Source organism: Paenibacillus athensensis (genome assembly GCF_004514475.2).
Taxonomy (GTDB): domain Bacteria; phylum Bacillota; class Bacilli; order Paenibacillales; family NBRC-103111; genus Paenibacillus_AL; species Paenibacillus_AL athensensis.
Genome location: NZ_MYFO02000001.1, coordinates 57,672 through 115,342 on the forward strand (window position 1 = coordinate 57,672; position 57,671 = coordinate 115,342).

43 protein-coding genes (2 of these 43 cut by a window edge) are annotated in these 57,671 nt (G+C 58.0%); 39 read left to right on the plus strand and 4 right to left on the minus strand.

The window, feature by feature from the left end; all coding sequences use genetic code 11:
• The 5 genes from B5M42_RS00270 to B5M42_RS00290 all read left to right on the plus strand — a co-directional run.
• Positions 1 to 1,074, plus strand: partial view of an extracellular solute-binding protein gene (locus B5M42_RS00270; RefSeq protein ID WP_134757377.1) — the 3' portion only. 489 nt of this gene lie to the left of the window's left edge; only the last 1,074 of its 1,563 coding nucleotides appear in the window; the start codon falls outside the window, past its left edge; the stop codon is at positions 1,072 to 1,074.
• Between the two features lie 107 nt (positions 1,075 to 1,181).
• Entirely contained in the window at positions 1,182 to 7,460 is a 6,279-nt protein-coding gene (locus B5M42_RS00275) for a fibronectin type III domain-containing protein (RefSeq protein ID WP_230632533.1), read from the plus strand.
• A 160-nt stretch (positions 7,461 to 7,620) separates the two neighbouring features.
• Positions 7,621 to 9,417, plus strand: coding sequence for a cache domain-containing sensor histidine kinase (locus B5M42_RS00280; RefSeq protein WP_167689696.1), 1,797 nt, complete (start codon positions 7,621 to 7,623; stop codon positions 9,415 to 9,417).
• A complete protein-coding gene (locus B5M42_RS00285; RefSeq protein ID WP_134750826.1) occupies positions 9,414 to 10,508 on the plus strand; it encodes a response regulator in 1,095 nt (364 codons plus the stop codon). The genes B5M42_RS00280 and B5M42_RS00285 overlap by 4 nt, the downstream gene beginning before the upstream one ends.
• A gap of 326 nt (positions 10,509 to 10,834) precedes the next feature.
• The gene (locus tag B5M42_RS00290) at positions 10,835 to 12,178 is read left to right on the plus strand and encodes a glycoside hydrolase (RefSeq protein WP_134750824.1); all 1,344 of its coding nucleotides are present in this window, start codon (positions 10,835 to 10,837) and stop codon (positions 12,176 to 12,178) included.
• 166 nt (positions 12,179 to 12,344) lie between these two features.
• On the opposite strand, the gene B5M42_RS25210 is transcribed toward B5M42_RS00290, so the two are convergent.
• Positions 12,345 to 12,479, minus strand: a complete 135-nt coding sequence (locus B5M42_RS25210; protein ID WP_268999022.1) for a hypothetical protein — start codon at positions 12,477 to 12,479, stop codon at positions 12,345 to 12,347.
• A gap of 195 nt (positions 12,480 to 12,674) precedes the next feature.
• Between B5M42_RS25210 and B5M42_RS00295 the strand changes: the two genes are divergently transcribed.
• The 3 genes from B5M42_RS00295 to B5M42_RS00305 all read left to right on the plus strand — a co-directional run bounded on the left by B5M42_RS00295 (position 12,675) and on the right by B5M42_RS00305 (position 18,987).
• The gene (locus B5M42_RS00295; RefSeq protein WP_134750822.1) at positions 12,675 to 14,966 is read left to right on the plus strand and encodes an HD domain-containing protein; all 2,292 of its coding nucleotides are present in this window, start codon (positions 12,675 to 12,677) and stop codon (positions 14,964 to 14,966) included.
• A 592-nt stretch (positions 14,967 to 15,558) separates the two neighbouring features.
• Positions 15,559 to 17,838, plus strand: a complete 2,280-nt coding sequence (locus B5M42_RS00300) for a carbohydrate-binding protein (protein WP_134750820.1) — start codon at positions 15,559 to 15,561, stop codon at positions 17,836 to 17,838.
• Positions 17,839 to 18,090: 252 nt separating this feature from the next.
• Positions 18,091 to 18,987: a pentapeptide repeat-containing protein gene (locus B5M42_RS00305; protein ID WP_230632535.1), complete on the plus strand. Its 897-nt coding sequence runs from the start codon at positions 18,091 to 18,093 to the stop codon at positions 18,985 to 18,987.
• Between the two features lie 337 nt (positions 18,988 to 19,324).
• On the opposite strand, the gene B5M42_RS00310 is transcribed toward B5M42_RS00305, so the two are convergent.
• Both B5M42_RS00310 and B5M42_RS00315 read right to left on the minus strand, forming a co-directional pair.
• Positions 19,325 to 19,753: a VOC family protein gene (locus tag B5M42_RS00310; RefSeq protein ID WP_134750818.1), complete on the minus strand. Its 429-nt coding sequence runs from the start codon at positions 19,751 to 19,753 to the stop codon at positions 19,325 to 19,327.
• Between the two features lie 107 nt (positions 19,754 to 19,860).
• Positions 19,861 to 20,637: a LuxR C-terminal-related transcriptional regulator gene (locus B5M42_RS00315; RefSeq protein WP_134750816.1), complete on the minus strand. Its 777-nt coding sequence runs from the start codon at positions 20,635 to 20,637 to the stop codon at positions 19,861 to 19,863.
• Positions 20,638 to 21,009: 372 nt separating this feature from the next.
• Between B5M42_RS00315 and B5M42_RS00320 the strand changes: the two genes are divergently transcribed.
• The 20 genes from B5M42_RS00320 (at position 21,010) to B5M42_RS00415 (ending at position 42,033) form a co-directional block, all read left to right on the plus strand.
• Positions 21,010 to 22,014: a BtrH N-terminal domain-containing protein gene (locus B5M42_RS00320; RefSeq protein WP_134750814.1), complete on the plus strand. Its 1,005-nt coding sequence runs from the start codon at positions 21,010 to 21,012 to the stop codon at positions 22,012 to 22,014.
• A 1-nt stretch (position 22,015) separates the two neighbouring features.
• Complete coding sequence (locus B5M42_RS00325) at positions 22,016 to 23,629, plus strand: amino acid adenylation domain-containing protein (protein WP_167689694.1); 1,614 nt, start codon at positions 22,016 to 22,018, stop codon at positions 23,627 to 23,629.
• Positions 23,630 to 23,647: 18 nt separating this feature from the next.
• Positions 23,648 to 23,914: an acyl carrier protein gene (locus tag B5M42_RS00330; RefSeq protein ID WP_134750809.1), complete on the plus strand. Its 267-nt coding sequence runs from the start codon at positions 23,648 to 23,650 to the stop codon at positions 23,912 to 23,914.
• Positions 23,911 to 25,407, plus strand: a complete 1,497-nt coding sequence (locus B5M42_RS00335; RefSeq protein ID WP_134750807.1) for a class I adenylate-forming enzyme family protein — start codon at positions 23,911 to 23,913, stop codon at positions 25,405 to 25,407. Before B5M42_RS00330 ends, B5M42_RS00335 begins: the two co-directional genes overlap by 4 nt.
• The gene (locus B5M42_RS00340) at positions 25,404 to 26,843 is read left to right on the plus strand and encodes a type III PLP-dependent enzyme domain-containing protein (protein WP_134750805.1); all 1,440 of its coding nucleotides are present in this window, start codon (positions 25,404 to 25,406) and stop codon (positions 26,841 to 26,843) included. The genes B5M42_RS00335 and B5M42_RS00340 overlap by 4 nt, the downstream gene beginning before the upstream one ends.
• Entirely contained in the window at positions 26,833 to 27,081 is a 249-nt protein-coding gene (locus tag B5M42_RS00345) for a phosphopantetheine-binding protein (RefSeq protein WP_134750802.1), read from the plus strand. Before B5M42_RS00340 ends, B5M42_RS00345 begins: the two co-directional genes overlap by 11 nt.
• A 14-nt stretch (positions 27,082 to 27,095) precedes the next feature.
• Positions 27,096 to 28,292, plus strand: coding sequence for an acyl-CoA dehydrogenase family protein (locus tag B5M42_RS00350; RefSeq protein ID WP_209280662.1), 1,197 nt, complete (start codon positions 27,096 to 27,098; stop codon positions 28,290 to 28,292).
• Positions 28,293 to 28,400: 108 nt separating this feature from the next.
• Positions 28,401 to 29,447 carry an LLM class flavin-dependent oxidoreductase gene (locus tag B5M42_RS00355; RefSeq protein ID WP_167689692.1) on the plus strand — a complete coding sequence of 349 codons (1,047 nt, stop codon included), beginning with the start codon at positions 28,401 to 28,403 and terminating at the stop codon, positions 29,445 to 29,447.
• A 22-nt stretch (positions 29,448 to 29,469) separates the two neighbouring features.
• Positions 29,470 to 30,675, plus strand: a complete 1,206-nt coding sequence (locus B5M42_RS00360; protein WP_134750798.1) for a DegT/DnrJ/EryC1/StrS family aminotransferase — start codon at positions 29,470 to 29,472, stop codon at positions 30,673 to 30,675.
• On the plus strand, positions 30,672 to 32,195 hold the full coding sequence (locus B5M42_RS00365) for a hypothetical protein (protein WP_134750796.1): 1,524 nt from the start codon (positions 30,672 to 30,674) through the stop codon (positions 32,193 to 32,195). The genes B5M42_RS00360 and B5M42_RS00365 overlap by 4 nt, the downstream gene beginning before the upstream one ends.
• A 95-nt stretch (positions 32,196 to 32,290) precedes the next feature.
• Positions 32,291 to 32,578, plus strand: a complete 288-nt coding sequence (locus tag B5M42_RS00370; RefSeq protein WP_134750794.1) for an acyl carrier protein — start codon at positions 32,291 to 32,293, stop codon at positions 32,576 to 32,578.
• Position 32,579: 1 nt separating this feature from the next.
• Positions 32,580 to 33,971: a TrpB-like pyridoxal phosphate-dependent enzyme gene (locus tag B5M42_RS00375; protein ID WP_134750792.1), complete on the plus strand. Its 1,392-nt coding sequence runs from the start codon at positions 32,580 to 32,582 to the stop codon at positions 33,969 to 33,971.
• Entirely contained in the window at positions 33,968 to 35,584 is a 1,617-nt protein-coding gene (locus tag B5M42_RS00380; protein ID WP_134750790.1) for a hypothetical protein, read from the plus strand. The genes B5M42_RS00375 and B5M42_RS00380 overlap by 4 nt, the downstream gene beginning before the upstream one ends.
• 54 nt (positions 35,585 to 35,638) lie before the next feature.
• Positions 35,639 to 36,121 (plus strand): methylaspartate mutase subunit S, encoded by a 483-nt coding sequence (gene glmS / locus B5M42_RS00385; RefSeq protein WP_134750788.1) that lies wholly within the window; start codon positions 35,639 to 35,641, stop codon positions 36,119 to 36,121.
• Positions 36,122 to 36,132: 11 nt separating this feature from the next.
• Positions 36,133 to 37,521: a methylaspartate mutase accessory protein GlmL gene (gene glmL, locus B5M42_RS00390; RefSeq protein ID WP_134750786.1), complete on the plus strand. Its 1,389-nt coding sequence runs from the start codon at positions 36,133 to 36,135 to the stop codon at positions 37,519 to 37,521.
• Positions 37,522 to 37,556: 35 nt separating this feature from the next.
• Positions 37,557 to 39,026, plus strand: coding sequence for a methylaspartate mutase subunit E (locus tag B5M42_RS00395; RefSeq protein WP_134750784.1), 1,470 nt, complete (start codon positions 37,557 to 37,559; stop codon positions 39,024 to 39,026).
• Positions 39,027 to 39,040: 14 nt separating this feature from the next.
• Positions 39,041 to 40,000, plus strand: coding sequence for a hypothetical protein (locus B5M42_RS00400; RefSeq protein ID WP_134750782.1), 960 nt, complete (start codon positions 39,041 to 39,043; stop codon positions 39,998 to 40,000).
• A 61-nt stretch (positions 40,001 to 40,061) separates the two neighbouring features.
• Positions 40,062 to 40,595: a DinB family protein gene (locus tag B5M42_RS00405; RefSeq protein WP_134750780.1), complete on the plus strand. Its 534-nt coding sequence runs from the start codon at positions 40,062 to 40,064 to the stop codon at positions 40,593 to 40,595.
• Between the two features lie 189 nt (positions 40,596 to 40,784).
• The gene (locus B5M42_RS00410; protein ID WP_134750779.1) at positions 40,785 to 41,576 is read left to right on the plus strand and encodes a DUF5984 family protein; all 792 of its coding nucleotides are present in this window, start codon (positions 40,785 to 40,787) and stop codon (positions 41,574 to 41,576) included.
• Positions 41,577 to 41,616: 40 nt separating this feature from the next.
• Positions 41,617 to 42,033 (plus strand): hypothetical protein, encoded by a 417-nt coding sequence (locus B5M42_RS00415; protein ID WP_134750777.1) that lies wholly within the window; start codon positions 41,617 to 41,619, stop codon positions 42,031 to 42,033.
• A 221-nt stretch (positions 42,034 to 42,254) separates the two neighbouring features.
• Here the strand turns inward: B5M42_RS00415 and B5M42_RS00420 are convergent, their stop codons facing one another.
• Entirely contained in the window at positions 42,255 to 43,082 is an 828-nt protein-coding gene (locus tag B5M42_RS00420) for a hypothetical protein (protein ID WP_134750775.1), read from the minus strand.
• A 273-nt stretch (positions 43,083 to 43,355) separates the two neighbouring features.
• Between B5M42_RS00420 and B5M42_RS00425 the strand changes: the two genes are divergently transcribed.
• The 11 genes from B5M42_RS00425 to B5M42_RS00475 all read left to right on the plus strand — a co-directional run.
• Entirely contained in the window at positions 43,356 to 44,339 is a 984-nt protein-coding gene (locus B5M42_RS00425; RefSeq protein WP_134750773.1) for a sugar ABC transporter substrate-binding protein, read from the plus strand.
• A complete protein-coding gene (locus B5M42_RS00430) occupies positions 44,336 to 45,778 on the plus strand; it encodes a sensor histidine kinase (protein ID WP_134750771.1) in 1,443 nt (480 codons plus the stop codon). Before B5M42_RS00425 ends, B5M42_RS00430 begins: the two co-directional genes overlap by 4 nt.
• Entirely contained in the window at positions 45,775 to 47,382 is a 1,608-nt protein-coding gene (locus B5M42_RS00435) for a response regulator (RefSeq protein WP_134750769.1), read from the plus strand. The genes B5M42_RS00430 and B5M42_RS00435 overlap by 4 nt, the downstream gene beginning before the upstream one ends.
• A complete protein-coding gene (xylF, locus tag B5M42_RS00440; protein ID WP_230632537.1) occupies positions 47,379 to 48,473 on the plus strand; it encodes a D-xylose ABC transporter substrate-binding protein in 1,095 nt (364 codons plus the stop codon). The genes B5M42_RS00435 and xylF overlap by 4 nt, the downstream gene beginning before the upstream one ends.
• A gap of 129 nt (positions 48,474 to 48,602) precedes the next feature.
• Positions 48,603 to 49,703: a sugar ABC transporter substrate-binding protein gene (locus B5M42_RS00445; RefSeq protein ID WP_134750766.1), complete on the plus strand. Its 1,101-nt coding sequence runs from the start codon at positions 48,603 to 48,605 to the stop codon at positions 49,701 to 49,703.
• 100 nt (positions 49,704 to 49,803) lie between these two features.
• Positions 49,804 to 51,324 carry an ATP-binding cassette domain-containing protein gene (locus tag B5M42_RS00450; RefSeq protein WP_134750764.1) on the plus strand — a complete coding sequence of 507 codons (1,521 nt, stop codon included), beginning with the start codon at positions 49,804 to 49,806 and terminating at the stop codon, positions 51,322 to 51,324.
• 12 nt (positions 51,325 to 51,336) lie between these two features.
• A complete protein-coding gene (locus tag B5M42_RS00455) occupies positions 51,337 to 52,512 on the plus strand; it encodes a sugar ABC transporter permease (protein ID WP_134750762.1) in 1,176 nt (391 codons plus the stop codon).
• Between the two features lie 305 nt (positions 52,513 to 52,817).
• Positions 52,818 to 54,308, plus strand: a complete 1,491-nt coding sequence (gene wsfD, locus B5M42_RS00460) for a glycan biosynthesis hexose transferase WsfD (protein WP_134750760.1) — start codon at positions 52,818 to 52,820, stop codon at positions 54,306 to 54,308.
• Between the two features lie 23 nt (positions 54,309 to 54,331).
• Positions 54,332 to 55,900, plus strand: coding sequence for a hypothetical protein (locus B5M42_RS00465; protein ID WP_134750758.1), 1,569 nt, complete (start codon positions 54,332 to 54,334; stop codon positions 55,898 to 55,900).
• Entirely contained in the window at positions 55,897 to 57,147 is a 1,251-nt protein-coding gene (locus B5M42_RS00470; protein ID WP_134750756.1) for a glycosyltransferase family 2 protein, read from the plus strand. The genes B5M42_RS00465 and B5M42_RS00470 overlap by 4 nt, the downstream gene beginning before the upstream one ends.
• Before the next feature lie 17 nt (positions 57,148 to 57,164).
• A protein-coding gene (locus B5M42_RS00475; protein ID WP_134750754.1) for a cellulose biosynthesis cyclic di-GMP-binding regulatory protein BcsB crosses the window boundary here: on the plus strand, positions 57,165 to 57,671 show its 5' end (the start). Its footprint extends 1,584 nt past the window's final position; the window shows 507 of its 2,091 coding nt (coding positions 1-507); its start codon is at positions 57,165 to 57,167; its stop codon lies off the right edge, out of view.

Below are 57,671 nucleotides of genomic sequence, written 5' to 3' on the forward strand. Positions count from 1 at the left end.
ATTCCGCAGCCCGCACAAGGCAACGCGCCGGCCGAGCGCGTGATCTATGTGCGCAAGGACTGGATGGATAAGCTGGGCATCCAGACGCCGAAAACGTCGGCGGAATTCCTCGACATGCTGCGTGCATTCCGTGACAAGGACCCGAACGGCAACGGCGCGAAGGATGAAATTCCGTTCTCGTCCCGCGAGAAATTCGAGTGGGCCGACAATATTTTCGGCATGTACGGGGTCAATCTCGATTCCAACACGCTGTATAACGGTGAAGTGATGCCGGGTTACGTCAGCCCGAATATGAAAAAGGCGCTTGGCACGCTGCACACGATGTATGAGGAAAAGCTGATCGATACCGAATTCCTGACGAATACCCGGGCGATCTGGGATCAGAAAATCAAGTCCGATCTCGTCGGCTCGTGGGACCACGTCGTATTCGGGGTATGGGATCCGTGGCAAAAGGAGCTGAGCAAGCTGCTGCCTGACAAGCATCCGAATGTCGTCGCCATTCCGACGCCGCGCGGCGAAGGCTATGATGGCCAGCTCGGCCGCGTCGAGAAGCCGGTGCTCAAAACGTTCGTCGTCCACAAGGATGCACCGAACCCCGAAGCGATCGTCCGCATGTTCGATTGGCTGGTTTCGGACGAAGGCCAAATGTTCACCGAGTTGGGCATCGAAGGCCAGTCCTACACCAAAGAAGGCGACAAAATCACCTACAATCCGGAAAAAGACGCCGACGTGAAATGGCGTTCCTCCGTCTTTCAGATGCACGGCTTCAACGAAGCGGCGCAGAAGGTGCTCATCAACAACGACGAAGCGTTCAACAAGCTGCTGTCGACCATCGAAACGTCGCGTCAGGAAGGCATCGTCAATCCGACTGCCGGCATGCCGCCGTCGGAAACGCTGACGAAAAACGCCGAGCTGGGCTATAGAGGTTCGTTCCAGGAAGCCGCGGCAAAAATCATTCTCGGCGAAAAGCCGCTCGACTATTTTGACGAATACGTAGCGAGCTGGAAGAAACAGGGCGGTGAGCAAGCGATCAAGGAATTGACCGACTGGTACAACGCCAACCGCAAGAAGTAACATCCGCTCCTCATAGCTGCCGAGCCCGCCTGCGCCGCGCCTTCCGCCGGCCAGGCGGGTCACAGCTATATGCGCGCCATAACTTCAGGGAAAGAAGGATGAAGATCGTGAACATTCGCTTGCATAGATCGCTCACACTGCTGTTAATCGGTCTGCTGTTGATCGTCCCCCTGCTGCCGACGACGGCGAAAGCACAAGCGTTGACCGAGGACGAGTTGGCCCAACTGCCGGGCAGCGAGGTGCTGCTGGCTGGCATCAACCAGCCGGGGGCAGCGCTCAATCCTGAAGCGCCTGCTTATGGAACCGCTACCAAAGTGGCGGTCGAAGGCCAAAGCTTTACAGAAGCGCTGCAATTTGCTACGAACGTGCAACCAGCCAGCACGTATTTGCTGCAATACGTGTTTCCGATTGCTCCGCGAATCGAGAAGGACGATGTGATTCTGGCGACATTTTACGCCCGGACGATCAGTTCGACCGTTGAGACGGCTGAAGGCACGGCTTCGCTTGTGATGGAGAAAACCGTCACCTTCGACAAATCGATCAACGAGACGATCACCATTCCGAATACGTGGAAAAAATTTCTCGTGCCGATCAAGGCGGCACTGGTTATGGAGGAGAATACGCCGCAGATTACGTTCCGGCTTGGCTACAAGCCGCAGGTGATCGAAATTGCCGACCTGCGCGTCGTCAATTACAAGAAGGCGATAACCTTCGACAGCCTGCCGAGCACACCCGTCGTCTATGACGGGATGGAAGAAGACGCCCCGTGGCGGGCCGAAGCGAACGCGCGCATCGAGCAAATCCGCAAGGGCGATTTGCAGGTGGCGGTGCAGGACGCCGAAGGCCGTCCGATGGAAGGCGCAGACGTGCATGTGCAGATGACGCAGCACGATTTCAAATTCGGCACGGCGGTCAATTCGACGATGCTGTTCGGGACTGACGCCGACGCCCAGACCTACCGAACGAAGCTCAAGGAAAATTTCAATTCGGTCGTGATGGAGAACGAAATGAAATGGCCGTGGTGGGAGCAGGACAAGTCGCGAGCGGTCAAGCTGTACAACTGGCTTGGCGAGAACGGCTTTGACATTCGCGGCCACGCGCTGGTGTGGGACGGCGCTTCGCGTCTGCCGGCCGACGTGCCGGGGCTGGCGAGCGACCACGCCGCGCTGGACAAGCGGATTGCCGATCATATTCACGAGCTGGCCGGCTATTTCCGCGGACGGCTGTACAACTGGGACGTGCTCAACGAGCCGGTGCTTAACAGCTTGCTGCGCAGCACGTACGCAGACCCCGGCGCGGAGCTGGCCAATTGGTTCAAGCGGGCCAAAGAAGCCGACCCGGCGGCCAAGCTGTATGTGAACGAAACGCAAATTCTCGGCGTTGACGCGCCGGTGATTCAGAATTTTTCGAACATCTTGCAGTCGATGAAGGATAACGGCGCGCCGATTGACGGCATCGGCATTCAGGCGCATTTTGGCTCCACGCCGGTCAGTCCGATGGGATTTTATAATCAGCTGACGCATTTCAGCCAATATGCGCCGGAAATTGCGATAACCGAGTTTGACGTCAACTCGCCCAAGGAGGATGTACAGGGCAAATTCACGCGCGACATTTTGCTGGCGGCTTTCAGCCATCCGAACGTGCAGTCGTTTACGATGTGGGGCTTCTGGGACGGCGCGCACTGGCAGAACAATGCGCCGCTGTTCCGCCGCGACTGGACGCTCAAGCCGTCCGGCGAGCAATGGCGCAAGCTGATTTATGAGACGTGGTGGACCGATGTGAGCGGCGCGACGAACGCCGACGGCGTCTATCAGACGCGCGGCTTCTACGGCGACTACGACATTACGGTGACGTATGGCGGCGTCAGCCAGACGGTCAAGGCGTCTTTGCTCAAAGGGCAAGACAACAAGGTGACTGTCGTCTGGGGCTCGCCATCAAACGGCGGCACGGCCGAGCCATTCGCGCCGCTGGCACTGCCGGGCCAAAGCGATGAGATCACGGCGCCGGTATGGCCATACGGCAGCGTATTCAAAGCCACGAATGTATCGCCGACCTCGGCCAGCCTGACATGGCCGGCCGCTCATGACAATCAGGCCGTAACCGGCTATCGCGTCTATCGGGACGGCACGCTCGTCAAGGAGCTGCCGGCGAATGTGACGAGCTTCGACGCGACGGGATTGACGCCGGGGGCCAGCTACACGTTTACCGTGGAGGCGTTGGATGCCCAGGGCCATGTGTCGCTGCCGGGTGAACCGATAGCCGTAACGGCGGTCGCTGGCGCAGATACGGTGCTGCCTGGCTGGAAAGTGGGATCGCTGCTGTCCGTATCCGGGCTCGGGTTGACCGGAGCGACGTTGAGCTGGCCCGCGGGCGTCGACAACGACGGCGCTGACGGCTACCGGCTCTATGTAAACGGGCAGATTGAGGCCGATACGCCGGAGACGAGCTATACGCTAGGCGGCCTTGAGCCCGGCAAGCTGTATACGGCGCGCGTTGAGGCGAAGGACAGCGACGGCAACCTGTCGGCTGGCGGCCCAATCGTCACCTTCCGCACGCTTGGCGCGCCTGACACGGCCGCTCCGGTGTGGGACGGCAGCGCGGCGCTGACGGCGTCGGAAATCGGCGAGACGAGCCTGCTGCTCGGCTGGCCGGCCGCCACAGACAGCACCGGCGTGACGGCGTACCGCGTGCTGCAGGGCGGGCAGGAGCTGACGACGCTGCCGGCTTCGGCGCAAAGCTTCCGCGTGCCGGGTCTGACGCCGCATACGGCGTATGCGTTCCGCGTCGAAGCAGGCGACGCCGCCGGCAATTGGTCGGCGACCGGACCGGCGCTGACGGCGAGCACGCTGGCGGGGCCCGATACGACCGCGCCGGCATGGCCGGAGGGTCGCGGGCTGGTCTACAGCGCGCTGACTGACCATACGGTGCATCTGGCGTGGACGCCGGCCAGCGATGCGGTGGGCGTGACCGGCTACAAGCTGTATGCGAACGATAGCGAGCTGGCCGTAGTAGACGGCAGCACGCTGGCGTATGACGCGACCGGTCTGACCCCGGCCAAGACGTATACGTTCCGCGTCGAAGCGGGCGATGCCGCCGGCAACTGGTCCGCGTCCGGTCCGGCAGTCACGGTCGCGACGTTCTCCGGCGTCGTCCGCAAGACGACCGTTGTGTATCCGAGCGCCGACGCATTCATTCAAGCGCCGGCAACGCTCGGCGGCGCGGGCACGACGAACAATCTCGATTATTTGCGCTTCAAGAACGCGGCCGGCGTCTCCGGCAGCGATACGAACAAAAATACCGGCAATAACCGCCGCGCATATTTGAAATTCCCGCTGACCTCGGTCACGGGCAGCGTTTACGACGCGTCGCTGAATGTTTATGTCTTCGCGGTGCAGACGCCGAATATGGATATCGGCATGAACCTGTACAGCACAGGCGACGACTGGACGGAAACGACGATCAACTGGCAGAACAAGCCGGTAGACGGCGCGATGATCACGAGCACGACCATTCGCAATGCCGGGTATTGGAAGAAATTGGACGTTACGGCGCAGACGGCGCTCGAAGCCGGCGGCGACAAGACGATCAGCTTCAAGCTGCAGGACGATCTGTGGCTTGATCAGAACGTCGATATGTATGCGCGGGAAGCATCGGGAGCCAATGCTGTCTACCGGCCGTATTTGTCGGTCGGCACAGAGGAACTGCCGGCCGATGCCGCGCCGCCGGTATGGAGCGGTGCGAACCTGACGGTCAGCGCATTGACGCCGCAGACGGCCGGATTGAGCTGGAGCGGCGCAGCCGACGCCGTTGGCATTAATGGCTACAAGGTGTACCGCAATGGCGCAGAGCTTGCGACTGTGGCTGCCGATGTCTACAGCTACCAGGTCGAGGGCTTGACGCCGGGAACCGCGTATACGTTCAAGGTTGAAGCCGTTGATACGGCGCAAGCTTCGACCGACGGGCCTTCTGCGTCGGTGACGACGCCGGCCGCCGATACGCTCAGCCCGGTGTGGCCGGGCGGAGCGGCGGTTACAGCCGGCAGCGTCGGACGGTACGGGCTGACGCTGCATTGGCCGGCGGCAACTGACAACTACGGCGTCGCGGCCTACGACGTGTATCAGGGCAGCGCGCTGATCGGCACGACGCCGGGAACGGCGGGCCAGCTCGCGGTCGCGGGGCTGACGCCGGGAACGAGCTATACGTTCCGCGTGGAAGCCCGCGATGCCGCCGGCAACGCCGCCGGCTTGCCGGCGCTGACGCAAGCGACGCTTGCGGCCGATACGGCGGCGCCGGTCTGGAGCGGCGGCAGCGCGCTGAGCGCGTCGAAGACCGCGGCCTACGGCCTGCAGGTGAGCTGGCCGCAAGCCGGCGACGATACCGGCGTGACCGGCTACCGCCTCGCCGTGGACGGCACACCGCTGGTCACGGTGGGCAAGGATATCGCCGGCTACTGGCTCAATGGCCTGCAGGCGGACCGCAGCTACGCGCTGAGCGTCGTCGCGCTGGACGAAGCGGGCAACGTTTCGTTGCCGCTGGAGCTTGCGGCCCGCACGCTGCAAATCGATACGATCACGCCGCAATGGCCGACCGGCTCGCGGGTGACGGCGGTACAAGGCAGCGGTCAGGTGACGCTGACCTGGGACGCCGCCGTCGACAACATCGCGGTCGATCATTACGTGATCTATCGCAATGGCGTGCAGGCCGCCGAGGTTGACGGCAGCGCGACGAGCCATACGCTGCAGGACGCATCGGCGGACGCCGTCTACAAGGTGGAGGCGGTCGATCCGACCGGCAACGCCACCGTGTTTGGTCCGGCAACCGACGATCCGGTGATTGCGGTGCCGACCGATACGACCGCACCGGGATGGCCGGCCGGCAGCAGCCTGACGGCGCCGACGGTGACGCGAACGTCGCTGGGCGTCCGCTGGAGCGAAGCCGTCGACCGCATGGGCGTGACGTTATACAAGCTGCTGCTCGGCGGCCAGACGATTGCGACAACAGCGAATACGTCGTGGCAGGTAACGGGCCTGACGCCAAATACGCTGTATACGCTCAAGGTCGAAGCCGGCGACGAAGCCGGCAACTGGTCGGATAACGGGCCGACCTTGACGGTGCGCACCGCATCCGCGTCGTCCGGCTCCGGCTCGGGGTCTTCGCCGGGAACAACGCCAGGCTCGGGCAGCCCGACTGATCCCGCCACGCCGGGCACGGGTACGACGCCGGTCAACGGCGGTACGGTGACCGTGCCGGCAGGCAGCTTGACCGTGAAAAGCGGCAAAGCGGCGGTGTCGCTGGACAAAGCCGCGCTGGAGCAGGCGTTCCGCCAGCAGTCGGGTCAAGCGCCGGCCGTTGTGCGGGTGGAGCCGACAGCCGGTGCAACGACTTACGAGCTGCAGCTGCCGGCAGCCTTCCTGAACGGCCAGACTGGCGGACGCGCCTTGCAGCTCGCAACCGCGCTGGGCACGCTGACGCTGCCGGGCGATCTGCTTGCCGGCAACGGGCAAGCAGCGGGCGACCAGCCGCTGACAGTAGCGATTGGCGCAGCCGACCGCAGTCAGGCCGCGCATGCCCCAGGCCGTCCCGGTACGGCAGTGGAGCTGCAAATCACAGCCGCCGGGCAGCCGCTGGCGTTCAAGGAAGGCGCGGCGGTGCAGGTGCGCATCCCTTACGCGCCGCCAGCGAGCGAGCGCAGCCGTCCCGAGCTGCTGAACGTCTGGTACGTCGACGGTCAGGGTGGGGCGCAGCTGATGCCGACCGGCCGCTACGACGCTGGCGCTGGAGAAATGACATTTACAACGACGCATTTCTCGACCTATGTCGTTGCATTCGGCGAGTCGGCGTTCACCGATCTTGGCCGGATGGCCTGGGCACAGCAGGCGATTGAAGCGCTCGCGGCCAAAGGGATTATCCAGGGCGTAAGCGAGACAGCTTTTGATCCGGCCAGCCCGGTCACCCGTGCCGATTTCACCAAGCTGCTGGTCGAAACCTTCGGCTTTACAGCGAAATTCCATGCTTCCTTTACCGATGTCCAAGCCGGCGACTATTATTATGAAGCCGTTGGCATCGCCCATCAGCTCGGCATCGTCAATGGACGTACCGACTCGTTGTTTGCGCCGCGCGAGCGGATCTCCCGTCAGGAGATGTTTACGATGCTGGCGCGTGCACTGGAGCAAAGCGGTTTGCCGCTCGCAACGCCGGCCGGCAAGGAGCTGTCGTTCGGCGACGCCGCCGACGTGGCGCCGTACGCCGTAGAGGCGATTGCTGCGATGAGCGAGCAAGGCTTCATTCAAGGCGACGGCGGCCTGCTTCATCCGCTTGGTTCAACCACGCGGGCGGAAGCAGCGGTCATGCTGTACCGGATGTTCATCTACAAATATCAGCAATAAGCAAGCAGCTGCCCGCCGATGACGGCGGGTGGCTTTTTTTGTGCGCAAAATGTCGAAAAAGTACGATCGCTATAGGATTTCAAACTTTTCCCTCATTGCGCGCGCACCCGGAGGGGACTATGATGAAAGGTACGATACCTCGCAACGGGAGGCAAGTTGCATGCTGACATCCATGTATAAAACGATGCGCCGTTCCTTGAAATGGAAGCTGATTTCTATTATTGTCACCATTCTCGTATTTACCGTTTCCTTGATCGGCCTGCTCGGGTACAATCAGACGTCCTCGTATTTGCGCCGCGATATCGATCATCTGAGCGTGCAGGTGCTCAAGCAAGCCAACATGAACCTGGACCGTTACTATGCGGAATACGAATTTGCGTTTCTGATGTTTTCCAGCAGTCTGGAGGTGCGCGACTGGATGCGTATGACCTCACCCAAGCTGACGTCGGAGTCGATCCGTACCTACGAGTGGATGAAGGAAAATTACTTGAATCGGATGTTTTTGCAATATCCCGAGGTGCTGTCGGTGTCCCTATACAATCCGCGCGGCTTCGAGCAGCATTTTTGCAATTTATATACGCTTCCGTTGAACTACAGCATCCAAAGCGAGCCCTATTTCCAATCTTCCGGCAATTTTGAAAAAATCAAGTTTATTACCGGCATGTCCGACCATTATCTCGACTCGGCCAGCAAGCCGATGCATATTCCTGTATTGACGCTGTTCAAGCAGGTCGAGGGCGGGGGTTATTTAAAAATCGACATTTCGCTCGGCCCGTCGCAGCGGGTGATGGATCAAATCAGCATTACCAGCTCAGGGGCAGCCGCTGTCGTCGACGATGCCGGAACGATCATTCACCATTCCAACGCCGATCAGGTGATGGGTCATTTGGACGACCGGATTGTCGAAGCGGTGAAGGGCAAAAAGGAGGGAGCGATTTTTGAGCAGTCCGGCAATGAGCTGGTCGTGTTTCAGACGATTCCGATTACCGGCTGGAAAATTATCGCGATTTTGCCTTATGAAGAAATTGGAAAAAGCATTTCCTCTACCCGCAACATGATGCTTGTCGTCGCGATCGGCGCGCTGATCATTTCGGCGATTTTGACTTATTTTGCCGCTTCTTCGATCACAAGGCGGATTCTTGCGCTGCGCCGGCTGATGAAGACGATGCAGCTGACGAACGATTTGAACGTGCGGGCCCGGGTCGAAGGCTCGGACGAGGTGGCCGACCTGAGTATTTCGTTTAATAACCTGCTGGGCCATCTGGAGCAATCGGTGCATGATTTGGCCGAGACGCGGGTGCTCCAGCACCGGGCTGTCGTTTCGGCGCTGCAGGCGCAAATCAATTCCCATTTTCTTTACAATACGCTGGAAACGATCAATTCAATGGCTGTCATCGCCAAGCAGCCGCATATCGGGCTCGTTTCGGTCAATCTCTCCAATATGCTGCGCTACACGTCGGATTACAAGCATATTCAGGTGACCGTTCGCGAGGAGCTGCAGCATCTGGAGCATTATTTGCGGATTATGAAGGTCCGCTACAAGGACGAAGTGACGTATGAAATCAACGTGCCGCCTGAGCTGCAGGAAGCGATTTGTACGAAGGCGCTGCTGCAGCCGCTGGTGGAAAATTGCATCAAGCACGGCCGTGAAACGACCGGCGAATCCGTCCATATCGAGGTCGCGGGACAGCTGTTGGAGGATGGCCGTCTGCGGCTGACGGTGCGCGATAACGGCTGCGGGTTTGACGAAGCTACCCTGACGAGGCTGCAGGAGGAGCAAGGCGCGGCCGACAACGGGTTTGATCGGTCCAGACAGGTCGGTTTGTCGAATCTCATTTACCGACTGCGACTGTTTGCTCAGGCGCAGGGCGCAATGGCGTTTTACAATTTGCCCGACGGCGGAGGCGCGGTGGTCGAGATCACGCTGCCGCTGACCCTGGAAGGAGGGGCCGCATGAACAGACTGATGATTGTCGATGACGAGGAATTGATCCGCGAAAGCCTGGCGATTCAATTGTCCGAAATGGCCGGCATTGCGGTGTCGGCGACGCTGGCTAACGGCAGCAAAGCGCTGGAATGGCTCAAGGAGCATTATGCCGATCTGTGTGTAACCGATGTGCGGATGCCGCTTGTGGACGGTCTGCAATTGATCGAGGAGATCAACCGCTTGTACCCGTGGATGACGTGCGTAGTGATTTCCAGCTATGACGATTTTCAATATGCGAAAAAAAGCATGCTGCTTGGCGCTGTCGATTATGTGCTCAAGCCGATCGATCCACAGCTGCTGGGCGAAGCCGTCGACAAGGCGCTGCGCAAGCTGCACAGCCAGCGGCGCAGCGAGGCCAGTCAATTGCTGCTGCGCAAGCTGCCGCTGCATAAGCTTTTGCTGGAGCAGTGGCTGGAGCTGGTGCTTACCGTCTACTTGCACGGTCAGCCCTTGTTGATTGTCGATACGCTGGATCTGCTGGAGCAATGGGTCGAGGGACGATATGAACAGTTGGACGAGCTGGCGCTGGCTTGGACGGAGCTGCTCGTAGCCGAGCTGAAGAAAATGGGCATTGAAGTGGCGCTGGACGAGACGCTGGACCTTGGCTTCGCCGAAGCCGCGCCTATGCTCCAGCGCTCGCAAGTGCGGCAGTATTTCCGGCTGCGTGCCGTGAAACGGCTGGAGGAAGCGGCCAATCTGCTGATGGATCGCGCCCGCAAGGCCAAAAACTTGCAAAAGGAAAGCGCCGTCGATCAGGTCAAGCGCTACATTGAGCAGCATTACGCCGGCAATTGGGGGCTGCAGGATCTGGCCGATCATGTGGCGATGAGCCGCTCCTATTTGGCCAAAATGTTCAAGGAGCAAGCCGGCATGACCATTTGGACCTATTGTGTCAACGTGCGGATGCGCAAGGCGCGCGAGCTGCTGCTGACGACCTCCTTCAAAAGCTACGAAATCGCGCTCAAGGTCGGCTATGAGAACAGCATCCATTTTTCGCGGATTTTCAAGCAATACCACGGGATTAATCCGATGGAATACAAGGAGCGTTTCGGCGGGGAATAGGGGCGGGGAGCCGGCGTGCTTGCTAGCCTCGCGCTTGGAGGCTCCGTGTGGAGACGGGTTGCTTGCCGGCCCCTGCGATGCAAGGGCTGAAGGACGTTGCGTCAGTCTGCGTCCGCGGCGCCGGTGAAGCATGTCGGGAGGCGCGAACGGCAAATAGACGGGATTTGGCGGCATGACTCGTTCAATCGCGCTGAATTGAAGCAAATTCGGGCAAAAACGCTTGCGCGTGCAGTAAAAAAGCGTTTTGCCTCAGTGTTTTGTAAGCGCTTTTATATTACCGTAAAAGGAGGTCGATCAGGCCGAAACTGATGAAAAGAGGTGCTTGAATGATGGGTTCAACGAGAAAAAAGCTGTATGGGGGTATGGTGTTATCGGCAGCGCTGCTGCTTAGCTTCGCGTCTTCGGCGCAAGCGGCCGGCACGGTGACGGTGTACAAGGACACGACGTATCAGACGATCTGGGGATTTGGCGCAGCAGCCAACCATCCGGTCAATGAGCTGAAAACGGGCTATTCGGCCGCGGTGCAGGGGCAAATTCTCGATACGCTGTTCCGCACGGACAATTCGAATGCCGGCTTGTCCATCGTCCGTCTGGAGATCAACGGATATACGTCCTCGCAGGATGCGGTGCAGACGACTTTTATGCCGTCCGACGGCGTGCTGGACTGGAACACCGACCTGCATCAGCGCTGGTTTGCCCAAGAGGCAAAAAATCGCGGTATGAACCAGTTTTACGCCGTGCCGTGGAGCCCGCCGGGCTGGATGAAGACCAACGGCTCGCCGAATAACGGCGGCCATCTGAAGGCAGACAATTACGACAAATTTGCCAACTATATGAAGACGTATGTCAACTATTACCGCAATACACTGGGCTTCAACATTAAATGGCTGAGCGTGCAAAATGAACCGGACCTGTCGACACCGTACGCCTCGGCGCAATATACGCTGAGCGAAATGAACACCGTGGCGGCCAAGGTAGCCGACGCCGTTCACGGCTTGAATCAGGGCGTGCTGGTCGGAGGCCCGGAAGGGTCGAACCGCTCGGCGTCGAACAACTACATCATCAATCTGAGCGCAGCGACACGGGATAAGCTCGATTTCCTCAGCGTACACGACTATAGCACATATACGGATGTCAGCACGTACGGCAAGCCGCTGATGAGCACCGAGGTCAGCGATTTCCAGAATCCGAACGATCCGTCGATCACCGACGGGCTGAAATGGGGCAATATGATCGCTTCGGACCTCAAGCGCGGCGAGAAGGGCTGGCTGTTCTGGTGGGCGGTCAATCCGGCCTCGTCGACGACCGGCGAAGGGCTGATCAACCTGCTCGGCAGCAATACGTTTTCGGTGAACAAACGTCTGTACGTCATGGGCCAATTCAGCCGCTACCTGCGGCCGGACGATACGCGCATTCTGGCCAGCTCCAGCGACAGCAACATCGTCGCCATTGCCGGAAAAAACGCCACGGGCCGCGCCTCGGTCATCCTGATCAATAATAGCGCCTCGTCCATCACGACCACGGTGTCCGGCATGACGTTTGGCCACGTGTCCGGCAGACGGACCAGCGCGACGGAAAATCTGGCCAAGCTGACCGACCTTGCCGTCTCCGGCGGCTCATTTAGCGTCACCCTGCCGGGCAAATCGGTGACGAGCTACGTCGAGTATTAAGCAGCGGACCGCGAAATACGGTTAGCAAAAACGACCTCAACCTCCACATCGATGTGGAGGTTGAGGTCGTTGCGTTGTGTCCGTTTCTTCCGCGGCATGCCAGCCGCTGCTGCCAAGCCTGACAGAACCGACTGGTGCGGCCAAGCGGCAGCAAGGGAGGCGCGGATTAGCGAATGTTGCTGATCGAATTTTTCGCCGTTTCGTGGCGGGTTTTCAGCACCGTGCTTTCTGCGGAAGCCGTGGCGGCGAAAAACGCCAGCGCCAGCGTCAGCATAAGGCCGGAGAACAGTACTTTTTTCATCAACGTCACCTCCTTTGCTTTCGGTGAAAGCATTTACACAATCGCATTGTATCATTGCGTCGGCAGATTGGGAATAGAGCGGGAGATGCAGGCGCGGGTACGAACGGTTAGCTATTTTTTCCTGAAATGGTGTAGGCTGCGAGCAGATATTCGTGTAAACTGGATACAAATATACAGTTGTCTGGGGGGACCCTGATGAGCGATCACAGCAAATTGGAGCTGAAGCAGCCCAAGTTGTTTACTGCGTTGGAGCGATTGGACGCCGATCTGTACGCTCAGGTCAAGAGCGTCGCACGGATAGCCGAGGACTATCTGGAGCGCATTACGATTGTGTTTCCGACCTACACCCAGCATAATATCGAGCATTCGATCCGGATTCTGGATCGAATGTGCGAGCTGCTGGACCCGGGAATGATTCCGGGTCAGCCGCAGGAATCGTACGCGCAAAGCCTGTCCCCGCTGGAAATCGCCGTGCTGATCTATGGCGCGCTGCTGCACGATATCGGCATGGCGCCGGACGAAAAGACGATTGAGGCAATTAAAAACAATAAGCTGGAGGGCTGCGCGCACGACTACACCAAATTTGTGGAGCGGTTCAAAGGCGATGAGACGTTTGCTTTGCAGGATTATGTGCGCCGGATCCATGCCGAGCTGTCGGGCCGGTATGTGCGGCAGTGGTTCGGGGAATGGCTGCATGTGCCGGGCCACAGGGCAATTTCTTATGCAAACGAGGTTGCGTTATTATGCGAAAGCCACAATTACGGCTTGGATTGGTGCAAAAGCAGGCTGCTGGAAGAATCGGTCAAAGGGCCGTACAGGTGCAATTTTCAATTTTGCGCTTTGCTGCTGCGATTGGGCGACATTCTCGATTTTGATGCCCGCCGCACGCCGTACCATCTGTTCAAGTCGATCGATCTAACCGATTACAGCCAGAGCGAATGGGAGCAGCATCTAAGCGTACAATCGACGGGTTTCCGACTGGAACCAAGCTCCATGATCGAAGGCTGGGAATCGCCGGTTTTTCACGGCGGCTGTAAGGATCCGGCGATCTACCGCAAGGTACTGAGCTATTTTGACTGGATCGAAGACGAAATTCGCCAATGCGTACCGCTCTCGCTAAGCTTTCGCAACGCCAAATACCGGCTCAAGCTGGCGCTCCCGCTGGTGAACCGTATTCAAACCGAAGGCTTCCAAGTGGCCAATCAGCAACTGCGGATCGATTACGATGCGATCAGTCAACTGCTAATGGGAGAGCATATTTATGGCGACCGGATGCTCGGCGTCCGGGAGCTGTTACAAAATGCGATCGACGCTTGTCGACTGCGGCTGGAAGCCGAAGCCAAACGAACCTCTTACGAGGAGCGGTACGCGCCGCGAATTCGCATCATTCTCGATCAGCCGCACGGCAAGCTGGTGTTCAAGGACAATGGCGTGGGGATGAACGATTTTATTATTAATGAGTTTTTCCTTAACATTGGCAAGTCGTATTACCGCTCTGACGAATTTTTGCTCGGTCAACACGATTTTCAGCCGATCGGTCGCTTTGGCATCGGGTTTCTGTCCTGCTTTATGCTGGCGGATCGCGTGATCGTGAAGACCAAGCATTACACGGAATCGGTTATGCATGAGCTGGAGCTGGACAAGTCGAGCAAATATATTGTTCGTCGGACGGAAGAAGATGCGAGGTTTATGCACGGTACGGAGATTGTGCTGGATTATGATTTTGTCACTAACCCGTTAGGTGTTTCGGTAGAGAAGCTGAAGAAATTTGTGGAAACGCATTTTCTGCTGGATGAGCGTTGGATTTATGTCGAAGATACAGCGGCGGGAAGCCAGGTCGCGGTGAGCTGCGACGGTTTGAGCAAGTGGCAGGACAGGTTGCGGCTTGATGCGGGGATGTTTGGAAAAGAGTCGACGGTGTATGCGTTAGTCGATAGTCATTTTAAAGGGATATCCGGTTATATCGGGTTGAAAGAGCCCGAGTATCAGGAGTGGAACATGACTGCGGACCCTAGCATTTTCCGGGTATTCGGCATAGATTTGCTGGGCGAGGCGACCGGGCCGCGCAGCATTCAGTTTTTTATGAACGACATCCTCATCTCCACTCAAATACGTGTTCCCCGGCTCTTCTCGCATCCGCTGTCACTGACGGGATCCTGCTTGCTTAACTCGACCAATAAGCTGCTGCACCCCAATCTGGCAAGGACAGACCTATCGCAAGATTCCCATGCGTTGTTGGGGTATGCCGTCTGCAAATTTACACATTATCTGACGCTGAACTTCTATCGGCAGCGTGAACCTTTGCTCGCCGAGCAAATTCGTTTGGTGATCGAACGGTTCTATGCGAGAACATCGCCGCTGCTCCAGGAGGAGACCTTGCACGACATCCAGATTACAGGAGAAATCCAAAGTACCCGATACGATATTCGCAAATCGGCTTTATATCGGAATTGGTCCCGCCCGTCTTCGGGGGAGGAGTTGGACTAAACAACCGAATGAACGCGGCCATGACCTGCAACGGGTCACGGTCTTTTTTTATGAAAATTCTGCTTAATGTTTTTCTTTATTTGAATCGAAATGATCATAAAAACAATATATTATGCAAATATTTGCGTGATATATTTAAAAATATTTCGTGAAATCGTATACAAAAAGCCATTTTATCTGCTATATTGGAAAAGTAATCAAATTAATTATAAAATAATGGATAAAAAAGAAAATATTTTCGTGAAATTCATGCAATTTATTTCTTAATCCCACGTGTTGCTTGCAAGCTTCTGATTTTGCTCATTGTCAAGCTTTGTGTACTTGAATATACAGCTGACGATTCGGTCCTCTCCTGTTAGGGCTCACTTCCTCCAACTCCGATAAGTCGGCTCTGAAAGCGGTTGATACCGCGGTTATCCCATTCGGTTTTTCGTATGAAAGGAGGTGGTGCGCTCACTTGAATGTAACGTGACGCAACAAGAAGAAAGGAGGAGAAGGTCGGCTGTGCGACAAGCAGCCAACTGCCAGAAAGGGATCGCAGGCTTTTTTGCAGATGTGAAAAGATCAATCGAACTTTAAAGGAGGATTTGTCGTGTTAAAAAAGAAAGCGCTAACATCATTGCTGCTCGCTTCGATGGTGAGCAGTCTCGTCGGGGTCGTCTCGCCGGTTCTGGCCGCCGATCCGGGCAAAATTGAAGCGGAAAGCTATGCCGCTATGAGCGGAATCCAGACGGAAACCTGCTCCGAAGGCGGGCAAGACATTGCCTACATCGACGCGGGTGACTGGATGGACTACACGGTGAACGTGCAGACAGCCGGTACGTATAATGTCGATTTCCGGGTATCGAGCCCCTACACGGGTACGCAGCTGCAATTGAAAAGCGGAGCGACGACGCTCGCTACGGTCAACGTGCCCAGCACGGGTGGCTGGCAAACGTGGCAGACGGTGACGGCTTCGGTGAATCTGTCGGCCGGCAGCCAGACGCTGCGCATCTACGCGCCGACGAACGGCTGGAACCTGAACTGGTTCAGCATTACGTCGAGCTCGACGCAGCCTTCCTCTTCGAACCTTGCGCTGAACAAGACGGCGACGGAATCGTCGCATGAAGGAGCTTATGCGGCTGCCGGCGCTGTAGACGGCAACAGCGGTACGCGCTGGTCGTCGCAATTTTCCGATCCGCAATGGATTTATGTCGACCTCGGCTCGGCGCAAACGGTCAGCCGCGTCAAGCTGAACTGGGAAGCGGCGTACGCCAAGGCGTATCAAATTCAGGTGTCAAGCAATGCTACGTCGTGGACGGATGTATATTCCACAACGACGGGCGATGGCGGCATCGACGACGTATCGTTCACATCGACGACGGCGCGATATGTCCGCGTTTATGGCACGCAAAGAGCAACGGCATACGGCTATTCGCTGTGGGATTTTGAAGTGTACGGCACAGGCACGCCTCCGGCTGGTCAAGTGGCAGCGCCAACGTTCAGCCCTGGCGGCGGCACTTACACGTCTGCGCAAAGCGTGACCTTGAGCAGCTCGACCTCCGGCGCAACGATCAAGTATACGACTGACGGCTCGACACCAACTTCCGCTTCGGCCACGTATAGCGGCGCCATCAATGTCGCCTCTTCGCAAACGATCAAGGCGATTGCCGTCAAATCCGGCATGACCGATTCTGCGGTTGCCAGCGCATCGTATACGATCAATACCGGCGGTTCGGGCGGCAGCTGGAATCTCGTCTGGAGCGATGAGTTCAATGGAACGGCCGGTACGGGCGTTGATACGTCGAAATGGGTTTATGAAACAGGCGGTGGCGGCTTCGGCAACAACGAGCTGGAATACTACACGAACCGTACGGATAACGTGTATCTGGAGCAGGACCCTGGCAATGCCAGCAACCGTTATCTTGTGATTAAAGCGCAAAAAGAAAACTACGGCGGTCAAAGCTACACGTCCGGCCGGATCAAAACACAAGGCAAATACAGCTTCACGTACGGCAAGGTCGAGATGCGGGCGAAGCTGCCGCAAGGTCAGGGCATTTGGCCGGCCTTCTGGATGCTGGGCGACGATATTACGACGGTCGGCTGGCCGAACAGCGGCGAAGTCGATATTATGGAATTTGTCGGCTCCACGCCAAACAACGTGTACGGCACGATCCACGGACCGGGCTACAACGGCGCAGGTGGCATCGGCACGTCTTATACGTACGGCTCGGGCTTCAGCAATGATTTCCACACGTACGGCATCGAATGGGAGCCGAACGTCATCCGCTGGTATTTTGACGGTCAATTGTATCAAACGCGCACACTGGACGATCTGTCCGGCAGAACGTGGGTATTCGATCATAACTTCTTCATTCTGCTGAACCTGGCAGTAGGCGGCGACTGGCCGGGTGGACCGAATGCTTCGACGGTATTCCCGCAAAAATACACCGTTGATTACGTGCGCGTGTACCAAAGAGCCGGTGGTGTATACCCGACGCTGCCAGCGCGCAGCATCACGACGCTGCAAGGGCCGAACGGCCAATATGTCAGCGCCGATAACTATAATAACCTGCTGCTGACGGCGAATCGCGGCACGGCCAGTACGTGGGAGAAATTCGAAATCAAGGATGCCGGCAGCGGCAAAATCGCCTTGCTGGCGCTGACCAACGACAAATACGTAACGACGGGCTCCGGCGGCAACGCGCAAATGGTGGCCAGCTCGTTTACGATTGGCGCATCCGAGCGATTCACGCGCATCAACAACAGCGACGGCACCGTATCGCTGCAAAGCGAAGCGAACGGCAAATATGTGACCGCCAACGGCACGAATCCGCTCGTGGCCAGCGCAACGTCGATTGGCGCGAACGAGAAGTTCCGTTTTTCGAATTAACATCAACCGGAAGCAGCGGCAGTTTTGACATTCAAAGAGGGGCGCTTTGCGATGCGGCAAAGCGTCTTTCTTTTTTGCGCGTTGCCGGGAGGGTAATTTCCTGAGGAGTCGATCGGATTGCGCTTGCTTTTTTCTGCGAAACGGCTGCTGCCTGTGCTATGATCGTAGTGAAGGAATGCAATTTGCGGCTGCCAAAGGTGTTGCCGGAGCGCGCAGCGGAGGCGCCGCAGGGGAGAAAGAGGGGCGTTTGTAGTGAACGGGCAGCAAATGAACGACAGGCTGGATAATAGGCAGCCGCCTGTGCGTGCAAGTGAACGCGGGGCGCGGGCGGTGCATCTGACCGCCGATTGCGAGCGCTGCTTCGGGCTGTGCTGCACGGCGCTGGCGTTTGGTATTTCCAGTGATTTTGCCATCGACAAGGCTGCCGGGCAGCCGTGCCCGAACCTGCAGGCGGATTACCGCTGCGGCGTTCACAAGCAGCTGCGGCCGCTTGGCTTCCGCGGCTGCACGGTCTACGACTGCTTGGGTGCGGGGCAGCAGGTGGCGCAGCGAACGTTTGGCGGCCGCGACTGGCGCGCAGCGCCAGAGACGGCGCAGACGATGTTCGAGGTATTTGCCGTGATGTGCGCGTTGTACGAGCTGCTGTGGTACGTGCAGGAAGCGTTGGAGCGGCCGGAAGCCGCACCGCTTGGCGCTGAGCTGGCGCAAGCGCAGGCGCGGATCGAGTTGCTGACGGAGCAAGCGCCCGAAGCGCTGCTTGCGCTCGACGTCGCGGCTTTGCGCGCGGAGACAAACGTGCTGCTGCTCGCGGTCAGCGAGCGCGTGCGCGCCGCTGCGCGTCAGGGGCGCCAGGCGCCGGGACGCCGCAAGCAGCCGGGACGCGGCGCGGATCTGGTCGGCGCGAATTTGCGCGGCGCCGATCTGGCCGGCGCGTTCCTGCGCGGCGGCTTGCTGATCGCGGCCGATTTGCGCGGCGCGGATCTTTGCGGCGCCGATCTGATCGGCGCCGACCTGCGCGACGCCCAGCTTGGCGGCGCGGATTTGTCCGGCTGCTTGTTCGTCACGCAGCCGCAGTTGAACGCGGCGCTTGGTGACGGAGCCACCAAGCTGCCGCGCGGTTTGCGCCGGCCGGAGCATTGGCCGGCGTAGGTTTGGCACGGGGCGCGGTGCGGCGCGGCAGCGTCGGCGGTACCCTGTGCTTGGGCGCGGCCTGCAGATCTAGGCGGGCAACTCGGCCGCGGACAACGTGCTTCACGAGGATTGGCTGCGCGAGGACCCGATTTCTCTGCTGGGCCAGCTGGAGGATGCGAAGCAGCTGGTCCAGGTGTGGTTGGGTGCTCAAGAAATTTCGGTAACAAATCGGAGCGTTGGAATTATTTTTTACTTATTGGATACGATTGGAACGGATAAGATGCGCGAATTTCCAGTGAACGTCAGAAAAAGGAGCCCGTAAAGCGGCTCCTTTTTGTATTGCGAAAACCGGCTCTTAGCCCCAGTTTTCGCCGCTATCGAGATTGAATTGCCATTCGATGCCGAACTTGTCTTTGAGGCTGCCGTACAGCTTGGCCCAGAACGTTTCCTGCAGGTCCATGACGACCGTGCCGCCTTCTTTCAAGCGGGCAAATTGCTGCTTCAGCTTCTCGGCGTCTTTGCTGACGACGGCCAGCGAAATGTTGCTGCCCTGTACAAAAGGCATGCCCGGGAATACGTCGGAGAACATGACGTTGCTGCCGTCGATATTCAAGCGCGTGTGCATGATCAGCGATTTCGCTTCTTCGGGAAGCGGATATTCCGGATTCGGCGGGGTTTCGCCGAACGTCATGAACTTGGGCTTCTCCGTTTCAAACACCTCGGCGTAATACTCCGCCGCTTCGCGGCAGTTGCCGTTAAAATTCAAATACACATCGACTGACATTTCATTCACTCCTCAACGGGGATGTTGCGGACAAGTCGCCGCTTCCACATTGTACCATTGTTCGTATCAAAAAGCGAACGGAAGAAACAGACACAGGTCAATAAATTTTAATAAACAAATTTGTTGAAAAATTCGCCTTTGCTGGTCGTTTTCGTCTTGGAATAAATGTTTTTGATATGGGTGCGTACGGTCTGCTCTGAAATCGAGCAAGCGTTGGCGATATGCTCGACGCAATCGTTGCGCAGCCAGGCGTAGCCGATCTGTTTTTCCCGTTCGGTCAGCTCGAATTGAGTAAACAGCGCATAGGTGCGGTCGCGTTGCGTTTCGGGATGACTGCGGACGATGGCGCCTTCGATGTTGCGGGCCAGCTGCTTGAGCAGCGGGATGGAAAAGGTGAGGTCAAAGGGACGCGGGAACGAAAAGTTGAGATACCCGGTCACGGCCCCGTTTACCGTAATCGGCGTGCAGACGCACGACAGGTCCCAAAGCATGTCCCACGTATGCTCGCGGCCGTCCACGACGCAGATCGTCTGCAGCTTCATGGCCAGACCAATCGCTGTCATACCGGCGTGCCGCACGTCGAAGGAGCAACCGATCAGCTCCTCATCGCCGGCTCCGGAGGCCAGCAGACCCTGATCGTAGGCCACCAGGGCGATGCCCTGCGCATTGGTGAAGATAAACAGGTGCGGCTGAAAAATAAACCGGCGGATCTCCTCCAGCTCTTGACGGACGGCTGAGAGGGCGAGGTCTAACGGCTGCCGCGCTTGGCGCAGCGCCTCGCCGTTAAGCTTGACGGCAAAGGGCAACTTGACGGACTCCGCTTCGGTTTGCCAGCCAAAGACCAGGTGCGGCTCAACATCAGACAAGCTTCTCCACAAATGCATGAAAAGTCCCTCCTAATGCGATCAAGATTCGGGAACTGCCAACAAAAACCTCCCTGAAACCTCGCAATCACCCTCCAAGTTTCCAAATTTGTATTTTAATATATAACACTACAGGCTGCCGGACAAGAGCGGAAAATGTCGAATCCTTCCAAAAATGAATCTGTCACGATTCTGACATAAATTCACTGTAATAATTACAAAAAACGACCGAAAATTAACAAAATGTTAATTATATTTACAAAGTAAGTTATTGAAATTTACAAACAAGTAAGAAAAATTACCCAATTTAAGGTATTTATCATTATTGTTGTTAAATTATACAATGATACATAACATCGAACAGCGTCAAAATAAAGCGAAGCGAGGTGGCCCATGTTTCCGGTTCTGGGATTGCAATACACGCGCGTCGATGCCGAGTTTCTGGATTGCGTATCGGATAATTTGGCGGTTTTGCTCGATTTTCGACAGGTTGCCGACCTGCGGTCGCCGTTTGCGTGCGAATGGCATTTTGAATTTCGCGACAGTTGGACGGAAGCGATGCCGCTACTGGCCCGCCGCTCTGTAGAGGAGCGGATTCAAGCGTTCACCGGCAGGCGTGTAGAGCGAACGGCGCTTGCGCCGCACAGCTATCGGGAGGAGCTGGCCGCGTGTCTGGCGCGCGGCGAACCGGCTCTGCTGCTCGGCGACGCCTATTACATGCCCTGGCTGCCATATTTCGGCCGCGAGCATCAGGAGCATTCGTTTGTGATCGATGGTATCGATCCCAGCGGCGCTTTGCTGCATATTGTCGATGCCTATGAGAACCAGACGGAGTGGGGTGGCGTGAAGCCGCTTGCGACTTATGTGCCGGCAGCGGCGCTGGAGCGGATCGTGTGGGGGCTGGCCAATAGCAATGCCGGCACACTGCTGACGTTGTCCGAGCCCGACGTGGGGTGGCGTGAGCCGGATCTGGGCGCGTTGCTGCGAGGCAATGCCGAGGCAGTGGCGGCAAGCGCGGCTGCAGGCATGTACCGGCAGTTCGCCGAATACTGCTTGGCGCGGCTGGACAGCGAGGAGACGGCGGTACAGCTGGTGCTGGCTTGCTGGTTCGCAACCCGCGCCCGCTCGCTGCATCGGCTGTGGCTGAGCGATCTGGAGGCGCAGCGGCCCGAGCTGCTGCCGTCCGGCTTTGCTGCTGCGTTCTACAGTGAGGTGGAGGCACCCTGGCGCAAGGTCAGCGAATTCGCTTACCTGATGCTGCGCCGGGTCAAGCTGGGCAAGACGCCGCCTGCGACCAGCCTCGCCTTGCTGGCTGAAACCGTCGCTCCGGCCGAAGCGCGGCTCGCGGACGCACTGTTGGCCCATCTCGGGCAGTCCCGCGTACAGGAGGTGGGTTGACGTGCTGTTGATTCACGAACGGTTTGCCGCCGCTGCAGCTACTTACCCCGAGCGGCCAGCGATTGTGCAGGAGGGCGAGCGCTGGACGTACCGCGAAGCGGCGGCGCGGGTGGAGACGCTGGCCGGCCTGCTGGCGTCGCGGCTGGCTCCCGGCGCCAAGGTGGCGCTGAACCTGCCGAAATCGCCGCTGATGATCGCGCTGATGCTTGCTTGCCTGCGCGCTGGCCTTGCCTACGTGCCGCTCGATCCGGCCAGCCCGCTGGCCCGCCGCCGCTTCATCGTCGAAGACGCCGGCTGCGGCGCGCTGATCGCCGATGCGCCAAGCGCGTCCGACTGGGCCGGCGCCGGCCTGCCCGGCAGCGTCTGGCTGGCGAAGGCCGAGCAGCTAATGGCGCTCGCTGCTTTGGCCGGCCAGGGCGCTTTTGCGCCCGCCGCAGCGGGAGCGCTCGCTGAAGCGGCTGCCTTGGCTGCCGCCGCTCCCGCCGCCGCCGCGCCGGACCTGGACCAACGCCGTGCGGAGCCGGATGATCTCGCCTATATTTTGTACACGTCCGGCTCCACCGGCGTGCCCAAAGGCGTGATGATCACGCACCGCAACGCAGCGGCGTTCGTCGATTGGGCCAGCGGCTATTTCGACATCGGCCCGGAGGATCGCGTAGCTGTACACGCGCCGCTCCACTTCGATCTGCCGGTGCTCGATATTTACGTTGGCCTCGGCAAAGGCGCAGCGCTGTATCCCGTGCCGGGCGCAACGGCGCTGTTCCCGCAGGCGCTGCTGCTGTTTTTGCAGACCAGCCGCATCACCGTGCTGTATGCCGTCCCGTCGGCGCTGATCGCGTTGCTGAACAAAAGCCGGCTCCAGCAAGAGCCGCTAACCGGGCTGCGGCTGCTCCTGTACGCCGGCGAAGCGTTCCCGGTCGAACCGCTCAGACGGCTGACCGCGCTCTTGCCGTCCGCTGCCGTCTACAACCTGTACGGCCCGGTCGAGACGAACGTCATCACCGCTTGCCGGGTAACGGCCGAGCATTTGGTGCTGCCGCACATTCCAATCGGCGAGCCGGTGGCTCACGCCGCCATCGCGCTGCTCGACGAGCGGGGCGAGCCGATCGTCGAGCCGGGCCGCGCCGGGGAGCTGATCGCCGGGGGAGCGAGCGTATTTCCCGGCTACATTAACCGGCCCGACATTACGCTGGCGACGCGCATTCCGGCAGGCGCAATTGCCGGGATGGATACGGAAGCGTACCGCACCGGCGATTACGCCCATTGGGACGAAGCGGGCTGTCTGCATTTTCACGGACGCCGGGATACGCTGATCAAGACGCGCGGCTTTCGCGTCGATCTCGGCGACGTCGAAGCGGCGATTGTGGCGCACGAAGCGGTGGAGGAAGCGGCCGTGCTGGCCCAGCCGCATGAGGAATATACGAATGTGCTGCACGCGTTTGTCGTGGTTCGCGCGGGACAAGCGCTCGGCGAGGCCGAGCTGCTCTCGTATTTGCGCAGCCGCCTGAGCTCGTACATGGTGCCGGGACGGATCTGTTTTTTGCCGGAGCTGCCGAAAACAAGCACGGGGAAAATATCGCGCCGCTCGATTCAGGAGCAGCTGGCCTACGGCTGAGGAAGGGAGAGCATAACCATGAAGTTGGAACAACTGCGGTCTGCTGTGCGGGACGCCGTCCAAGACGTGTTCGGCCTGCCGGAGCCGCCGGAGGACGCAACAAGCCTGCCCACGCTGCCGGGCTTCGATTCGCTGCTGATCGCCCGCTTGCTGGAGGAGCTGGAAAGTCGGCTTGGCACGGACCTCGATCCGCAATATCTCGTGCCGGAGGTGTTTGCGACTCCGATGGCGCTGGCGGCGGCGTTCGAACAACATTTTCTGATGAATAGCAGGAGGTCGGGATGATTCCATTATTTCATAACGGACTGGATGAGGCAGCGGCGCGCGTGCCGGACAAAATCGCCGTATTTACCGATGAAGCGTCGATCACCTATGCGGAGCTGGCCGAGCAAAGCAAGCGCGTGGCGGCTTGGCTGCATGGCTGGGGGCTGCAGCGCGGAGAGCGGGTAGCGGTGCTTTTGCCCAACGGCATCGAGACGATAGTAACCGATATGGCCGTTTCGCGGCTCGGCGGCATTTTCGTCAATATTCATTGGGACACGAAATCGTACAATCTGGATCATATTTTGCGAGACAGTGCGCCAACGCTGATTTTATCGACGCGCGAGCGGGCCGCGCAGGAGCGGCTGGAGCGGTACGCCGAGGTGCTGACGCTGGAGGCGCATTGGGACGAAGCGCTCGCTTGCGTCGAGCCGGTTCCGGCATTTCCGGGCATTTCGCACGATCCGGTGTGTCTGATTTACACCTCGGGCAGCACGGGACGTCCCAAGGCAGTGGTCTGCGGTCAGCAAAATATGGCCTTTGCCGCTTGGGCGATCCAGCAGCGCATCGGCATGCGCGAATCGGACGTCATCGGCAACGTATTTCCGCTTTCGTTCGATTACGGGCTCTACCAGGTACTGCTTTCCTTTCAGGTCGGCGCGACGATGGCGCTGGGCAGCCAAGAGGACGCCGGTCCTCTCTTGATCAAAAAACTCGCCGCCTGGGGCGTTACCGGCCTGCCGGTGCTGCCGAATCTCGCGCATACGCTCATCCGAATGGGCAAACGCGCCGTCGACGGCTTGCCCAAGCTGCGGTTCATTACGAATTCCGGCGGGCATCTGCCGCATTCCTACATTGAAGATATGCAGGCGCTGTTCCCCGGCTGCGAGGTATTCGTCATGTTCGGGCTGACGGAGTGCAAGCGCGTGTCGATCATGCCGCCGGAGGAGTACAAGCTCAAGCCGGAAGCCGTCGGCCGGGCGCTGCCCAATACGGAATGCATCATTATCGACGAGGAGGGCAACCGGCTGCCGCCCGGTGAAAAGGGCGAGCTGATCGTGCGCGGACCGCATGTGATGCTTGGCTACTGGCGCGCGCCGGAGCTGACGGCCAAGCGATACCGCATGTGGGGCGAGGGGCTGGAGCGAACGCTGTTCACGGGTGATCTGTGCAGCATGGATGAAGACGGCTACTTGTATTTTCACGGGCGTTTTGACGATATGTTTAAGCAAAAAGGGTTCCGCGTCAGCGTGCTTGAGGTCGAGGAAGCTGCGTTTACGATTGCAGGCGTCCGCCAGGCAGCGCTGCTCCCGCCCACAGAAAAGTCAGGGCCGATCCTGTTCGTAGGCGCGAATCTCGATGCCGACGACGTATTCGATCAGCTCAAGGAACGGCTGGAGGATTACAAGCTGCCCGCCAAAGTGATCGTGCTGGACGAACTGCCGGCGACGCCAAACGGCAAGACCGACAAAAAAGGGCTGCAAATCGCCTATGCGGAGGAGTTGAGCGTACGGTGAGCGGCACAACATGGATCGAAACATTCGGCAGCCCGCTGTACGTATACGAGCTGGCGCGCGTGCGGGAAGCGCATGAAGCGCTGCGCCGGGCGCTGCCCGAGCCATCGGTCGTCTATTATTCGCTGAAGGCGAATCCGCACGAGGCGCTGGTCCAAACGCTCGTCGGACTCGGCTGCCACGCCGAGGTATCGTCGACGGGCGAGCTGCGCGCGGCGCTGGACAGCGGCTGTCTGCCACAGCACGTGCTTTATACCGGGCCGGGCAAGACCACGGCGGAGATCGCCTTTGCCCTGCGGCAAGGCGTGATCCAATTCTCCGTCGATTCGCGCCACGATATGGACAAGGTGCTGGAGGAAGCGAGCCGTCAGCGGCGGCAGGTGCGGCTTGTGCTGCGGATCAACCCGGACGAGCCGGTGCCCGATCTGCCGCTGACGATGACCGGCGTGCCGTCGCAGTTCGGCTTTGACGCCAGCCTGCTGCTGGAGGAGGGCGGGGCGGCGCAGCTGGACCCCGGTCCGTGGGGCGCGATCGTCGGCTTTCATATCTATATGGGCACGAATCTGACGACGCCGGAATCGCTCTTGCGCATGTATGCCAAGACGATTGAGCTGGCGCACCGGCTCGCTGCAGCGCTGCGGATCGAGCTGGAGCTATTGGACCTTGGCGGCGGCTTCGGGCATCCGTTTATCAAGGAGGGAGCGCCATACGATTTCTCCGCGATCCGCGGGCCGCTCGAAGCGAATCTGGAGGCGTATTTCCCCCAATGGCGGCAGGGCCGTCCGGCCGTGGCTTTCGAATCGGGGCGTTACCTGGTTGGCGCAGCGGGTACGCTGTACAGCACCGTGCAGGATGTGAAAATGAGCAAGGGACAGCAGTTCGTAATTCTCGATGCCGGTATTCATCATTTGGGCGGCATGTCCGGTCTGGGGCGGCTGACGCGCATCAGCGCAGGTCTGGTCAAGGTATCCGGCGACAGGACCGGCGCGGAGACGGCGACTGCGGTTGCCGGAGCGACGGGATGGACAGGACCGGGGGGAGCGGCGCGATTGCCAAGGCCGGCGCCAGGCACCGCGCAGCCGTCCGCATCCGAGGCGATGCCCAAGCGGCAGCAGCTGGCAGCTGCGGGCAGCCCGGCGCTGCACGCAGAGCCGCCGCAGGAGTCGGCAGCGGAGGTGGCCGGCATGCTGGCCCATGTGGTCGGCCCGCTTTGTACGCCGCTTGACTATTTGGCGCGCAACGAGCGCGTACCGCTGCTGGAGCCCGGCGATATCGTCGCTGTGCCCAATGCTGGCGCTTATGGCTTGACCGCGAGCCTGATCGGATTTTTGAGTCGGGAGACGCCCTGCGAGCTGGTTGTTGATGAAAAAGGAGAGCTGTCATGCTCGCAGCTGACGCTGCGGCGCGTGAAGGAGGAGGTGAGATCATATGCTAGATGAACAATTTGCCGCCGTGCTTCGCCGGCATCTGAAATATTTGAAGCCGACGCAGGAGCTTAAAGGCAGCGACGACTTGAAGGCACTAGGCCTCGACTCGATGGCTTCGATCGACCTGCTGCTTGATTTGGAAGAGGCGTTAGGCATCATGCTGCCGGATACGATGCTGACCGAAAATACGTTCTCGACAGCCGACGCTCTGTGGGCGCTGCTCTCGGAGATGACAAGCCAAACGGCATAAGGGGTGAAGCCTGTATGAACATGAGCGTTGCCAGCAAGCTTGATCCGGCGCGAATCGCTGCCGAAATTGCGCCCCGGCTGGCCGAAAAGGCAGCCGAGACTGATCGGCTCGGCGTGTTTCCCGAACAAAGCTTCCAGCTTTTGCGGGACACCGGCCTGATGGGCATTCTTGTGCCGCAGGAATACGGCGGCTTCGGCGTTTCAATGTCCGAATATTCCGAAATTGCGCAAATATTGGCCGGTAGCTGCTTGTCGACAGCGATGGTGTGGGCGATGCATTCCCAGCAATCGGCCGTCGTGGCCCATTTCGGTTCCGAGGGGTTGCGTCGCCGGGTATTGCCGCGCGTTGCCGCCGGTACGATGTTCATCGCTTCGGTGACGTCCGAGCACCAGAAGGGGGGGCATCTGTTCACGGCGTTGTCTGCGCTCGATCAGGAGGAGGAGCATTTCGTGCTCGACCGCGAAGCGCCCACGGTAACGGGTGGCGCGCAGGGCGACGGCTATCTGATCAGCATGCGCGCCGGTACGGACAATCCGTTGTCCGACGTCGTGCTGATCTTCGCCGACCGCGAGCAGCTGGACATTCAGCAGCGATCGGGCTGGAGCTCGATGGGAATGAAAGGTACGCAGACGATTGGCATGTCGCTCAAGGGCGTTTTGCCGCCCGATCAGCTGCTGCAAAGCGAAGGCGGGTTTACGCAAATGGCCGTTAGCACGCTGGTGCCGATCGGGCATATTGCCTGGTCGTCGTGTTGGCTGGGAGCAGCGAAGGCGGCGTATCGGCAGCTGCTGGATATTTTTCGCAATCCGGCCACGCGCAAGGGCTATAACCTTAGCTCAGAGCTGTTCGCCGAACGGCTGTCGCGTATCCGGCTGAATCTCGATACCGTCAGTGCCTACCTGGCGCGCGTCGTTGCTGAATACGACGACATGCGCGCGCGCTGCAGCGTGGAGTCTGCGGAGTTTCACGCCGCTTGGTTCAATATTCACATCAACAATTTGAAGGTGCTGGCTTCGGAAACGCTGTTTACCGCAGTTGATCAAATGGTCCAGCTCGGCGGCTTGCGCTTTGGCTATGCGCACAATCCGGCGATTCCGCTGGAGCGGACGTTCCGCGATTTGCGCTCGGCCCGGCTCATGTATGGCAATGATCGCTTGCTGGTGGCGAACGGCAAGCTGGCGTTGACCGACCGGGAGGTCCGGTTGACGTGAACAAGTACGGCCGGCATCGCGTTCCGGGATTCGCACGCGATGCGGAACAAGCGGGGCTCCCGCTGCAAGGCGCAGCGGAGCCGACATCGCAGGCAGGGAGGATGCAGGATGAAGGAGCTTCGATTTTTTACCGTCTGTCCGTTCCATACCGCTTCGTTTGGGATGGGCGAAAGCATCGCGCCCTCCGAATATGTCGCCGCAGTCCGGGCGCAGGCGGCATGGGCCGACCACAACGGCATGTACGGCATGGTCATCTACAATTTTCACAGCTCGCTGGACCCGTGGCTGACAGCAGCGGAAATTCTCCGCAGCACGGCGCAATTGCGGCCGATGGTGGCGGTGCAGCCGTTCCACAGCCATCCCTATACCGTCGCCCGGCAAATCGCTACCGCTTGTTATATGCACGGACGGGGCATCGACCTGAACGTCGTCGTCGGGGCCACGCCATCGGAGGTGGCGATGCTGGGCGATACGGCGCTGGGACCGGACAAGCACGGGCGGCTGCGCGAGTTTTGCGAGATTATCCGCAGCCTGCTCGTTGGCGAAGCGTCTTGCGACGGCGAATTTTATCGCGTGTCCGCGCTGAGCCTGTCGCCGCCAATTCCCGCGGAAGCGAACGTCAGCTTGTACGTTCCCGGCTCGTCGGAGCAGTCGGCGGCCACCGTAAAGGCCGTGGCGGATTCGTCGCTGCTGATGGCCAAGCCGCTGGAGCGGCTGCGCGAGGAGCTGGCCCGGCTGGATCGGCCCGGTTTGCGGCAAGCGATGATCGTCGGCATTGTGGCCCGCGAGACAGAAGCCGCAGCTTGGGAAGCGGCACGCCGGATGTACGGCGACAACCGCAAATCGCGGCTGGCCTCGCGAATGTTCGTCACCCGCTCCGATTCGGGCCAGCATATGAGCAATTTGCAGCTCGCCCAGGAAGCGGACGTCTATGACGACATTCTCTGGTATGGCGCGCCAAAGACCGGCATTGATGCGCCCAAGCTTGTCGGCTCGTATGAGCAAGTGCGCAATGCGCTGGAGCGCTATATCGCTGCCGGCATTACCGACATCGTGCTGGATCTGCCGGAGGAGCCCGGCGACGAATACGAGCATATGCTGGAAGCGGTTCGTCCGCTGATGAACAAAGCCGCCGCCCTGATTGCCCGGGCGTAAAGCGGCAGGAGGGGAGAAGACTATGCAAAAAACGGAAGTATTCTCGCCGATGACGCCCCGCCCTTACGGCAGCGGTGAAATCGACGCCGTCACGCGAGCGCTGAACAACGGCCGGCTGTCCGTCGTTTTCGGGCGCGAGACGATGCGCTTCGAAGCCGAGTTCGCCCGCTTTACCGGCAAGCAGTATGCGGTGGCTACAAGCTCCGGCACGTCGGCGCTGGAGCTGGCGTTTCACGGACTGGGCATCGGCTATGGCGACGAGGTAATAGCGCCGGCCTACACCTTTGCGGCATCGGCCGTCGCTGCCATGCGCAACATGGCGTTGATCCGGCTCGCCGACATCGATCCCGCCACATGGAATATCAGCCTGGAGACGATCCGCCCGCTTGTCACAACGCGCACCAAAGCGATTCTCGTTGTCCACATGTTCGGCAATCCGGTGGACATGCCGGAAATTGTCGCCTTTGCCCGCGAGCGCGGGCTTTATGTGATCGAGGACTGCGCCCAAGCGGCCGGAGCGATGATTGACGGTCGGCAGGTCGGCTCGTTCGGCGACGCGGGCTGCTTCAGCTTTAATGAGATCAAAAATTTAACGACCGGCGAAGGCGGCATGCTCGTTACCGACAACGCCGGCGTCGGCGAGCGCGGACGGCTGCTGCGGCTGCACGGCACGCAAAACGGCCTCGTTTACGATCTGGCCGGCAAATGCACGATGACCGAGATGGAAGCGGCGCTCGGCCGGGTGCAGCTTGGCAAGCTGGCGGCGATGAACGAGCGGCGGCGCGAAGCCAGCACGCTGCTCCGGCACGGCTTGGCGCGTATTCCCGGCTTATCTGCGCAAGCGACGCCGGAAGGCGGCGTGCATGCCTACAGCCGGTTCGTGCTGCGCGTCGATCCGCAGGAAGCCGGACTGAACCGGGACGAGCTGCGGGCGATTTTGAACGAGGAGGGTTTTATGCTGGCTCCGGTGTACCCGGCTCCACTGTACAAGCATCCGGTGTTTGCAGCGCTCGCAGCGGGCGATGTGCCGCCAGGGCTGGCCTTGACGTATCGCCGCATTTACGGCGAGCATGAGCTGTTCCGGGAGTACCGCGAGCAGTTTGCCGTGCATACGGAGGCTTTTTGCAGCCAGCAGCTTGGCTTTATTGTGCCGGAAAACGCAGAAGACCGCGATTTTGAGCTGCTGCTGGCGGCGCTTGAGCGTGCGGTGAGGAGGCGAAAAGGATGAGCAAGCAAGCGACGATGCCCGGTTGTACGGTGACGTTTCATCCGTTTGTCGAGCTGCTATGCGCGGTGTGGCAGGTGCTGCGTCCGGTCAAGCCGCACGGTGTGCCTTGGCTGGATGCCGAACGGATCGAAGCGTTCACCGCCGGCTGCTTGCCGGACGAACGGATGGACGGGTTGAAAGCTGCGCTGGAGCGGCTTGGTCTTTACCGGGCGGTAGGCGTGGCCCTGCAGGAGCTGGATATGGCAGACTGGGCTGCCGAGGAGCGCGAGCTTGGTGCGCGGCTGCTGGAGCTGATGAAGGACCCCGCGCTGCTCAAGGCGTGTCTGGAGCGGTTGACCCCGCTGTACGAGGAGTTCGGGCTGGAGGCGGCGGTGATCGACGAGATGCATCGGGCGAGCCGCTATTGGGAAGCGCCGCAGTTGAGTGCGCTGCTTGGCCCGGACCTGGCTATTGCCCTGTATCCCTGTCTGTTCATGCTGCCGGCCCCAACGGGCAAAACCGGGTACTATTCAGCCGGTGCTTACGGCACTCACGGAACTAATGGGAGTGACGGCGGGAGGCTGACAATGGTGTTTGGCTATGCCGGTCATATCGGCAAGCCGGATTATCTCGATTGGCCGCAGTGGTACCGGATGGGTATCTGGCATTTGGCAACGCGTGTTTACTGGGAACGGGGGCTCGATCAGTTGGAGCTGTCGGCCCAGTTCACGGAGGAAGCATACGCCAAGCTGCCGCCGATCTTTTTGTCCAAGGTCGGGATTCATGAATCGAAGGTGCTGCTGCACCGCTCTTGGCGCTCGTATTTCGTCGATCATTTGATTATGGCGGCCAAGGTGCTGGGCGAACGGGCCGTAACCGGCTCCAGAGGAGCCGAGGAGCAGACGAAATGGTTTATGTCGCTGGGGCGCTTTCATCTGCCGTGGTTCATCGAACAGCTCGAAGCCGACGATTGGAGCCCGGCGAATCTGTCGCATCTGGCGCAGCGCTGGAATCTGGCCGTCGATGCCTTGACGAAGAAGCCGCCGGTATTTGCCGGGCCGCTTGGCGCGTGCGAGAATCCGCTGTGGCTGGAGGGCGGGGCGCGGCTCGTCTTCTCGCCGTCCGTTGATCGGCTGACGCAGCGGACGCTGCAGTTCTGGTTTCAAGCCTATTACCCGGTCAAGCCGCAAGCGGCTACAGGCTGTTCGCCGGGCGACGCTGATTGGGATCATTACAACAATCTCGTATTTGCATTGGCCGACGACCGCGAATGGCTGGCGCCGCTTTACGACCGGCTGGCGGATGATCCGCAGACGCTGCACAACGCCGATTCGCTGGCGTTTGCGATCCGCAACGGAACGGCTTCCGCAGCGTGGACGCGGGCTTGCATCGGCCGGACGGCGGCCGGGCTGATGGATGCGCACCACAACATCAAATATTTTGCCGACTGGGTGCTGGAAAGCGGCGGCGTGCGGTCAAGCGGAGCGTTGAGCTACGCTGACGACGGGCGCGCTGTATGGCAAGCGGGCGTGCCGGGCTGACGGCTAATTGCAGCCGGGCAAGCAGGCGGGGATCGGCGCGTTGCGGCCCCTGTAGGGGATTTTAAACAGATTAAAGAGAATCGGGGAGGATTATTATGGCCGAAAAAACGTTGGCAACAGAAGAAATCGCAAAAATCATCAAGGAAGTGTTTATCAAGGAAACCCGCTCCACTCTGACTGTAGATGAAATGACGGACGATCTGAAATTTACGCCGGACGGCTTCCGCATCGATTCGCTGACCTTCATCCGCTCGGTGATTGCGCTGGAGGATGCGCTCGATATCCAGGTGGGCGACAACGTGCTGATGCAGTCCAAGTTCGCCAACGTCGGCGAGCTGGTCCAGTACATCGCGGAAATTTGCCAAGCGCAAGGGAGGGGATAGGATGCAACTGGGCACCCAAGTCAGCGATCCGCGCTACCGCTTCGATCTGGCTCCCGAGCAGATGCCGGAGCACTGGTACAACATTTTGGCCGATCTGGATTTCGAGCTGCCGCCGGACTTGCCGCCGCCGGTGTCCAATCATGAGAATGGCGCGTTCAAAATGCAGGTGCCGATGGAAATTATCCGCCAAAGCATCGGCAAGATGCGCTATGTGCCGATTCCCGAGGAGGTGCGCAACGCCTACCGCCAGTGGCGGCCGACGCCTGTTTTTCGGGCCGTTAATCTGGAGAAGGCGCTCGGCACAAGCGCGCGGATCTATTTCAAATACGAAGGCGGCAACACCAGCGGCAGCCACAAGCTCAATACGGCGATCGCACAGGCTTATTACTATAAAAAAGCAGGCGTCAAGCGCTTGACCACCGGCACCGGCGCGGGCCAATGGGGGACGGCGCTGTCGGCGGCCTGCCACATGTTCGGCATGGAGTGCAAGGTGTACATGGTCGGCATCAGCTACCAGCAAAAGCCGTACCGCCGCAGCATGATGAAGCTGTACGGCGCAGACGTGGTGGCGAGTCCGTCGACGGATACGCGGATTGGCCGCGAGCTGCTGGAGCAGGACCCGGGGACGAAGGGCAATATTGCGCTGGCGATTGCCGAAGCGCTGGAGGACGCCAATTCCCGCGAGGATACGCGCTTTTGCATCGGCAGCGGGGAAAATTATTCGATCCTGCACCAGACGATCATCGGCATGGAAGCGCAGCAGCAAATGGAAATGGCCGGGTATTATCCGGACGTCGTGGTGGCGTCGCTTGGAGCGGGCAGCAATTTCGGCGGGATCACCCTGCCGTTTCTGAGCGATAATCTGACTGGCAAGCGCAGCACGCGGTTTATCAGCGTGGAGCCGGCGGCTTGTCCCAAGCTTTCGCGCGGGGAATACCGCTATGATTACACGGATTTTTCGGGCGTTACTCCTCTGGAAAAAATGTACACGCTCGGCCACAACTACGTCACGCCGGACATTCACGCCGGCGGGCTGCGCTATCACGCTACCTCGAAGCTGGTCAGCGCTTTGTACGACCGCGGTTATCTGGAGGCTGTGGCGTACCAGCAGCGCGATATTTTTAACAGCGGGGCGCTGTTTTGCCGCGAAGAGGGCATTTTGCCCGCGCCGGAATCGGCCCATGCGGTACATGGCGCGGTGATGGAAGCGATCAAGGCGCGCGAGGCCGGGACGAGCCCGACGATTTTGGCGCTGATCAGCGGGCACGGCTATTTTGACATGACGGCTTACGAGTCGTATATGGCCGGTAATATGCAGGATGTGCACATTAGCGATGAGCAAATCCAGGCGTCGCTGCGCACGCTGCCGGTTGTTGAGGAGGAGGGAGCGTGAAGGCGGCGTCCGCAGGAAGCGGCTTTGAGACGCAGGACGGGCGCGGCATCGGGACGGGGATCGCGCGAGCAGGCGCTAGTGAGGGCGCAGACGGGGTGGAGACTGCAACTACACGCGAAATGGCAACCGCGAGCAAAGACGTTGCTCAAGCCGAAGCGAAAGCTCGAAGGGAAATTGAAGCTCGAGCTAAAGCGAAAGCTCGAAGGGAAGTTGGAGCTCAAGTCGAAGCGAAAGCACACGTCGAAGTCGAGGAAGTCGCAGCTCAAGCTGGAAACGGGACTCAACCCAAAGTCGAAGCTGAACCCGAGGTCACATTTCAAGCCGGAAACAATGGAGATCAATCGCCTAAGGGGGATTTGCTCTCCTGCTACACCTCGGCTATCTCCAGCGTGATGCAGCGCAAGGGCGTGAGCTGGGAGCTGGCTGTTGGCACGCAGCTGTTTATGGCTGTGCGACCGGCGCCGGAGGCTGGCGCGCTACTGTCGTTTATGCACTATCACACGTCGCTTCGCAACGGACTGGTGCGCCGCACAGCGGCGACGCGTGAGGAAGCGGTCGTCGGCATTGTCGGCGAACTGGTCCGCAGCGGTGCGGTGATTATCGCCGGGGACACGATCCGGCTGCCGTGGACGCTGGCCTGCGGCCTCAAGCATACGCCGCATTGGTTCGTCGCCGACGGCTGGGATGAAGCCGGGCGGCGGATTCATCTGCGCGACGTGTTTGAATTCGTCGACGATCAAGGCGAGCAACCGCCATACAGCGGTTGGGTCGACGAAGCGCAGCTTGCCGGGCTGCTCGGCACAAGCCCGTATTTGGGCGAAGCGCTGCTGTCGCGCGAGCAGACGGCGTTTGGCGATCTGGAGGACAGGGCGCTGATTGGCTTTGAGCGCTTCCAGTGGTTTGAAGCGATTGAAGCGGATGAGGCGGAGGCAGCAGCGGCAGCCGGAGCGAACGTGGATGCGGATGCGGGCGTAGATGAGCGCGGCGTGGAAGCGCAGGTTTCCGGGGCCGAGGGCCAAACGGACTCTGCATCTACGGCCTTATCGGCCTTGCAGACAGCAGGGGAGCAGGCTGCAGCAGCACGGGCGAACAGGGAATTGTCGAGCGGCGCGATCGAGGCTGCGATTGATTTCGATCCGGCGGCTGCACGGGCAAGGCTGCGCGATTCGCTTTTATGTATGCAGGGGCATATGCAGCCGGTGGCGCTGGCTGCGGCGGAGTGGCGCTCTGGCTTGGCCGCCTGGCCGCTGATCCTGTCGTGCTTCGCTGAACACGGCGGCGATGAACGTCTGTACGAGCACGCCAACGACATGTGGGTGGCGGCGCGCACGCGTGGTTTATTTGTCCATACATTGGTCAAGCTCGGTGAGCGCGAAGGACATCGCGCTTTGCAGCGGCTTGCCGCATGGTGCGCCGAGGCGCTGCTGCCGGATTGGAACGCGTTGCCCAGGGTGATGCGCTACAATCATGTTATCGTGCAACGGGGCCGCGAGCCGCGTTCGTTGCAGCTCGAGCTGGTCCAGAAGCTGGCAGCGCTGGAAGCGGAGCTGGTTGCTCGGCTGGAAGCAGCCCTGCAGGAGCTGGAAGGAACGGAATCGGCGGGAATAGCTTGAAGATGACCATAAATTGGGTGCTGGCAATCCGAGCATACAGAGGGGAGGCGTGCGATGAGCGTTACAATTGTATTGGGCGTGATCGGAGCGGACTGTCATGCCGTAGGCAATAAAATACTGGAGCACACGTTTACGGAAGCCGGATTTCATGTCGTCAATCTCGGGGTGTTGTGCGCGCAGGAGGAGTTTATCCACGCTGCGGTCGAAACGAACGCGCGGGCCATTCTCGTCTCTTCGCTGTACGGTCATGGCGAGATCGATTGCCGGGGCCTCAAGGGCAAATGCGTCGAGGCGGGTTTGCCCGACGTGCTGCTATATGTCGGCGGCAATCTCGTGGTCGGCAATCACGATTGGGACGAGGTGCGGCTCAAATTCGAGGAGATGGGCTTTGACCGCGTCTATCCGCCGAGCGTGCCGTTGGCCCAAGCAGTGGCTGATTTGCGGAGCGATTTGCAGCGGCAACACGAGCGTCGGCCTGCCGCCGTTTTTGCCTCCTCCGTCGTTGTGGCAGCCGCTGCCACAGCCGACACCGGGTAGGAGGCGACGTCTTGGATCCGGTATTGTGCATCGATTTTGGCAGCACCTACACGAAGCTGACGGCGATTGATCTGGACACCGAGACGATCCTTGCTGCCGCCAAGGACGAAACGACCGGCCAAGTCGACATGATGCTCGGCTTCCGCCGGGCGCTCGCCCGGCTGGAGGCGCAGCTGCCCGCAGCGGCGCGTAAGTTCCGCCGCAAATGGGCGTGCAGCAGCGCGCACGGCGGCCTCAAAATGGTCGCCATCGGCCTTGTGCCCGAGCTGACGGCCGAGGCGGCGAAGCGGGCCGCCCTTGGCGCCGGCTCGCGGATGCTCGGCGTCTACCACGCGATGCTCAGCGGCAGCGAAATCCGCCGCATCGCGCAAATCCGGCCAGACATCATCCTGCTGGCCGGCGGCACCGACGGCGGCAACGTCGCCTGCATCCTGCACAACGCCCGCCTGCTGGCGGACCATGTGCCGGATGTCCCCGTCATCGTTGCCGGGAACAAAAGCGCGGCCGACGACATCGCCGCGCTTTTCCACTCGCGCGGCATGAACTTCCGGCTGGCGCCGAACGTATTGCCGCGCGTGAACGAACTGAACGTCGAGCCGGTACGCGAAGCCATTCGCGAGCTGTTCGCGGCCACCATCGTTCAGTCCAAAGGGCTGGCCGATGCCGAGCGCTGGGTCGGCCATGTGCTGATGCCGACGCCGACCGCGGTGCTGCACGCGGCCCGCCTGCTCTCGCAGGGCACGAAGCAGGAGGCCGGCATCGGCGAGCTTGTCGTCGTCGACATCGGCGGCGCGACGACGGACGTCCACTCCATCGGCGCCGGCGCTCCGATGGCGGCGGGGACCACCCAACGCGGGTTGGAGGAGCCCTTCGCCAAACGGACGGTCGAAGGGGACCTGGGCACCCGCGTCAGCGCGCTGGCCGTCTGGGAAGCGGCCGGCGAACGAGGGCTGGACAAATATGTGCCAATCCGCCGCACCGACTGGGCGGAGCGCTGCCGCTATTTGTCCAGCCATACGAACGTCGTGCCGCAATCGCCGGCCGACGTAGAATTTGACGAGGCGCTGGCTGCCGCCGCCACGGAAATCGCGATGGACCGCCATGCCGGGCGCATCGAGTCGGTCTTTACGCCGATGGGCATTCATTATGCCCAATTCGGCAAGGACTTGCGCCGCACGCCGCACCTGCTCGGCACGGGAGGCGTGCTGGTGCACAGCCGGAGGCCGGAGGCGATTTTGCGCAGCGCCCTCTATGACCCGGCCAGCCCGCAGACGCTCAAGCCCGAGCGGCCCCGGCTGTGGCTCGACGCGTCGTATGCGCTGTCGGCGCTTGGCCTGCTGGCCAGTCACGATCCGAACAAGGCGCTGCGTATGCTCAAGGCTTACATGCAGCCGATATAGGCAGCGGCTAACCACAGCCGCAGAAAGGAGTACGCATGCTTCGGAATCGAAAATGGAGCGAAGCGGAGTTTCGGGCCAAACGCGATGAGGTGCTGCGGACGTGGCCAACCGGCGCAGGCGTCGATCTTGACGAAGCGGTCGCTTATGTCAAGCGGCTGCCTGCGGCCAAATCGTTTCACCGCAAGCTGGCAGACGCCGCAGCGGACGGGCGCTCTCTGGTCCAGCCGCGCGGGGGCGTCGGCGTGCTCGGCGAGCATATCAAGCTGCTGCGGCATTTGCAGGACGCCGGGCAGGCCGATCTGCTGCCGACCACCATCGACAGCTACACTCGCCAAAACCGCTACGCCGAAGGCGAAACCGGCATTCGCGAAAGCGAAGCCGCCGGCCGCTCGCTGCTTAACGGCTTTCCCGCTGTCAACTACGGCGTCGCGGGCTGCCGCCGCGTTCAGGAAGCCGTCGCGATCCCTGTAGAGGCGCGGCACGGCACACCCGATGCCCGGCTGCTGTCGGAAATCGTCTATGCGTCCGGCTGGACCTCCAACGAGGGCGGCGGCATCTCGTACAACATCCCCTATGCCAAGTCGGTGCCGCTGGAGCGCTCGCTGCTCGATTGGCAGTACTGCGACCGGCTAACCGGCTTATATGAGGAAATGGGCATTCGGCTCAATCGCGAGCCTTACGGGCCGCTGACCGGCACGCTGGTGCCGCCCTGCGTGTCCAATGCTGTGGCGATTCTCGAAGCGCTGCTGGCCGCCGAGCAAGGCGTTAAATGTCTGACGCTGGGCTACGGACAATGCGGCAATTTGCTGCAGGACGTGGCGGCGCTGCGGGCGCTCAAGGAGCAGGCGGCGGCGTATTTGGCGACGTATGGCTACAGCGACGTGCATCTGACGACCGTGTTCCATCAGTGGATGGGCGGGTTTCCGACGGATGAGCTGCAAGCCACCTCGCTGATTCTTTGGGGAACGGTGACGGCGTCGCTGGCCGGCGCAACCAAAATTATCGTCAAAACGACCCAGGAAGCGCTCGGCGTCCCAACGATGGAAGCGAACGCGCAAGCCACACGGCTGACCAAAGAGATGGCGACGCTCACGCGCGGCCAGCGGCTGCCGGCGTCTCCGGCGCTGGAACAGGAGGTAAGGCTGATCAAGGAAGAGACGGATTGCTTGCTCGCGAAGGTACTGGAGCTGGGCGAGGGAGACTGGGCCGTCGGCACGGTGCGGGCGTTCGCGGCAGGGACGCTCGATATTCCTTTTGCCCCAAGCCGCTACAATGCCGGACGCATCTTGCCCGCCCGCGATAACGACGGCGCGATCCGGCTGCTCGACTGCGGCCAACTGCCGCTGTCTCCGGCGATTCGCAGCTTTCACCGCGACAAGCTGGAGCAACGCGCGCGCCACGAAAAACGCAGCGTACAATTCCAAATGGTCGTCGACGACATCTACGCCGTCTCGCGCGGCGCGTTAATCGGCCGGCCGCTGCAGGAGCAATTTTCGAACCTATAATCAGGAGGGAACTTATGTCAGCTGTCGTACAATTCGCCAAGCCGCACATGTACACGAATCCGTTGATTCTCAATTGCCGGGAATACCACGTTTGCGAATATATGCAGGCGTATGGCGTCGAGCATCATTGGCTGTTTTCCGACAACTGGGGCTTTCATTACCGCGCGCTGGACGACTTTTCCGTGCTGGCGGACGCGGCGACGACGCCGTTCTGGGACAATCTCAAGCGGCTGTATCAGACGGACAAGCTCGATTATCGTCCCGACGAGCTGCTGGATGTGCTCAAGCCGGCGCTGTCGCGCAGCATCTGTCTTTTTACGTTTGCCGACACCTACTACTTGCCTTGGCATGACAAATTTGAAACCGAACACGGCCCCTTCCATTTCATTATCACCCAATGGGACGAGGCGGGACGGCACGTGTTTGTGCGGCGCGGCCTGTTCCTGGAATTTGACGGCTGGCTGCCCTACGACCAGATCCGTACAGCCTTTGAATCGTGGAACAGCCAATGCTTCGAGTTGACGAAGCCTACGCTTGCGGTAGATGCTCATGTGCTCAAAAGCCAGCTTCAACGCTGCCTCGCCCGCATCGTCGGCAATCCCGACGGCGGCTTGTCCGGGCTGTACGGCTTGCGCCAGTTCCGCGACGATTTGGCGGACACGCAGCTTGACGTGCTGGCGCTGATCGACGTTTGGTGGGAGCGCCTGCGGGAAGTAATCGATGCACGCAGCCGCTTCCTGGAATTTTTGCACTACCTGCACGCCGAAAGCAAGCTGGTATCGCACGTCGAAGCCGAATGCGTTGAGGCGTTCCAAGCCGCCGTCGAGCTGTGGAACGAGCTGCGCAGCGGCGCCCAGCGCCAAAAAATCGTCGGCACCGCCGCCCCCGCCAAGCTGCTCGCCAAGCTGGAGCAGGTGATTGCTGCTGAGGAGCAATGCGCCCTGCAACTGGCTTCCTTCCTGCACAAGATATGATACAATACTCTTGCAGAGCCCGTTTATGGGACATTCAGGAAAACAGGTGGGAGCTGAAGGCATGGTGGATTTGATAAACGATGTACTGGGCGCGATGGACACGCAGCTGCGGCGGATCGAGGTGTGTCTGGAGCGATTGACCGAGGAACAGGTTTGGGAGCGGCTGCGCGAGGGCATGAACAGCGTCGGCAACCTGTGCGTCCATCTGGCCGGCAACGAGCACCAGCATTTCATTAGCGGCATCGGCGGCAAAAGAATGATCCGCGAGCGCACGCGCGAATTTACGATGAGCGGCAGCTATACCCGCGACGGACTGGTCGCGCTACTGCGCAGCGTCCGCGAGGAGGCCCGCAGCTACTTGACGCTGCTGACGGCGGCCGATTTGGGACGCGATGTGACGATTTTTTATGGCGTCGAGGACTGGTTCACGATGAAGGATCGCGGCGTGAGCGAGCAGGAGCCGTGTTACACGCGCAAGCTGGGGACGATTTTGCTGCAGGTGGCCGAGCATTATGCGTACCACGCCGGGCAGATCGTGCTGATCACCAAGCAATTGCAAGCGACAACGGAGAATGTGACGGAATTCCGCCACTAGGCGAAGATGGGCAAGGAACGGGGCTTACTCCCGGCAGTGCGAGCTGCTGGGGGTGGGCTTTTTTATATGCGAAAACATGCGGGCCTCCCTTGTTCTTTTGCATTGAAGGAACGGGTTCCTTTTGACGAAAAAACGGACTATCATGGAACTAGCGAGATGTCCAAGTGGCGATAGAACAGGAGCCGGCTTATGTTTAAATTTTTACTGAAAGGGTTGGAAGAAATTACGCCTTGGGGCGAAGGCAATCAGCGCTATCTGCACTGGTTCGGCCTGACCGACGCTTGGTATTGGCTTGACATTGAAGGTGTGCAATTGCTGCGTTACAGTGATGAATTTCTACAGAAATATCTTTCACAGCTTCCCTATGTGGATTATCAGTTAGCCCGGCTGTTTTGGGACTTTACCGGGATTGTGAGAGACGTGTTGGCACCGATTCCCGACGAGGTGTTTGCTAACATCCGCACTTTTGAGAATTTTGAAGCGTATCTGGATACGTTGGCGGACTGGCTGGAGCATGAGTGGGACGGAACAGAAGAGGTTTATGACCGCATTTATGTTCCAGCGAGCCAATGGGTGGCCCAGCGGAGACTGGATTCCAGTTACTTGATCGGCGCGCCCCGTATTTACTTTTTCAGAAATGGGGAACAGTTTTACGTCAGATGGATCGCCGACTTTGTCGACGAGCAAGGCGTTCCCATGTGGCAGACGGCGAAAGGGGAGTACGTAGTCGATTTCGGCACCTTCGTCGCTGGGTTACAGCAATCGGTACGTGCTTTTGCCGGTGCGATGGACAAACAAGTGAAGCTTGCGCTTGACGTTCCGAGCGACCTAATTTATATTGATCGGGCCAAATTGCTCGGCAATCATGAAGAGTTTCTGCGAGAAGTGGAGGCTTACGACGATATCCTGTCGTTTGTTTCCGATTGGGCGGATTGGGAGGACGTGGCTGCGAAAATTACACAAATCCGCTGGGGCGGTTGAACCGAACACGGAGGGATATACATTCAGGGAGGCGAGCCCGATGAGCGATATCAAAATCAGCTATCTGCAAGAGGATCATATGAATGTGAAGCTAGTCAAAACCAAGATTGTGACAGCGCTGATTACAACTTTTATTATTATTCTGCTGTATGGTGCTTGGTTCAGGAGTCTGGAGTTCATTCTTATTCCATTTGTCGGAGTCATCATGATGATCGTTTTCATCTTGCCGTTGTCGTTCATTTGTGAAACGTATTTGAATTCCCTCCGGCCTGTGTTCCGGATTCTTTTGACCCTGTTGATTCAAGTTCTGATTCCTATATTTCTTGTCTTTTTGGTGGAGTTTTACGTTTTTCCTTTTTATGGGATATGGGGGTGCGCTTATTTCTTGAATTCGTTTTTGTTTTTTACAGTTTATGGTGTGGTTAAGGGGTATAGGACGGTCAGGCGGAGGAGGTAAGCAAACGATGCAATTTGAGCTGAGTACGGCTGTATATCAGATTTTGGGAATTATTTTCGTTATATTGTTGGGGTATGTATGTTTTCGCTGGATTAAAAAGTGAGTTTAACTTTGCCTACAGCCTAAGAATTAAGCCATTAAGATTGGACAAAAAAAGAGGGGCTTTATGAAAAATACGAAATCCCCCTTCCGGGGGATCAATGAAATCTATGATTTTATATCTAGCTACAATAGAATTGCTTCACAGCGTCTTCAAGCTGTTTCTCAAAGAAGGATGTATCTTCATCCTTTTTATTCAATTTTTTGATATCTGGGATGTCATAGCCTTGTACTCCTTGCGTGTTAAATTCGTGCTCCCCTTCAGTTAGCTGTACAGGTGCATACGAAGCCAATCCGTCGAGTCTGACAAACCAAACATTAACTACATCTTCATATTCATAAAAATCTACGATGTATACTTTCGCACCTTTCCATAATTCGGACTCCGTTCCTTGTGCAAAATCCTGACACCTGTCAGTTGCATATTCTTCTACTGCTTTTATCATTTTATCTTTACGAGGTGAAGTGCCGTAGTTCGGCTTATGCGGAGATTCCACTTTGATCATTAAATTACCTGCATTCTCGTAATTTCCTGGAGGGTAAAGGTCCTTGTCTGCTTGCTTGATAAAGCCGGAAGCATATACAATACCGTTTGAATAGATGATCTTGGCTAACCAATCGCCCAGCTCTGTTTGAATATAAACAGATTGGGTATCCGATGTGTATACTCGAACTTCTGCAGTCAGTTCTTTCCCGACAAGGGGGGCAAAATCAAACTGTTTTTCTGTTTCATTTGGATAAAACCATAGTCGATAATTGATAAATTCCGCAAAGGCTTTTTTTATGTTTTCCATATTCATCTTTGGGGGGAGTTCCAATTCGCTTGCCGTTGCTGCTGTTGCTGAATTAGACAGCTCATGTTGGCTGTTAGTGTTGATTCTGGGCAAAGTCGAACAACCACTTAAAAATATAATAATAAGGATTGCAGCTATCGCTTTTCTTTTATTCACCTGATGGTCCTCCGTTTTCCCCAACATCTCGATCATAATAGATAATATAATGTAATTTTCCTATGCGTGGATCTTACTATTTTACAAAACTTCACTAATAAATGATAGAAAAATTTGGGAATGAATGCTGACAAATGGCTCAGCCAACAAAAAGATATTGAGATTTGGGGATTATATATTCCCATCCGCTTCCCCCTCCATTTTCATCCTACCCGAATCCCCGAAATCATGATAGAATAACGGAAAATTGGCTTGCGAGGTTGGGAGAACGGCATGAAACGACTCATCATGATTGCGATTATTGCCAGCAGCTGTCTGGCGTTGACGTTTTCCTTATATTATATGCTCACGGTCTATCAGAGCGATTTGGGCATGTCGAGCGGCGGGGCGCCGATGACGCAGGCGCAGGCGAAGCGCATTGTGATCATTTCGCAGGAACAGGGCAGCTTCATGATGAACGAGATTCAGCAAGGTGCGCGCGAAGCGGCTCAGGTCCATCAGGTGATGATCGATTTCTGGGGCGTATACCGTTCGAATCTGGAAGAGCTGGTTCAGCAGGTAGATATTGCAATCGCTTCCAAAGTAGACGGGATTATCGTCGAAGGCGTGGACGATCCGGAATTTGAGCGTATTGTCAGCAAGGCGACGTCGCGAGGCATTCCGGTCATTACGATCAATTCGGATGCGCCGCACAGCTTGCGCAAGGCGTATGTCGGGTCGGATCATCACCAGGAGGGGATTGTGCTCGGGGAGTATATCGCTGCGCAGCTCAAGGGCCAAGGTCAGGTGGGCGTGATTCGCAATGCGACGGGGTCGGCGGCCGACGATTTGCGGCTCAAGGGCTTGAGCGAGGTGCTGGAGCGCTACAGCGGCATGAAGCTGGTGTTTGCGTCGGACGATACGATCACCGGGCAGCCGAATATGCAGGTGTACGATATTTTGAACCATTATCCGCAGGTCAGTGCGTTTGTCAGTTTGCCGACGGCATCGGGCGAAAGCATTGTGCAGGCGGTGTATTCGCGTTCGCGTGTAGACGAGTATCCGATTTTCCTGTTTGACGATTCGCCGCAGACGACGATGCTGATCGACAAGGGGATGCTGCTCGCCGGCTTGTCACCGCATTATGAGGATATGGGCCGCATGAGTGTGGATTTGGTTGTGGGCTGGCTGGACGGGACGAAGCTGCCGCTTAATGACAGCTACTTCACGCCGATTCGTGTCGTCACGGCTTCCGGCGAAGGGGGTGACGCCCGATGAAAACGATCCGCAGTAAAATGATGCTGCTGTCGCTGATGATCTGGATCATCATGGCGATCATCTGGATTTCGATGAGTATTTTCAATCAGGTGACGGTGGAGAAATACAATGAAATTTTGCAGCGTTATTTGCTGATGAATCAGGCGTCACAGCTTAGCCAGCAGGCGCTGACGTCGCTTAATAACTACCGGATGACGCCGACGCTGGAGACGCTGGCCGGCTATCAGACCGACAGCAGCAAGCTGCTGCATACGGCGGCCGAGTTGAACTGGCTGCGCAATCAAGACAACACCATGCGGATCGACAATGTGCAAAATATGCTGGAAAGCCAAGCGGAGACGATGGACCTCGCCGTGCGTTTCCAAAAGGATAACGATGAAGAGAACGCCGCCAAGGAATTTGACGAAGCGACGAACATCTCCAAGTATATCGCCGAAGCGACGTTGACGCTGATTAGCGGCGAGCAGACGACCTATGACGCCTTTTATCGCAAAATTATCGAGCGCAGCAGCGACATCAAGAAGATGGGCTTTTGGACGCTGGCGCTTGTGTCCCTGCTGCTGCTGCTGTTCTCGTATCGCTTTGTCAACAGCGTGACGGAGCCGATTCGCATGCTGACGCAGTCGGCGCGTGAGATTTCGCGCGGGCGGTTCGAGAATCCGATTAACGTCGAGGGCAATGACGATATGGCCTTTTTGGCGAAAACGCTCGATAACATGCGCGTCAGCGTCGGCAATCTGATCGATGAGATCCAGAGCAAGGCGCAGCTGGAATACGATTTGCACCGCCATAAGCTGATGCTCAAGGAAAGCGAGCTGAAAAGCCTGCAAAGCCAGATTAACCCGCATTTTTTGTTCAACACATTGAACATGCTGTCGAAGGAGGCTTATTTGGCCGGGGCGGAGCAGACGAGCGAGCTGATCAGCTCAGTGGCCGGGATGCTGCGCTACAATTTGCGCAAGATGGACAGCAAGGTGACGCTGAAGGACGAAATTGCGGTGCTGGAGGAATATTTGCATATTCAGCAGGCGCGCTTTGGCGACCGGCTGCGCGTGGTGCGCGAGATTGACGAGCGGGCGCTGCACGTGGAGGTGCCGATTCTGATTTTGCAGCCGCTGGCGGAGAACGCTTTTATTTATGCGATTGAGCCGGCCGAGGACGGCGGGACGCTGACGGTGCGCGTCAAGGAGGAAGCCGATGCGATTTGCGTCGATATTGAGGATACGGGACCGGGGATGACGGAGGAGCAGCTGGCGCGTCTGTTGACGGATAGCGGAGCGGCGGAATACAAGGGGCATTCGACGGGCATTGGCCTGCGCAATGTGACGCATCGGCTGCAGCTGTTTTACGGCGTTGACGAGATGATCGCGATACGCTCCGCGCCCGGTAAGGGCACTTGCATTACATTAAAGCTGCCGAAGGGGGCGCCAAGAGCATGATTCGCTTGTTGATTGTAGACGATGAACCGATTGAACGGATGGCGTTGCAAAAAATGATCGAGGACGGCGCAACCGGCATCGAGGTTGTCGGCCATGCCGCCAACGGCCGCGAGGCGATTGCCGCTGCCGACCGGCTGCAGCCGGACCTGATCACGATGGATATCAAGATGCCGGGCATCAACGGCCTGGAAGCGATTGAGAAAATCAAGGAAACGAACGATACGATCAAGTTTATCGTCGTGACGGCGTTTGATACGTTTGAATTTGCCCGTCAAGCGATCAAGCTGGGGGTCAGCGACTATATGCTCAAGCCCAGCCGCACCGCGGTTGTGCTGGAGACGATCGGCAAGGTGGCCGCCGATATCCGCCTGGCCCGCACCGAGCTGGAGCAGCGGCGGCTGGACCGCGAACGGCTGCAGAAGATGGTGCCGATCGTCGAAGCGGACATCGTCTCGCAGCTGCTGTTCGATTACGTGCCTTCGATTCATCTGGACGAGATGATCGAGCTGCTCGGCCTGCCTTCGGCCAGCGGCGGGTTCGTGATGAACGTGCTGCTGTCGACGCCGGCCGACCGGGAAGTCAGCCCCGAGGAGCTGGACCTGCTGTATGCGCGGCTGACCAAGCCGATCTATGAATCAACGCTGCGCTGCTGGATCGGCAAGCTGTCCGGCAAGCAGCTGCCATTGATCGTGTTCAACGACAGCGAACGTGCATACCGCAACCACGCGGTCGGGCTGGCACGCAAGCTGGTGCAGACGCTGCGGCGGCTGGGCGGCAACGAGCCGTTCATCGGCATCGGCGGCTTTTGCCCCGATGTGCGCGAGCTGCGCAAATCGTATCACGAGGCGTTGTTTGCGTCGGCGGATACGACGGCGGCGGCGCGCTTCTGCCTCTATGAAGATTTGGCGCAGCAGGGGAGCGAGACGGCGGGCAGCCTGACCGCGGAGATGGAGAAAAATGTGCTGGAGGAAGTGCGGCGCGGCCATTGGGCGGCGGCGGGCGAGCAGATCGGCCAGATGATCGACGTATACGAAGGGGCGGGGCTGAGCGCCGGAATGGCGCAGCAGCGAATTTTTGAAGTGCTGATCATTGTCTCGCGGATGCTTCAGGATATGGGCATTGACGTACCCAAGCCTTATTATAAGGAACAAGCCGGCGCTTATCTGCAGCTCAAGGCGGAGACGCGGCTTCTGGTCGGCCAATTGATGGAAACGACGGAGACGCTCACCGGCGGGATGGAAACCGATCTTTTGCAGCGAATGAAGCTCTACATCAAGGAGCATGCGCACGAGGATTTGTCGCTGGAGCGGGTAGCGGCGACGGTCGGGCGGAATCCTTTTTATATCAGCAAGCTGTTCAAGGAGCATTTCGGCACCAACTATATTGATTTTCTGACCGAATGCCGCATGGAGATGGCCAAGCATCTGATGCAGGAAACGGACAAAAGCTTGAAGGAAATTACGTTTGAGATCGGGTACAACGATCCGAATTATTTCAGCCGGGTGTTCAAAAAAGCCGTCGGCCATTCGCCGACCGATTACCGGAAAATGCTGCTGCGTCCGGTGAAGGCCAAGACCGGCTCGGGAAGGAGCGAGCTTCTGTGACAAGGAACGCATGGAAGCGCCGCGCCGCGGCTGGTCTGCCGGCGCTGCTGCTGCTGGCGCTTTGCGCCTGTACGGGACCGGCCGAGGAGCCGGTTTCGACGCCGGGCAGCACGCAGACGCCGCAAGCGACCGGCGCAGCCGGACGCGACGACGGCAAGGTCGTGGTCGGGTTGTCGATGGATACGCTGCTGGAGGAGCGCTGGCAGAAGGACCGCGATTTGTTCAAGGCCGCGGTTGAGCAGCTTGGCGCGCAGATCGAGGTGCAAGCGGCGAACGGCGACGACGCCAAGCAGATGCAGCAGGCCGAATATTTAATTTCGCGCAATGTCGACGTGCTCGTTGTCGTGCCGCATAACGCCGAGGTGGCGGCGGGCATTGTCGACAAGGCGCATAAGGCCGGCATCAAGGTCATGTCCTATGACCGGCTGATCGTTGGCGCGGATGTCGATCTGTACGTTAGCTTCGACAACGAGAAAGCAGGTGAACTGCAGGCCAAGGCAATGGTCGAAAAAGCACCCAAGGGCAACTACGTGCTGATTGAAGGCGCGGACACCGACAACAACGCCCATATGTTCAAAAAAGGGCAAATGAACATTCTCAAGCCGCTCGTCAACAGCGGCGACATCCGCATCGTCTTCGATCAGTTCACGAAGGAATGGAAGCCCGTCAACGCGCTGGACAACATGCGGCTGGCGCTGGCAGCCAACAGCAACCGCATCGACGCGGTCGTGGCGGCGAATGACGCAACCGCAGGCGGCGTCATTCAAGCATTGGCTGAGCAGGGGCTGGCCGGCAAGATTCCCGTGTCCGGGCAAGACGCCGAGCTGGCCGGTGCGCAGCGGATCGTCGAGGGAACGCAGACAATGACCGTGTACAAGCCGATCGAAAAGCTGGCCGAAACAGCGGCCGATCTCGCCGTCAAGATGGCCAAGGGCGAAGCGATTTACGCCGACAAGTCGGTCAACAATCGCAAAATCGACGTGCCGTCGATTCTGCTGGAGCCGATTGCTGTCGATGCCTCGAACATCGATGCGACAATTATCGCCGACGGGTTCCACAAACGCGAGGACGTGTATAAAAAAACGCCATAACGGGAAAAACACAAAATAGTATAGCAAGGATAAAAAAAGTGCTACATAAAAGCGCATTCAATGCCGCGATACGGTGCTATACTCAATTTGTAACCGGCGAAAGCCAAAACAAATGAGAGGGGTTTACCAATGAAGAAAAGCGTGAAAGCGATTTCGCTTATGCTCGTCGTCATGATCTTTGCAGTGATCGTTTCGGCTTGCGGCGACAAAGGCAGCAAAGTGAATGTAGGTATCGTATTGCCTACGAAAGACGAACCAAGATGGGTACAAGACGAGCAGCGTTTCAAAGACGCACTCAACGGCACGAAGTATTCCGCAGAAATTTTGTTCAGCCAAGGTTCCTCCGCTAAAGAAAAAGAAAACGTTGACGCCCTGATTGCCAAAGGCATCAAAGTTCTGATCATTTGCCCGCAAGACGGCGACGCTGCTGCCGCTTCCGTAGAAGCTGCGAAAAAAGCAGGCGTACAAGTTATCTCCTACGACCGTCTGATCACAAATACAGACGCTGTTAACTACTACGTAACCTTCGACAGCGTAGCCGTTGGTAAAGCACAAGGCCAATACCTGGTTGACCATGCCAAAGGTAAAGGCGAGCCGCTCTACCTGTACGCTGGCGCTGCTTCCGACAACAACGCGTTCCTGTTCTTCCAAGGCGCTTGGGAAGTACTGCAACCGAAAATCGCTGACGGCACATTCAAAATTGCCAACTCCAGCGAAGCTGTAAACCTGCAAGGCAAAGCGCAACTGTCCCGTGAAGAGCTGTCCAAAATCATCGGTCAGGTTACTACGAACTGGGATGCAGGCGAAGCGAAAAACAAAGCGCAAACGCACCTTACGGCAGCAGCTGCCGACGCAAAAGGCGACGTAGCGATTCTGGCGCCAAACGACGGTACAGCTCGTTCCATCGCCGACGTATTCGCTTCCGACTCCGCAATCAAAAGCTTTGTTGTAACAGGTCAGGATGCTGAAAAAGCTTCCATCCAATACGTAATCGACGGCAAACAATCGATGACCGTGTTCAAAGACGTTCGCACACTCGTAAAAGACGCTATGGGTATGGCCGTAGTTATCCTTGACGGCAACACTCCGCAAACAACCGGTTCCTACAACAACGGCAAAGTGGACGTAAAAGCTAAACAAACGAACGTAATCGTCGTGGACAAAGCTAACGTAAAAGCAGCGCTCGTTGACTCCGGTTACTACCAAGCCAGCGACTTCAAAGGTCTGTAATCGTCGAAACACACATAGTTCGGAAGGAAATAGTGATAGATAGCGATGTCTATCACTATTCCTTTATTCAACAGTTGTTTGGTTAAGGAGCGCTAGGACTATGAGCAAATACATTTTAGAAATGAACCATATTTCCAAGGAATTCACCGGCGTTAAAGCGCTTTCCAACGTCAACTTCAAGGTTGACGCAGGTGAAATTCATTGTCTGATTGGTGAAAACGGCGCTGGCAAGTCGACGTTAATGAAGGTGCTAAGCGGAGTATATCCGTACGGCACGTATGCCGGAGATATCGTGTTTGAAGGTCAGGTACAGAGCTTCTCCAAGATCAGCGACAGCGTAAAAGCGGGGATCGCGATCATTTATCAGGAGCTGGCGCTGTTCCCCGATCTGACGGTGTACGAAAATATTTATGCAGGCAACGAGGTCAAAAGAGGCGGGCTGATCGACTGGAATCAGACGATTCTGCAAGCCAAAGAGATGCTGCGCAAGGTCAAGCTCGACGTAAACCCGGAGATGCTGGTCAAGGATTTGGGCGTCGGCAAGCAGCAGCTGGTGGAAATCGCCAAGGCGTTAACCAAAAACGTCAAGCTGCTCATTCTTGACGAGCCGACTGCGGCGCTGAACGAGAAAGAGAGTGACAACCTGCTCAATCTGCTTCGCGATTTGAAAAAGCAAGGCATCGCCAGCATCATGATTTCCCATAAGCTCAAGGAAGTCACGGCGATTGCCGACAAAGCGACTGTGCTCCGCGACGGTCAGACGATCTGTACGCTGGACGGCGCCAAGGGCGAGATCACCGAGCCGGTCATCATCAAGAACATGGTCGGCCGCGAGATCGAGGACATTTATCCCAAACGCCAGCACAAGAAGTTCGGCAGCACCATTCTGGAAGTGCGCAATTGGACGGCATTCGATCCCGAGTTGGGCCGCGAAGTTGTCAAGAACGTCAATCTGAATGTCCGAAAAGGCGAAATCGTCGGCATCGCCGGGCTGATGGGCTCGGGCCGCACCGAGTTGGCGCAAAGTATTTTCGGCAATCCCAAGCTGTACAGACTGCAAGGCGAAATGCTCCTCGACGGACAAAAGCGCGCGTTCAAGCATCCCAAGGATGCGATTGACGCCGGCATTGCCTACGTCACCGAGGACCGCAAGGGCGACGGGCTCTTTTTGCTCCAGGATATCAAACAGAATGTTTCGGCAGCGAACCTGCATGCCATCGCTTCACAAGGGGTCATCAATCAAAACGAAGAAGTCAAAGTAGCCAACGGTTACAAGCAATCCCTCAACATTAAAGCGCCCTCGGTCGAACAAATTGTCGGCAATCTGAGCGGCGGGAACCAGCAGAAGGTTTCTTTGGGCAAGTGGTTGTTCGTGAACCCGAGCTTGCTCATTCTGGATGAGCCTACGCGCGGCATTGACGTCGGGGCGAAATTTGAGATTTACACGATTATGAACAAGCTGATCAGCGAAGGCATGAGCATCATTATGATCTCTTCCGAGTTGACTGAAGTATTAGGTATGAGCGATCGCGTATATGTCATGGCGGAAGGGCAGATCAAAGGCGAGCTGTCCATTGACGAAGCAGATCAAGAAAAAATTATGAAACTTGCAACGCATTAGGGGGAAGGGCCAGTGCCATTTTTTAGCGAAGCGAAATCGTTAGTTAAGCACAATATTCGGGACTACGGCATGTATATCGCTTTGTTCGTCATCATGCTTGTATTTTCAATTTTGACAGACGGACTGTTCATGTCGTCTCGAAACATCAGTAACCTGATCGATGCGACGGGCTACATCGCCGTTCTGGCCGTAGGCATGACGCTGGTCATCGTCATCCGGCACATCGACTTGTCCGTCGGCTTTGCCGCCGGCTTTCTGGGCGCGATTGCCGCGATTCTGCTGTCGCAGGCCGGCGTGCCGTATTACATCACCATTCCGATCATTCTCGTGCTCGGCATCGTAGTTGGTTTGTTCAACGGCCTGCTGGTCGCCCGATTTGGCATTCCGTCGTTCGTTGCCTCGCTGGCGGGGATGTTGATTTTCCGCGGCGCGCTGCTCCGTGTCACAGAGAAGACGGGAACGATTATCGTCAAAGACGAGCATTTCAACGCCATCGGTAACGGCTTTATTCCAGCCATCGCCAAAGTAGGCGGCTTGAATCTGCTGTCACTGATTCTCGGCGCGCTGATGATCATTGCTTACATCTACAGTGAATTGTCCAAGCGCCGCAACAAGCTCAAGTACAATTTTGAAGTCGTCTCCAACAGCATTTTCGCCGTCAAGCTGATCTTCGTTTCGGCGATTATTGCCTACATCACCTGGATTTTGGCCGGTTACAACGGCTTCTCCTGGACGGTCATTATCGTCATGATCGTTGTAGCGGTGTATCACTTCCTGACCACCTCGACCGTGCTCGGACGTCACATCTACGCCGTGGGCAGCAACCCGGAAGCAGCGAATCTGAGCGGTATCAGCGTAAAAAAGATCACCTACATCGTCTTCGGTTCGATGGGTCTGCTGTCCGCGCTCTCCGGCATTTTGTTCACCGCACGTTTGCAATCGGCGACGACAACAGCCGGTACGCTGTTTGAGCTTGACGCGATTGCAGCCGCTTATGTCGGCGGCGTATCCGCGGCAGGCGGCGTCGGTAAAGTAACGGGCTCGATCATCGGCGCGATCGTCATGGCTTCGCTCTCCAGCGGTATGAACCTGCTGGGCGTCGGCATCTCCTATCAGTACATGATCCGCGGCGCTGTGCTCGCGATTGCCGTTATCTTCGATGTCGTTACGCGTAAACAACGTGCTTAGTCATTAAAATGCGCAGTAAATCAAACGTTCCCGGCTTGCTGACCGGGAGCGTTTTTTTGTTTCAATGGCCCGAATTACGGGTAATAAACAATGGATACTACCATTTATCGGAATAGATCGAATGTACTAATTTGGGCGAGATTACTATTTAGGTATTTAGACTTATGTGATACACTGTTACCTGAGCCGATATTCTTATGTGAGACGTGTTAAGTTTGGTAACAGCTTCCATGTGCCAGCTTTGTACAGGATTTGTATATCCGCCAATGCTATACTATTTCGAACAGAATGGAAGGAGGCGGGAGATGAACAGCATTCGCTGGCTGCAGAGGGCGCATCTTCGCGTCTCGCCTGCCGCCCTCGCCGCGGCGGCCGTGTTTGTGATAACAGCGATTGCGCTGTTCACGCCGCCCTTCATCGGCATGGCCGACAACGGCGATTTTTTCCGGATTTTATACAGCAACGGCATTTACTTCAACGCACCGGATTATAACAGCCAGTATCTCGGCTATTTCGTCAAGGAATACGGACTGTACCAGTTTTTTAACGAAAACGGCGCGACGCTGTTTTCCTCGCAATCGATGTTCATTAAAGCGGCGATTTGGCTGAACCAGCTCATCTATAGCTCGCAGGTGTTTGACATTCGGTTTCAATCCGCCTTATACCTGCTGATCTATACCGCGGCCGTCTATCTGCTCGTGGAGGCGCTGACCTGGAAGCTCGGTCGCAAGCCCGGATACGCGATAGCTGCGGTGGCTGTGGTGATGTTCGGCGATACGGGCTATACGGCGTATTTCAATTCCTTTTACGGCGAAAGCGTTGTGCTGATCATGACGATGCTGATGCTGGCGTCGGGACTGCTGTTATATCGCCGAAGGTTCAACGACTACGCCATGCTGGCGGTTTTTATTGTCAGCGCCGTAATTCTTACCGCCAGCAAGCAGCAGAATGCGCCCGTGGGCGTCATTGCCGGCCTGCTCGGCATTTTCCTGATCTATATTCGGACGCAGCGGACGTTCCGGATCGTTACAACGGCGGCGCTGCTGGCGCTGATCGGCGTCGGGATCGCAACGTATGCGCTCATCCCGCAGGAGTTTGTCAATATTAACAAATACCATGCTATGACGCGCGGCGTGCTGATGGGTTCGACGAATCCGGAGAAAACGCTGGAGGGCTTTGGCATCGACAAGCAGTTTGCCGTGCTGAACGACAGCTTGTACTACGATCCATACGCGCCGGCCGACGTCGATTCCGAGCTTTTGCAAAATCAGTTCTATAGCAAATACGGCTTCGGCTCGATTCTTGCATACTATGCCGCGCATCCCGATCAAGCGGGTCAAATGCTGAACCTGGCCGCCCGCGACGGGTTTACGATTCGGCCGAAAGCAATGGGCAATTATGAGAAAAGCGCAGGCAAGCCGTTTGGCGCGCAGACGGTGTTTTTCTCGGGCTACAGCTTGCTCAAGGATGCATTTGCGCCAAAAACCTTCGGGTTTGTGATCCTTTGGACGTTAATTATCGTAGGACTGTATATGCCGTCCTTTGTTACGGCGATCAGACAGCGGCGCTTCCGCCATACGATACGGCTGCCGCTGCTCGTCATGATGATCGCTATGGGGCTTTCCGGCGTCGTGGTCTCGATTGTCGGGGCAGGCGACGCGGATTTGGCCAAACACGAATTTTTATTTACGTTGACCTTTGATCTGGTCACCTTTACCGCCGTCGGCGACTTAATCGCCAAACGGCTGTGGAACACAGAGTCCGAGACGGAGCCTAAGCAGGCCCTCGCGGCCTAATCGCAGATAAGGGGGGGAGAGGCATGCTGATGCGACGGTTATTGCCGGTTGGTTTGCTGCTGCTGGTCATCTTGTCTATGGTGCTGCCGCTTCCCGCGACGGCGCGGGCCGAAGAAGTCCGCCCGCAGCAAGTGCTCCTGCTTTACGACAGCCTTGCGTCCGGTACGGCGAAAGCGGGCAATATCGAAGCGCTGGAGCGATTGCTCGCAGCCTTCGGCGTTCAAACGACGGTGATGTCGTTCGACCGTTATGTGTCTGGCAGCCTTTCGACCTACAGCAAGCTGATTGCCATACGCAACGCCGACGACCTTCCTGCGCTGCCGCAGGCTTTGCTTGCCGATCTGGAATCTTTCAGCGGCGGTCTGCTGCAGGTAGGGGGACAGCCGCTGGCTCCGGTGCAGCGGAAGCTGCAGCTGGAAATCGCGCAAACGGGCGGTGCGGACACGCTAAGCCTGCGCATCGACCAATTCGCACAAGCGGCGATTACGGCCGAAGGCATTCCCTATATTGTCGGACACGCAGGCAGCGGCTACGGGGAATTCAGCTCGGAAATGCGCGGTAGCGTCAGTCCCTATGGAGTGGCGTTGGACAATTACGCCTATATTCCTTTTTTGGTCAAGGGCAATTTGACCGAGCTCGCCGCTTCGTATGTGTTGAAGGACTGGCTTGCCGTCAGTGCGTCCGGTCATTATTATGTGCTGCTGAACGGCATTTACCCGTTCTCCGATCTCGATCTGCTTAATGAGACGGCCGATCGTTTATACGATGCCGGTATTCCGTTTATCGCCAGCGTTCAGCCGGTGCTCGATCACCTGGATTATCCCGCTGCGCTGCGCTATCTGGAGACGCTCAAGCATGTGCAGTCGCGCAATGGCAGCATTATCGTCAACGCGCCTGTCGTCGCATCGACGATCGTGCAGGATGTTCATGTGCTGCAATCGCAGATGGAAGAATTCCTTGACGCGCTGGCCGGCTACGGCATCGCGCCACTTGGGGTAGGGGCGGAAATGTACTGGTCCTACGACCAGCATTATACGCAGGATGGATTGCGCTTTTTCGATTCCAGCATCGTATTTGCCAATGAGAAGATCATGTATCGTTCGCCTGCGGACAGCTCGACCGCGTTTGCTTCGAATGCCTATACGGTCAAAGCTGGCGAGCTCGCTCCTTACCTGGCCCCGCGACAGGCGCTTGCGCCCCTGCCGATGGACACGGCGCTGGTGTATCCGTTCCCGCAAAGCCGCAGCGAGCTGGAAGCAATGATGCAGTCGTTGCTCGCGGACTGGTCGACGTTTGCCGACTACAAGAACAGCGAGCATACCGTGCGCACCGCGCACAATGAAACCGGCTCGCGCAGCGGACATTTGCAAATTAACGGCACGGCGATTATGATGAACAACAATATTCAGGAAATTCAATCCGAGCATACGTATGTACAAGAGAACGAAAAAAGCTTTAAAAAGCTGTTTTCCGTGCAAAATAACATTTTCATCGTGTTGATTCTGGTTACGCTGCTATTGTTCGCTGCGTTCCTGATCATCGGCTACCGCCTCTACAGGCAAAAATATCGACACACGGGGAGGGCGCTATGACCATTTCTGATATTTTAATGCTCATTTCGGTCATTTGCATATGGACGCTCCTCCTGGTTAACGTTGCCCTGATCGTGGCAGGCTATCTGTATTACATCCAGATTGAAAACAAGGAGGTGCCGCCGCTCGTCGGCGACCCTCCTTTTGTCACGATTATGGTGCCGGCGCATAACGAGGGCCGCGTGATCGGCCAGACGGTCGAATCGCTGCTGGCGCTGGAGTATCCTCACGACCGCTATGAAATAATCGTGATCAACGACAATTCCTCCGATAACAGCAGCGTGCTGCTGGGCGAGCTGCAGCGCAAATACGAGGGGCGCAATCTGATCATCATGAATACCGACGCCGTAACCGGAGGCAAGGGCAAGTCGAATGCCTTGAACCTCGGCTTCAAGCAAAGCCGCGGCGAGCTGATCGCCATTTACGACGCTGACAATACCCCGGAGAAAAAAGCGCTTATGTATCTCGTATCGGAGATTACCCGCGACCCGCTGCTGGGAGCCGTCATCGGCAAATTCCGCACCCGCAATCGCGACGTCAACCTGCTGACGCGCTTTATCAACGTCGAGACGCTGTCGTTCCAATGGATGGCGCAGGCCGGACGCTGGAAGCTGTTCAAGCTTTGTACGATTCCCGGCACGAACTTTATTATGCGGCGGGAGATTGTGGAGCGGATCGGCGGCTGGGACGTCAAGGCGCTGGCCGAGGATACCGAAATCAGCTTTCGCATCTACATGATGGGCTATCGGATCAAGTTTCAGCCGAAAGCCGTTACGTGGGAGCAGGAGCCGCAGACGGTCAAGGTATGGTTCAAGCAGCGGACCCGCTGGGCGAAGGGCAATATCTACGTCATTGTCAAAAACATTCCGCTGCTGTTCGATCCGGCCGCGCGGCAGGTGCGCTTCGACATATTATATTTTCTGTCGATCTACTTCCTGCTGCTCACTTCACTGGTGATGTCCGATCTGCTGCTTGTGCTCCATGCGCTCGGGTACGTGGCCACCACCATCGCCGGCTTCAGCTCCTTCCTGTGGATGCTGGCGGTTACGCTGTTTGTCGTCGGCACGTTCATTACGCTGGTGACGGAAAAAGGAGAAATGCGGTTATCCAACGTATGGATCATTCTGCTGATGTACATTTCATATTGTCAGATGTGGATGGTCGTTGCCGCTTACGGCATGTACGCCTATATCAAAGACCAGCTGTTTAAACGTGAAGCCAAATGGTACAAAACCGAACGGTTTTAGCTAGGAGAGATTAGACGATGAACATACGGAAAGTTGGGCTGGCGGTCTGCTGCGCGCTGTTGCTGCTGCAAGCGGCAGGCGGGCGCGCCGCGATGGCGGAGGACTTGCCGGCCGCAGCGCCCAAGCAGGTGCAGACGAATTTTACCGACACCTCGCTGCTTGGCGGAATTACATATACGCAACAATTTTTTCAAGTGGAATCGTATTGGAGTGTCAAAGCGGTCGAGCTGCATCTCGATTACAAGGTATCGCAGCTGATGCAAAACGAGCGTTCCAGCGTGACGGTTTATATCAATAACGTGCCGTTCTATTCGTTTCGGCCCGATCAGGCGGAAACCGTTGAACAGCAGCTGACGCTGGCTGTGCCGGTCGAGCATGTCATCGAAGGCGTGAACACGCTGATGGTGCAGGGGCATCTGGAGACGACGGCGCCCGTCGTAGAAAATGCCTGCCTGCCGACCGATACCCGCGATAACTGGCTGCAGATTGCCAAAACGTCGCGTGTAAACGTCCAATACGACGAT

Coding starts and splice junctions, on each gene's coding strand:
- B5M42_RS00290 (WP_134750824.1), top strand. CDS start 10,835: ATGATGGGTTCAACGAGAAAAAAGCTGTATGGGGGTATGGTGTTATCG.
- B5M42_RS00435 (WP_134750769.1), top strand. CDS start 45,775: ATGATTCGCTTGTTGATTGTAGACGATGAACCGATTGAACGGATGGCG.
- B5M42_RS00310 (WP_134750818.1), bottom strand. CDS start 19,753: ATGTCAGTCGATGTGTATTTGAATTTTAACGGCAACTGCCGCGAAGCG.
- B5M42_RS00470 (WP_134750756.1), top strand. CDS start 55,897: ATGACCATTTCTGATATTTTAATGCTCATTTCGGTCATTTGCATATGG.
- glmS (WP_134750788.1), top strand. CDS start 35,639: ATGAGCGTTACAATTGTATTGGGCGTGATCGGAGCGGACTGTCATGCC.
- B5M42_RS00430 (WP_134750771.1), top strand. CDS start 44,336: ATGAAAACGATCCGCAGTAAAATGATGCTGCTGTCGCTGATGATCTGG.
- B5M42_RS00285 (WP_134750826.1), top strand. CDS start 9,414: ATGAACAGACTGATGATTGTCGATGACGAGGAATTGATCCGCGAAAGC.
- B5M42_RS00355 (WP_167689692.1), top strand. CDS start 28,401: ATGAAGGAGCTTCGATTTTTTACCGTCTGTCCGTTCCATACCGCTTCG.
- B5M42_RS00345 (WP_134750802.1), top strand. CDS start 26,833: ATGCTAGATGAACAATTTGCCGCCGTGCTTCGCCGGCATCTGAAATAT.
- B5M42_RS00365 (WP_134750796.1), top strand. CDS start 30,672: ATGAGCAAGCAAGCGACGATGCCCGGTTGTACGGTGACGTTTCATCCG.
- B5M42_RS00450 (WP_134750764.1), top strand. CDS start 49,804: ATGAGCAAATACATTTTAGAAATGAACCATATTTCCAAGGAATTCACC.
- B5M42_RS00445 (WP_134750766.1), top strand. CDS start 48,603: ATGAAGAAAAGCGTGAAAGCGATTTCGCTTATGCTCGTCGTCATGATC.
- B5M42_RS00405 (WP_134750780.1), top strand. CDS start 40,062: ATGGTGGATTTGATAAACGATGTACTGGGCGCGATGGACACGCAGCTG.
- wsfD (WP_134750760.1), top strand. CDS start 52,818: ATGAACAGCATTCGCTGGCTGCAGAGGGCGCATCTTCGCGTCTCGCCT.
- B5M42_RS00335 (WP_134750807.1), top strand. CDS start 23,911: ATGATTCCATTATTTCATAACGGACTGGATGAGGCAGCGGCGCGCGTG.
- B5M42_RS00360 (WP_134750798.1), top strand. CDS start 29,470: ATGCAAAAAACGGAAGTATTCTCGCCGATGACGCCCCGCCCTTACGGC.
- B5M42_RS00370 (WP_134750794.1), top strand. CDS start 32,291: ATGGCCGAAAAAACGTTGGCAACAGAAGAAATCGCAAAAATCATCAAG.
- B5M42_RS00315 (WP_134750816.1), bottom strand. CDS start 20,637: ATGCATTTGTGGAGAAGCTTGTCTGATGTTGAGCCGCACCTGGTCTTT.
- B5M42_RS00410 (WP_134750779.1), top strand. CDS start 40,785: ATGTTTAAATTTTTACTGAAAGGGTTGGAAGAAATTACGCCTTGGGGC.
- B5M42_RS00320 (WP_134750814.1), top strand. CDS start 21,010: ATGTTTCCGGTTCTGGGATTGCAATACACGCGCGTCGATGCCGAGTTT.
- B5M42_RS00400 (WP_134750782.1), top strand. CDS start 39,041: ATGTCAGCTGTCGTACAATTCGCCAAGCCGCACATGTACACGAATCCG.
- B5M42_RS00395 (WP_134750784.1), top strand. CDS start 37,557: ATGCTTCGGAATCGAAAATGGAGCGAAGCGGAGTTTCGGGCCAAACGC.
- B5M42_RS00415 (WP_134750777.1), top strand. CDS start 41,617: ATGAGCGATATCAAAATCAGCTATCTGCAAGAGGATCATATGAATGTG.
- B5M42_RS25210 (WP_268999022.1), bottom strand. CDS start 12,479: ATGAAAAAAGTACTGTTCTCCGGCCTTATGCTGACGCTGGCGCTGGCG.
- B5M42_RS00295 (WP_134750822.1), top strand. CDS start 12,675: ATGAGCGATCACAGCAAATTGGAGCTGAAGCAGCCCAAGTTGTTTACT.
- B5M42_RS00330 (WP_134750809.1), top strand. CDS start 23,648: ATGAAGTTGGAACAACTGCGGTCTGCTGTGCGGGACGCCGTCCAAGAC.
- B5M42_RS00465 (WP_134750758.1), top strand. CDS start 54,332: ATGCTGATGCGACGGTTATTGCCGGTTGGTTTGCTGCTGCTGGTCATC.
- B5M42_RS00350 (WP_209280662.1), top strand. CDS start 27,096: ATGAACATGAGCGTTGCCAGCAAGCTTGATCCGGCGCGAATCGCTGCC.
- B5M42_RS00280 (WP_167689696.1), top strand. CDS start 7,621: ATGCTGACATCCATGTATAAAACGATGCGCCGTTCCTTGAAATGGAAG.
- B5M42_RS00425 (WP_134750773.1), top strand. CDS start 43,356: ATGAAACGACTCATCATGATTGCGATTATTGCCAGCAGCTGTCTGGCG.
- B5M42_RS00375 (WP_134750792.1), top strand. CDS start 32,580: ATGCAACTGGGCACCCAAGTCAGCGATCCGCGCTACCGCTTCGATCTG.